The sequence below is a fragment of the Prevotella ihumii genome, from assembly GCF_900155655.1.
Lineage (GTDB): Bacteria > Bacteroidota > Bacteroidia > Bacteroidales > Bacteroidaceae > Prevotella > Prevotella ihumii.
Window position 1 is genome coordinate 3,094,662 of record NZ_LT706987.1, and the last position, 55,064, is coordinate 3,149,725.

The 55,064-nt window shown below is 41.6% G+C and carries 45 protein-coding genes, 1 pseudogene and 1 riboswitch (1 of these 47 only partly in view); of the genes and pseudogenes, 27 read left to right on the forward strand and 19 right to left on the reverse strand.

What is annotated here, in order from left to right; translation table 11 throughout:
* Together mtgA and CZ367_RS13440 are read left to right on the forward strand one after the other, a co-directional pair.
* Positions 1–278, forward strand: the 3' portion of a protein-coding gene (mtgA, locus tag CZ367_RS13435) for a monofunctional biosynthetic peptidoglycan transglycosylase (RefSeq protein ID WP_077197267.1). 406 nt of this gene lie to the left of the window's left edge; only the last 278 of its 684 coding nucleotides appear in the window; its start codon lies off the left edge, out of view; it ends in the stop codon at positions 276–278.
* A gap of 9 nt (positions 279–287) precedes the next feature.
* Positions 288–2,795: an ATP-dependent helicase gene (locus CZ367_RS13440; protein ID WP_077197268.1), complete on the forward strand. Its 2,508-nt coding sequence runs from the start codon at positions 288–290 to the stop codon at positions 2,793–2,795.
* Between the two features lie 107 nt (positions 2,796–2,902).
* Here CZ367_RS13440 and CZ367_RS13445 read toward each other — a convergent pair whose 3' ends face one another.
* On the reverse strand, positions 2,903–3,751 hold the full coding sequence (locus CZ367_RS13445) for a patatin-like phospholipase family protein (RefSeq protein WP_077197269.1): 849 nt from the start codon (positions 3,749–3,751) through the stop codon (positions 2,903–2,905).
* A gap of 243 nt (positions 3,752–3,994) precedes the next feature.
* Here CZ367_RS13445 and rd point away from each other — a divergent pair, with 243 nt between their 5' ends.
* Both rd and CZ367_RS15275 read left to right on the forward strand, forming a co-directional pair.
* Positions 3,995–4,159: a rubredoxin gene (gene rd, locus CZ367_RS13450; RefSeq protein ID WP_077197270.1), complete on the forward strand. Its 165-nt coding sequence runs from the start codon at positions 3,995–3,997 to the stop codon at positions 4,157–4,159.
* A 43-nt stretch (positions 4,160–4,202) separates the two neighbouring features.
* On the forward strand, positions 4,203–4,385 hold the full coding sequence (locus CZ367_RS15275; protein ID WP_144006002.1) for a hypothetical protein: 183 nt from the start codon (positions 4,203–4,205) through the stop codon (positions 4,383–4,385).
* A gap of 7 nt (positions 4,386–4,392) precedes the next feature.
* Here the strand turns inward: CZ367_RS15275 and CZ367_RS13455 are convergent, their stop codons facing one another.
* Together CZ367_RS13455 and CZ367_RS13460 are read right to left on the reverse strand one after the other, a co-directional pair.
* Positions 4,393–5,004, reverse strand: a complete 612-nt coding sequence (locus CZ367_RS13455; RefSeq protein ID WP_077197271.1) for an outer membrane lipoprotein periplasmic chaperone LolA1 — start codon at positions 5,002–5,004, stop codon at positions 4,393–4,395.
* Between the two features lie 135 nt (positions 5,005–5,139).
* Positions 5,140–7,572, reverse strand: a complete 2,433-nt coding sequence (locus CZ367_RS13460) for an FtsK/SpoIIIE family DNA translocase (RefSeq protein WP_077197272.1) — start codon at positions 7,570–7,572, stop codon at positions 5,140–5,142.
* A gap of 102 nt (positions 7,573–7,674) precedes the next feature.
* Between CZ367_RS13460 and CZ367_RS13465 the strand changes: the two genes are divergently transcribed.
* From CZ367_RS13465 to CZ367_RS13490, 6 genes are all read left to right on the forward strand, one after another.
* Positions 7,675–8,346 (forward strand): 3'-5' exonuclease, encoded by a 672-nt coding sequence (locus CZ367_RS13465; protein ID WP_077197273.1) that lies wholly within the window; start codon positions 7,675–7,677, stop codon positions 8,344–8,346.
* 18 nt (positions 8,347–8,364) lie between these two features.
* Positions 8,365–9,573 (forward strand): class I SAM-dependent rRNA methyltransferase, encoded by a 1,209-nt coding sequence (locus CZ367_RS13470; protein ID WP_077197274.1) that lies wholly within the window; start codon positions 8,365–8,367, stop codon positions 9,571–9,573.
* Positions 9,563–10,945, forward strand: a complete 1,383-nt coding sequence (gene tilS, locus CZ367_RS13475; protein WP_077197275.1) for a tRNA lysidine(34) synthetase TilS — start codon at positions 9,563–9,565, stop codon at positions 10,943–10,945. Before CZ367_RS13470 ends, tilS begins: the two co-directional genes overlap by 11 nt.
* Before the next feature lie 103 nt (positions 10,946–11,048).
* The gene (locus CZ367_RS13480) at positions 11,049–11,561 is read left to right on the forward strand and encodes a gamma carbonic anhydrase family protein (RefSeq protein WP_077197276.1); all 513 of its coding nucleotides are present in this window, start codon (positions 11,049–11,051) and stop codon (positions 11,559–11,561) included.
* Between the two features lie 32 nt (positions 11,562–11,593).
* On the forward strand, positions 11,594–13,687 hold the full coding sequence (locus tag CZ367_RS16335) for an McrB family protein (RefSeq protein WP_077197277.1): 2,094 nt from the start codon (positions 11,594–11,596) through the stop codon (positions 13,685–13,687).
* Positions 13,659–14,984: an McrC family protein gene (locus CZ367_RS13490; protein WP_077197278.1), complete on the forward strand. Its 1,326-nt coding sequence runs from the start codon at positions 13,659–13,661 to the stop codon at positions 14,982–14,984. Before CZ367_RS16335 ends, CZ367_RS13490 begins: the two co-directional genes overlap by 29 nt.
* Positions 14,985–15,081: 97 nt before the next feature.
* Here CZ367_RS13490 and CZ367_RS13495 read toward each other — a convergent pair whose 3' ends face one another.
* The 3 genes from CZ367_RS13495 to CZ367_RS15640 form a co-directional block, all read right to left on the reverse strand.
* Complete coding sequence (locus CZ367_RS13495; RefSeq protein WP_077197279.1) at positions 15,082–15,810, reverse strand: YebC/PmpR family DNA-binding transcriptional regulator; 729 nt, start codon at positions 15,808–15,810, stop codon at positions 15,082–15,084.
* 13 nt (positions 15,811–15,823) lie between these two features.
* A complete protein-coding gene (pheT, locus tag CZ367_RS13500) occupies positions 15,824–18,292 on the reverse strand; it encodes a phenylalanine--tRNA ligase subunit beta (protein WP_077197280.1) in 2,469 nt (822 codons plus the stop codon).
* Between the two features lie 115 nt (positions 18,293–18,407).
* Positions 18,408–18,563 carry a hypothetical protein gene (locus CZ367_RS15640; RefSeq protein ID WP_154669346.1) on the reverse strand — a complete coding sequence of 52 codons (156 nt, stop codon included), beginning with the start codon at positions 18,561–18,563 and terminating at the stop codon, positions 18,408–18,410.
* A 79-nt stretch (positions 18,564–18,642) separates the two neighbouring features.
* Here CZ367_RS15640 and CZ367_RS13505 point away from each other — a divergent pair, with 79 nt between their 5' ends.
* The 3 genes from CZ367_RS13505 (at position 18,643) to CZ367_RS13515 (ending at position 19,810) form a co-directional block, all read left to right on the forward strand.
* Positions 18,643–18,960 (forward strand): CD225/dispanin family protein, encoded by a 318-nt coding sequence (locus CZ367_RS13505; RefSeq protein ID WP_084793530.1) that lies wholly within the window; start codon positions 18,643–18,645, stop codon positions 18,958–18,960.
* Positions 18,957–19,337, forward strand: a complete 381-nt coding sequence (locus CZ367_RS13510; RefSeq protein ID WP_077197281.1) for a DUF2752 domain-containing protein — start codon at positions 18,957–18,959, stop codon at positions 19,335–19,337. The genes CZ367_RS13505 and CZ367_RS13510 overlap by 4 nt, the downstream gene beginning before the upstream one ends.
* Before the next feature lie 134 nt (positions 19,338–19,471).
* Positions 19,472–19,810 carry a TM2 domain-containing protein gene (locus CZ367_RS13515; RefSeq protein WP_077197282.1) on the forward strand — a complete coding sequence of 113 codons (339 nt, stop codon included), beginning with the start codon at positions 19,472–19,474 and terminating at the stop codon, positions 19,808–19,810.
* 521 nt (positions 19,811–20,331) lie between these two features.
* Here the strand turns inward: CZ367_RS13515 and CZ367_RS13525 are convergent.
* Positions 20,332–22,569 carry a hypothetical protein gene (locus CZ367_RS13525; RefSeq protein ID WP_077197284.1) on the reverse strand — a complete coding sequence of 746 codons (2,238 nt, stop codon included), beginning with the start codon at positions 22,567–22,569 and terminating at the stop codon, positions 20,332–20,334.
* Positions 22,570–22,625: 56 nt separating this feature from the next.
* A complete protein-coding gene (locus tag CZ367_RS15645) occupies positions 22,626–22,784 on the reverse strand; it encodes a hypothetical protein (RefSeq protein ID WP_154669347.1) in 159 nt (52 codons plus the stop codon).
* Between the two features lie 285 nt (positions 22,785–23,069).
* Here CZ367_RS15645 and CZ367_RS15280 point away from each other — a divergent pair, with 285 nt between their 5' ends.
* Positions 23,070–23,279 carry a hypothetical protein gene (locus tag CZ367_RS15280; RefSeq protein ID WP_237581755.1) on the forward strand — a complete coding sequence of 70 codons (210 nt, stop codon included), beginning with the start codon at positions 23,070–23,072 and terminating at the stop codon, positions 23,277–23,279.
* A 272-nt stretch (positions 23,280–23,551) separates the two neighbouring features.
* Here the strand turns inward: CZ367_RS15280 and CZ367_RS13530 are convergent, their stop codons facing one another.
* The 7 genes from CZ367_RS13530 to CZ367_RS13560 form a co-directional block, all read right to left on the reverse strand.
* A complete protein-coding gene (locus CZ367_RS13530) occupies positions 23,552–24,100 on the reverse strand; it encodes a 30S ribosomal protein S16 (RefSeq protein WP_077197285.1) in 549 nt (182 codons plus the stop codon).
* A 302-nt stretch (positions 24,101–24,402) separates the two neighbouring features.
* A complete protein-coding gene (locus tag CZ367_RS13535; RefSeq protein ID WP_077197286.1) occupies positions 24,403–25,776 on the reverse strand; it encodes a zinc ribbon domain-containing protein in 1,374 nt (457 codons plus the stop codon).
* A gap of 58 nt (positions 25,777–25,834) precedes the next feature.
* Positions 25,835–26,542, reverse strand: coding sequence for a glycoside hydrolase family 25 protein (locus CZ367_RS13540; protein WP_077197287.1), 708 nt, complete (start codon positions 26,540–26,542; stop codon positions 25,835–25,837).
* Positions 26,543–26,727: 185 nt separating this feature from the next.
* Positions 26,728–29,046 carry a bifunctional dihydroorotate dehydrogenase B NAD binding subunit/NADPH-dependent glutamate synthase gene (locus CZ367_RS13545; RefSeq protein ID WP_077197288.1) on the reverse strand — a complete coding sequence of 773 codons (2,319 nt, stop codon included), beginning with the start codon at positions 29,044–29,046 and terminating at the stop codon, positions 26,728–26,730.
* A 196-nt stretch (positions 29,047–29,242) separates the two neighbouring features.
* The gene (serS, locus tag CZ367_RS13550; RefSeq protein ID WP_077197289.1) at positions 29,243–30,532 is read right to left on the reverse strand and encodes a serine--tRNA ligase; all 1,290 of its coding nucleotides are present in this window, start codon (positions 30,530–30,532) and stop codon (positions 29,243–29,245) included.
* A 327-nt stretch (positions 30,533–30,859) separates the two neighbouring features.
* Positions 30,860–32,449 (reverse strand): OmpP1/FadL family transporter, encoded by a 1,590-nt coding sequence (locus CZ367_RS13555; protein WP_077197290.1) that lies wholly within the window; start codon positions 32,447–32,449, stop codon positions 30,860–30,862.
* 57 nt (positions 32,450–32,506) lie between these two features.
* A complete protein-coding gene (locus CZ367_RS13560) occupies positions 32,507–33,466 on the reverse strand; it encodes a hypothetical protein (protein ID WP_077197291.1) in 960 nt (319 codons plus the stop codon).
* Between the two features lie 470 nt (positions 33,467–33,936).
* Here CZ367_RS13560 and CZ367_RS16005 point away from each other — a divergent pair, with 470 nt between their 5' ends.
* From CZ367_RS16005 to CZ367_RS13570, 3 genes and pseudogenes are all read left to right on the forward strand, one after another.
* Positions 33,937–34,113 (forward strand): hypothetical protein, encoded by a 177-nt coding sequence (locus CZ367_RS16005; RefSeq protein ID WP_154669348.1) that lies wholly within the window; start codon positions 33,937–33,939, stop codon positions 34,111–34,113.
* 54 nt (positions 34,114–34,167) lie between these two features.
* A pseudogene (locus CZ367_RS13565) lies at positions 34,168–34,260 on the forward strand (helix-turn-helix transcriptional regulator); the annotation flags it as partial.
* Between the two features lie 36 nt (positions 34,261–34,296).
* Positions 34,297–34,689, forward strand: coding sequence for a hypothetical protein (locus CZ367_RS13570; protein ID WP_077197292.1), 393 nt, complete (start codon positions 34,297–34,299; stop codon positions 34,687–34,689).
* 232 nt (positions 34,690–34,921) lie between these two features.
* Here the strand turns inward: CZ367_RS13570 and CZ367_RS15655 are convergent, their stop codons facing one another.
* The 3 genes from CZ367_RS15655 to CZ367_RS13585 form a co-directional block, all read right to left on the reverse strand.
* Positions 34,922–35,089: a hypothetical protein gene (locus tag CZ367_RS15655; RefSeq protein WP_237581757.1), complete on the reverse strand. Its 168-nt coding sequence runs from the start codon at positions 35,087–35,089 to the stop codon at positions 34,922–34,924.
* Between the two features lie 339 nt (positions 35,090–35,428).
* A complete protein-coding gene (locus tag CZ367_RS13580; protein ID WP_077197294.1) occupies positions 35,429–35,617 on the reverse strand; it encodes a hypothetical protein in 189 nt (62 codons plus the stop codon).
* A riboswitch (SAM-I-IV-variant riboswitch) is annotated at positions 35,618–35,730 on the reverse strand.
* Positions 35,731–35,924: 194 nt separating this feature from the next.
* Entirely contained in the window at positions 35,925–37,034 is a 1,110-nt protein-coding gene (locus CZ367_RS13585; RefSeq protein ID WP_077197295.1) for a hypothetical protein, read from the reverse strand.
* A 1,236-nt stretch (positions 37,035–38,270) separates the two neighbouring features.
* Between CZ367_RS13585 and CZ367_RS13590 the strand changes: the two genes are divergently transcribed.
* From CZ367_RS13590 to CZ367_RS13630, 10 genes are all read left to right on the forward strand, one after another.
* A complete protein-coding gene (locus tag CZ367_RS13590; RefSeq protein ID WP_077197296.1) occupies positions 38,271–41,126 on the forward strand; it encodes a T9SS type A sorting domain-containing protein in 2,856 nt (951 codons plus the stop codon).
* A gap of 236 nt (positions 41,127–41,362) precedes the next feature.
* On the forward strand, positions 41,363–41,485 hold the full coding sequence (locus tag CZ367_RS16680; protein WP_394334152.1) for a hypothetical protein: 123 nt from the start codon (positions 41,363–41,365) through the stop codon (positions 41,483–41,485).
* A 369-nt stretch (positions 41,486–41,854) separates the two neighbouring features.
* Entirely contained in the window at positions 41,855–43,384 is a 1,530-nt protein-coding gene (locus tag CZ367_RS13595; protein WP_077197297.1) for an IS5 family transposase, read from the forward strand.
* A 495-nt stretch (positions 43,385–43,879) separates the two neighbouring features.
* Complete coding sequence (locus tag CZ367_RS13600) at positions 43,880–45,106, forward strand: transposase (protein WP_077195440.1); 1,227 nt, start codon at positions 43,880–43,882, stop codon at positions 45,104–45,106.
* Between the two features lie 420 nt (positions 45,107–45,526).
* The gene (locus CZ367_RS13605) at positions 45,527–48,319 is read left to right on the forward strand and encodes a SusC/RagA family TonB-linked outer membrane protein (RefSeq protein ID WP_077197484.1); all 2,793 of its coding nucleotides are present in this window, start codon (positions 45,527–45,529) and stop codon (positions 48,317–48,319) included.
* 3 nt (positions 48,320–48,322) lie between these two features.
* Positions 48,323–49,726 (forward strand): RagB/SusD family nutrient uptake outer membrane protein, encoded by a 1,404-nt coding sequence (locus CZ367_RS13610; RefSeq protein WP_077197298.1) that lies wholly within the window; start codon positions 48,323–48,325, stop codon positions 49,724–49,726.
* Between the two features lie 17 nt (positions 49,727–49,743).
* Positions 49,744–50,418 carry a DUF4843 domain-containing protein gene (locus tag CZ367_RS13615; RefSeq protein WP_077197485.1) on the forward strand — a complete coding sequence of 225 codons (675 nt, stop codon included), beginning with the start codon at positions 49,744–49,746 and terminating at the stop codon, positions 50,416–50,418.
* 65 nt (positions 50,419–50,483) lie between these two features.
* Positions 50,484–52,010 carry a PKD-like domain-containing protein gene (locus tag CZ367_RS13620; RefSeq protein ID WP_077197299.1) on the forward strand — a complete coding sequence of 509 codons (1,527 nt, stop codon included), beginning with the start codon at positions 50,484–50,486 and terminating at the stop codon, positions 52,008–52,010.
* 33 nt (positions 52,011–52,043) lie between these two features.
* Positions 52,044–53,552 (forward strand): leucine-rich repeat domain-containing protein, encoded by a 1,509-nt coding sequence (locus CZ367_RS13625; protein WP_077197300.1) that lies wholly within the window; start codon positions 52,044–52,046, stop codon positions 53,550–53,552.
* Between the two features lie 69 nt (positions 53,553–53,621).
* On the forward strand, positions 53,622–54,725 hold the full coding sequence (locus tag CZ367_RS13630) for a hypothetical protein (RefSeq protein WP_077197301.1): 1,104 nt from the start codon (positions 53,622–53,624) through the stop codon (positions 54,723–54,725).
* A gap of 114 nt (positions 54,726–54,839) precedes the next feature.
* On the opposite strand, the gene CZ367_RS13635 is transcribed toward CZ367_RS13630, so the two are convergent.
* Positions 54,840–55,064, reverse strand: a 225-nt coding sequence (locus tag CZ367_RS13635; protein WP_144006004.1) for an IS66 family transposase, incomplete at its 5' end; no start/stop codon positions are given.

A 55,064-nucleotide genomic window follows, 5' to 3' on the forward strand; every position in this document is an offset into this window, starting at 1 on the left:
TCACGTTTTTGATAGAAATCCTTTGGAGCAAGGAACGCATAATGGAGGTGTACCTCAACTCGATAGAGATGGGCGACGGCATCTATGGTGTGCAAGCTGTGGCAGAGCAAAACTTTGATGTAGATGCGAAAAATCTTACCCGAAGCGATTGTGCGCTTATTGCTGCCACACTGCCCAATCCTCGCCGCTTCTCGTCTAAAACCCCTGGCCCATATATGCGCAAGCGTCTCCGCCAAGTGGAGCAACAGATGCGTCACATACCTGCTTTTAAACCATAAGATTGTAAGATGGAAAACGAAAAGATAACGCAACTGTTGACACAGTTGAACGACAATCAGCGTGCAGCTGTAGCGTATTGCAGCGGGGCATCGTTGGTTATTGCTGGAGCAGGGTCGGGCAAGACACGTGTGCTGACCTACAAGATAGCCTATCTCATTTTGTCGGGCGTACCGCCTTATCGTATTCTTGCGCTCACCTTTACCAATAAGGCAGCAAAGGAGATGAAGGCACGTATAGCAACGTTGGTAGAGGGCGAGGCGGCACGTAGCCTATATATGGGTACGTTCCACTCTGTTTTTTCACGCATATTGCGTGTTGAGGCGCATCACATAGGCTATAATGGCAACTTTACCATATATGATGAAACCGACTCACGCTCGTTGCTCAAGACCATTGTCAAAGCTATGGGGTTGGACGATAAATTGTACAAGCCTGCCACAGTACACGGGCGCATATCAATGGCTAAAAACAATCTTGTTTCGCCCGTAGCTTATGCCAACGACCCCTCCATAAAAGAGCGCGACCGCTTTGCTAAAATATCGGCTATGCCACAGATATATGAGGCTTATCAAGCTCGATTGCGCCAAGCCAACGCAATGGATTTTGACGATTTGCTCTATAATACCTATCGCTTGTTGAAAGAAAATGCGGAGGTACGGGCTAAGTATGCTGCCCACTTCCAATACATCTTGGTAGACGAGTATCAAGACACCAACTTTGTGCAAGTGGAGATTGTAAAACTCTTGGCGCAAGAACACCAACGTGTGTGTGTGGTGGGCGACGACTATCAGAGCATTTACTCGTTCCGTGGGGCTAATATCGACAATATCTTAGGTTTCCAAAACGCATTCGACAAGGTACAAGTGTTCAAGTTGGAACGCAATTACCGCTCGACACAAAAGATAGTGGAAGCTGCCAATTCGCTAATGAAGCACAACGCACAGCAAATTCCAAAAGACGTATATTCTAAGGAGAGCGAGGGCAGACGGATAAGTTACAAACCTTGTTACAGCGACAAGGAGGAGGCAATGGTGGTAACAAAGGAGATAAACCGATTGCGCCGAGGAGAGGGGTATGATTATGATAATTTTGCAATACTCTATCGCACCAATGCCCAAAGTCGTAGCTTTGAGGACGAATTTCGTAAAAATGCTGTACCTTATAAGGTATATGGTGGACTTTCGTTTTACCAGCGTAAGGAGATAAAAGACATTATTGCCTACTTCCGATTGGTGGCAAATCCTAACGATGAAGAGGCTTTTAAGCGCATTGTAAACTATCCTGCACGTGGCATTGGCGAAACCACTGTGGCTAAAGTGGTGATGTGTGCCACAGAAAACAAGGTGAGTTTGTGGGAGGCAGTAACCAAGGCTGAATACTACGGACTGAATGTGAGCAAAGCCACACTGAATAAGTTGAAGGCTTTTGCCGACCTTATCACCTCCTTTATCCAGCAATTGGCAGTAACAGACGCCTACACCTTAGGTTCGGAAATTATCACACAGAGCGGTATTGCAGCCGACTTGAACAAGGGGTCTGAGCCTGACGACCTTGCAAGGCGTGAGAATATGGAAGAGTTTCTTGCAGGTTTGCAAGCCTTTGTTGACGAGAATAGCGAGACAGGGCGTGAGGGCGAAACCTTCCTTACCGACTATCTGCAAGAAGTAGCCTTGTATTCCGATTTGGATAAGGCGGACGATGATGCACCAAAGGTTACACTGATGACCATTCACGCTGCAAAGGGATTGGAGTTTCCTGTGGTGTTTGTGGTGGGATTGGAGGAAAACATCTTCCCAAGTATGATGTCGGTAGGGTCGAGAAGAGCGATAGAAGAGGAACGCCGCCTGCTTTATGTAGCCATAACACGTGCGGAGAAATTGTGCTATCTCACCAATTGTAAGAACCGCTATCGTTTTGGTAAGATGGAGTTTAACAACCCCAGTCGCTTCCTACGAGATATAGACCCACGTTATTTGGATACCGATGAGGCTTTTGCAGCGGTGCAGAGTAGCGGCAGAATGCCTTGGGATAAGCCTTCGGGAGGCGATAACTTTCGCGATTATGAGCCTAACAAACCTTACACGGGCAGTAGGTCGTGGGGGCAAGACAGCGGACGAATGGGGGGCAGATGGCAGAACGACAATCCTGTGGCATCGCAGTTTAAGGCTGACCCACAACCTAAGATAACGCAGCGAAAAGTGGCTGAACAGGCAGTAGACCCATTGTCGGCACGTACCAAGGCGCAACTCTTGCGTGAAGGAGGTAACTTCCGTAAACTTTCTTCTGCTATTGCGAATGGCGGACGAACCTTGTCTGCACCTTCCGAAACAAATGGCGGAGGCGCAGCAATGGTAAACGGACTGAAAGAAGGGGTCATGATAGAGCATCAACGCTTCGGCGTTGGCAAGGTGTTAGCACTTGAGGGGGTAGGCGAAAATGCAAAAGCCACGGTGGAATTTCGCAATGCTGGCACAAAGCAGTTGTTGCTGAAGTTTGCGAAATTTAAGGTGCTGTAAGGCTGAACTATTGTTTTTTTTTATGGCTTTTTAGTGGTTTTGTCGGACCTGTCGGACCTGTCGGACTTGTCCGACCCGTCCGACCCGTCCGACAGAATCGATTAACCCTATTCTTTAAAGTACGCCTTTATTGCTTCCAACTTTTCCATTGCAGCCGCTCTGCCAAGTTCGTAGGTGTGTTGCATATCGTCAGGATTGTGCGATATTCGCCCTATTGATAATGTTTCTTTTGGTCTGATTACAAGTGCGTTGCCAGCTTCTTCCTGTTGACGTACGTATAAGGTTTCCGCATTGTACATATTGTGTCGGTTTGCCATAGCCTCAATCATGCGTGGATAATGTCTTAACGACCATTTTATAAGCGGCATCATTGAAACAGGCTTTTTCACATAATCTAAAGGTTGGGTAAGAATAACGAGGTTGCGGTCGTACCCCTGTTGCTCGAAGAATTGCAAAGGAATAGAGTCGGTCATTCCACCATCGAGCAAGCGTTTGCCATTGAGGCGTACAATCTTCGAAATCATTGGCATAGAGGCAGACGCACGTATGTATTCCAACATTTCATAGTTGGCTTCCATCAAGCATTTGTATTCTGCTTTACCCGTTCCTACGTTTGATACCACTGCCCAAAACTCCATTGGATTGTTGTTGTAGGCTTCAAAGTCGAACTTGTCAAGTTGGGTTGGGATATGATGGTAATCGTACTCGCCGCCGAAGAAATCGCCTGTAAGCAATAGCGAACGATAAGAGGCGTAACGCCAATCCTTGGCAAAACGCTTGTTGTAACGTATGACCCTGCCTATTTGTCCCGACTTGATATTGCAGCCGAAAGCAGCACCTGCCGATACGCCAACGATGCCATCAAAGGTGATGCCCTGTTCCATTAATACATCTGTAATACCTGCCGAAAACAAGCCACGCATTGCACCTCCCTCTAATACTAATCCTTTTTTCATACGCACAAAGGTACGGCTTTTTGCGCAGAGCAAATAAAAGATGGGTATAAAAAGTAGAGATGGGAAAACAAATTAATAGTGCAAAAATCACAAAAACACCTGTATTTTTGTATTAATTGCGCTTGTCTTAGGGGTAAAATATAATTATTAGAAAAATTAACACTTATAATTTGTAATATGTTCAATTCGGCTTTATCTTTGTAGCGAATAAAGAAATAGAACAATTTAAATACAAAAAACATTATGAAGAAATATGAATGTGAAACCTGTGGTTATGTATATGACCCAGAAGTAGGTGATCCAGACGGTGGTATCGCACCAGGTACAGCTTTTGAAGATATTCCTGAAGATTGGGTTTGCCCTCTTTGTGGAGTTGGTAAGGACGATTTCGTAGTAGTAGAAGAGTAATCTTTTTCAAATCACAGAATATACTAAGGAGAGTAGGTCAGTAATGGCTTACTCTTTTTTCTGTGCTTTGATTGGCGGAAAATGGTGTGTTGAGGAGTTAAACCCAAATCGGTCGTCGGACTTGTCGGACCAGTCGGACTTGTCGGACGTGTCAGACGTGTCGGACGTGTCAGACAAGTCCGACTGGTCCGACAAGTCCGACGACCGATTTGGGTTAAAAAGCTAACCTCTTGCTATCTTAAATCGATAACTTCAGCCGATGGTGCATCACTTTGTTTGAAGCGGAATGTATTATCGCTCTGATTTACAGCACGGAAGTTGCGTATGCTGATGGTAGTCCACTTGCCGCCTTGCAACATCTTTATCTGTGTGGGCTGATAGTTCTTCGCCACCTTTATATATAGTTGTTGTACGCTGCGCGAACGGTTTGTGGCTTTGAGCGTAATGTTGTAGGTTGCGCCTGCTTTTTGCATACTCATTGTGTACCCCGACTTGTACATTGTGATGAACGAGTAGGGGTTCATTGCCATTCGTTGTGCCTCGGTTGGGGTAGAAACATTCACCTCGTTGGTGCTTTTCATATAGCTCCATTGGGTTCTGCCGTCAAACCAGACGGTGGCTTGAGGTGTTACTGCCTTGAATTTACTTCCCTTGATGGCAAGTTTGCCTGAGGTTGTGCCGTAGCCTCCGCCCGATATAGTGAAGTTGGCAGATGCACCGCCACGGCGTCCTACTACGCTTGCTACCTTATTTAATACGGCTTTCGCCTGTGCGGCAGATTGTGCAAACGCACTTGTACAGAGCAATAATGCTATGGCAAGAATAATATTTTTCTTTGTTTTCATACGTCTTGAAGTTTTTATTAGATCAGTCGGACCAGTCGGACCAGTCGGACCAGTCAGACCAGTCAGACTAGTCAGACGTGTCCGACAAGTCCGACAGGTCTGACATTTCTGATGGGCTAAAGCTCTAATTATATTTTACGTTCGATGAAGGGTGGCGAACAAAGCCTCTAAGCTAACCTCGTCGCCTATCAATACTTCACGAGGCTTTGAACCTTGGGCTGCACCTACGATACCAGCCTTTTCCATCTGGTCCATTAGTCGTCCAGCTCTGTTATAGCCTATTGCAAAGCGTCTTTGTATCATACTCGTTGACCCTTGTTGGTTTAAGACAATGGCACGAGCTGCCTCTTCGAAGAGTGGGTCTATATTTTGATCGTCCAAACCACCACCAGCAACGCTTCCGTCTTCGGCCAGTGGTTCAGGAATTTCCAATGGTGCGACTGGTCCTGGTTGGTCGGCAATAAACTTAGTGACGTTCTCTACCTCTGGTGTATCTACAAATGCACACTGCACACGTATAGGCTCGCCACCGTTAAGGTAGAGCATATCGCCTCGTCCAACAAGCTGTTGAGCTCCAGGACGGTCGAGAATAATGCGTGAGTCCATCATCGCTCCCACACGGAAAGCAATGCGTCCTGGGAAGTTGGCTTTGATGTTACCTGTAATGATTGAGGTAGTTGGACGCTGTGTAGCGATAATCATATGAATACCTACGGCACGTGCCAACTGTGCAATACGGGTGATAGGCATCTCTATTTCCTTACCCGCAGTGAGAATAAGGTCTCCAAACTCGTCGATGATGACTACCATATAAGGCATAAACTCGTGACCATCGGTGAGGCGGAGCTGATGTGTGAGAAACTTTTTGTTGTATTCCTTGATGTTGCGAGCACCTGCTGCCTTGAGCATATCATAACGTTTGTCCATCAAGACACAGAGACCTTTAAGCGTTTTCACCACCTTTTGCACGTCAGTGATGATAGGTTCGTCCTCGTTCTCTTCCACTGCCGCCATAAAAGGTTTGGCAATGGGGGCGTAAACACTAAATTCCACCTTCTTAGGGTCGACTAAGACGATTTTTAAGTCGTTCGGGTGTTTCTTATAGAGTAATGATGTGATGATAGCATTTAGACCTACTGACTTTCCTTGACCCGTAGCACCTGCCACAAGGAGGTGAGGTATCTTAGCCAAGTCTACCATATATACATCATTGGTGATGGTTTTTCCCAAGGCAATGGGCAGCTCCATTGTGCTATCTTGGAACTTTCGTGAGTTCAAGATAGAATACATCGACACGATAGATGGTTTTGCGTTTGGCACTTCTATACCAATTGTGCCCTTTCCAGGCATCGGTGCGATGATACGAATACCAATGGCAGCAAGGCTGAGTGCAATATCATCCTCAAGATTTTTTATCTTTGAAATTCTCACACCTTGAGCTGGCGTAATCTCGTAGAGCGTAATGGTAGGACCAACGGTGGCTCTAATGCTTCTGATTTGTACACCGAAGTCGCTCAAGACCTTGATAATGCGGTTCTTATTCGCCTCTAACTCTTCTTTATCAACATAGTTTACTTGTTTGTCAGAATCGTATTCTTTGAGCAAACTAAGTGTTGGATACTTCCATTTGGTGAAAGGTTCGTGTGGGTTGATTGGTGTAGAGAGGTCGGAAGTGTTGGCTACTGTCTTGCCTGAGGCTTGTTCCTCTTGCTTTGGCATATTAACGGTCATGCCCACAGCCTCGTTCTTTTCTTTTCTAACCTTTGCCTCTTTCACAGCCAATTGCGATTCCTCTGTAACGTTATCCTCTAAAAATTCGACCGTTTGAGGTTCAACGCTAAGAAAGTCTTCCACTTCTTTTTCGTCCCCAATGATGGTTTCGGGAGTTTCTGTAGATTGATTTCCATTGTGTCGAACCACGGTAAACTTCACCTTATCGCGCAAGTATCCCACAGGATTGAGCATCTTTCGGATAATGGTGATGGTTTCTGAAGTGAGGTAAGTGAGAAAGGCTATCATCACAATACTCAACAATGCGATGAGCCCGGGCGAACCAATCATATTCTCTACCGTTTCTACAATATACGCACCATGGTCGCCTCCAGGGTTAAAGATTTGCTCGCCCATCAATGGCGTAAAGGCTTTTGAGAACGTAATGGAGCACCAAATCATCGTCAAAGCTGAACCGAAAAACCATTTCCATAGCCGTATTTTTTCGTAAGCCTTGATAAGTTTTACACCACAGATGGTAATATAGAAAGGAATGATGAATGCTGCCAATCCAAAACAACGTGCGATGAGGAAGTAAGACAACAATGCGCCCACCGACCCACAATCGTTTTGAAATTCTTTGGTCGTATTTTGTATCTCCCCTGGACGAAGCGACATTACCAAACTTTGGTCGGCTTGACCTGTAGAAAGATAACTGAAAAATGCAATATAGATATAAAGGGCAAGACAGAGGAGTACCAATCCAAATACAAATCCAGTCTTGTCATTGATAATATAATTGAGTCCGAGCGCTTCACTAAATGTCTTAGATTTCTGCTCCTTTTTTTTCTTTGCCATCAACGATTTCTTTATTTATGTGCAAAAGTAGTAAAAAATAACCATATACTCGGATATAATTTCAGAAGTTTTTTCTAATTTTGCAAATCGAAACAAGTAGAAATGATAACTAAATTATTTAACAAATTCGATAAGAAGCGTATTCCTGAATTGCCTCGAGTATTATTTCCAGGACGTATTGTTGTGGTACTCAACGAGGCAGAGGCCGAGAAAGCAGTGAATTACTTGCTCGCTTCCGACATCATAGGTATAGATACAGAAACTCGCCCTGTGTTTCGCAAAGGTCAGCATCACAAGGTGGCGTTGCTTCAAGTGGCTACACGAGATATATGCTTTCTGTTTCGGCTTAATATCATTGGTGTTCCGCCTTGCCTCATTAGGTTGTTGGAAGACAAAACTGTAACAAAAGTGGGTTTATCGCTCCACGACGACTTTATGATGTTGCAAAAGCGAGTGTCTTTTAACAAGGGAAAATTCATTGATTTACAGGATATTGCGAAAGACTTTGGTATAGAAGACCTTAGTTTGCAAAAGCTCTATGCCAACCTTTTTCACGAGCGTATAGCCAAGCGAGAACAACTGTCCAATTGGGAAGCTCCAATTCTACTTGACAAACAAAAGAATTATGCTGCAACAGATGCGTGGGCTTGTATTATGATATACGAACGACTGATGCTGTTGAAGCAAACCAATAGTTACGAAATAATAAAGGTGGCAGAGCCAGAACCTCAACAAGAAGTTGCGAAAAATGAGGGTGAAGCACCTGCACAATGACAATAGAAAGGCAAAGAAATGTACAAACAGATATATTTAAAGAAAGGTAAGGAAGACAGCCTATTGCGCAAGCACCCTTGGGTGTTCTCTGGTGCGATTGCAGGAATGGACGATGGTATCGAAGAGGGCGAAGTGGTGCGTGTGTTGACACGTAGTGGCGACTTCATAGGTGTGGGTCATTACCAAATAGGAAGCATCACTGTACGTATTCTTTCGTTCAGCGATGTGAAGATAGATGCCCATTTTTGGGAAAGCCGACTTGCTGCTGCCTTAGCTGTGCGAGAGGCCATAGGCGTGGTCAGACCTGAAGAAAGCGTTGCCAATAAGTCGTTGACCATCAATAATACTTACCGACTTGTACACGGAGAGGGCGACAACTTGCCAGGACTGATTGTAGATGTGTACGACAAAACCTGTGTGGTTCAGGCACACTCGGTAGGTATGCACGTGTTCAGACACGACATCGCAAATGCGCTCAAGGCTGTTATGGGCGACAGAATTGAAAGTATATATTACAAGAGCGAGACCACACTGCCTTTCAAAGCCGACCTCGGACAAGAAAACGGATTTATTCTTGGCAAGACAGACAATAACGTTGCGATAGAGAATGGTCTAAAGTTCCACATCGACTGGTTGAAAGGTCAAAAGACAGGCTTCTTTGTTGATCAACGTGAAAACCGCAGTTTGTTAGAGTTTTATGCTAAAGGACGCAGCGTGCTAAATATGTTCTGCTACACAGGAGGTTTCTCTGTTTACGCTATGCGTGGAGGTGCCGAATTGGTTCACTCGGTAGACAGTTCGGCAAAGGCTGTGGAACTGACCAATGCCAATATAGCTCTGAACTTCCCTAACGACACCCGTCACGCCGCATACTGCGAAGATGCTTTCAAATACCTCGATGCCAATAACGACAAATACGACCTTATTGTGCTCGACCCACCTGCTTTTGCCAAGCATCGTTCGGCATTAAAGAATGGTTTACGTGGCTATACTCGTCTCAATGTGAAGGGCTTTGAGAAGATAAAGAAGGGTGGTATTCTCTTCACATTTAGCTGTTCACAAGTTGTTACCAAGGAACAATTCCGTCAAGCAGTATTCACCGCAGCGGCACAAACAGGACGAAAGGTGCGCATACTGCACCAAATTCATCAGCCTGCCGACCACCCGATCAATATCTATCACCTTGAGGGCGAATATCTAAAGGGATTGGTTCTGTATGTGGAATAAGGTAGAACAATACATCAAGGAGCATCAATTGCTCAACAAACAACAACGCTACATTGTTGGTCTCTCAGGTGGGGCTGACAGTGTAGCGTTGTTGGTTTTATTACACAAGCTCGGCTACCAAGTTGAGGCTGCACATTGTAATTTCAAACTACGAGGCAAGGAAAGCGAAAGAGACGAAGAATACTGCAAGAAACTCTGTCATCAGTTGGCTCTGCCTATACATATTGTGCATTTCGATACAGCTGTTTATGCCGAATTGCATAAGGTGAGTATTGAGATGGCTGCACGCAAATTGCGCTATCGCTATTTCGAACAATTGCGAAAGGATATTCACGCTTCGGGCATCTGTATAGCCCATCATCGTGACGACTCCATCGAAACCATCTTGATGAACATCGTACGTGGCACAGGACTAAAAGGACTGATGGGCATACGTCCACGCAATGGTTACATTCTCCGACCCTTGCTCTGTTGTACACGTAACGAAATAGAAGCCTACGTGCAAGATGTTGGAATAGAATACGTTACCGATAGTTCGAATATGGTGGACGATGTGAAACGAAACAAGGTGCGCCTGAATGTTGTTCCTCAACTCAAAACGCTCAATCCCTCGTTTGATGAGGCAATGATGAAGATGGTAAACCACGTTGAGGAGGCAGAAAAGATAATCCACCAATCTATCTATACCGCCTTGCAAACAATGGTGTGTGTGGAAGGAGATATGCCGTTGTGGTTAGAAACCTTAAAGCAGGGTAGGGGAAGTGTGACTTTGCCCAACTTCACGTTGCGTATAGACAAACTCACCGCATACGTTTCGCCCGAATACCTTTTATATTATGTGCTTTCGCCCTATGGATTTAACGCCACACAGACCGAACTTATCGCCCAATCGCTTACTGGGCAAACGGGTAAATCGTGGGTGTCCGACCATTTTGAGGTTGTAATAGACAGAACCCAACTCCTTGTTGCTAAGCGTGAAACTGTGCAGCAAAAGGCGATGAAAATTCCTGAAACGGGCAAATACATTTACTCCGAAGCATTGTCTATCCGCATTACAGAAGAACAAGTTGATGAAGGTTTCGAAATTCCTAAAGCATTGCATACCATTGCTTTAGACAAGCAAAAGGTTGCTTTTCCCCTCCTTCTTCGCCCCATTAAGCAAGGCGACCGCTTTACGCCCTTTGGTATGCGTGGCTCAAAGCTCGTTTCCGACTTCCTCACCGACCAAAAAGTAGATGCGCTCACTAAGCGCAAACAATTGGTTTTGGTAGATGCTATGGATACTATACTTTGGGTTGTGGGCAGACGAATGAGCGATAAAGCAAGGATAGGCAGCGCAACAAAAGCCGTTTACCGCTTAGTGGTAGAATAAAGAAAAGATTATCAGATAAGTTTTGACTAGTCTGACTAGTCCGACCCGTCCGACCCGTCCGACCCGTCCGACAGAATAAAAAACAAAAAGTAAATACAAAACTATGGCTATTATAAAATCAGCAAGAGGAAAGTCGCCAAAATGGGGCGAACGTTGTTATTTCTCAGAAAATGCCACATTGGCTGGCGACATTACGATGGGCGACGATTGCTCCGTGTGGTTTGGTGCGGTATTGCGTGCCGATGTAGATGCTATTCGTATGGGTTCGCAAGTGAATGTGCAAGATTTGGCGTGCATACACCAATCGGAAGGACATCCCGTAATTATAGAAGATGGCACAAGCATTGGTCATTCGGCTGTAATCCACGCAGCCACCATTCGCAAGAATGCCCTCGTAGGTATGAATGCCACCGTGTTAGACGATGTCGAAGTGGGCGAAAACTCGGTTGTGGCAGCAGGTGCAGTAGTGCTTCAAGGCACAATTATTCCTCCTAACGAGATATGGGGCGGTATTCCTGCACGCCGCATCAAGGCTGCCAAAGCAGGTCAATCACGCCTTTATGCTGACCATTATCTTTATATAAAGAAGTGGTACGAGGAGGAAGAAAGTGAATAAATAGCAGCTGAAAATAACCTAATCAATACTATATGGCATTAGAAAACATTGAAGAGTATCAATATGTAGAAAGCAGAGTAGAAGTTGTGAAAAATATCTATTCGTTTTATTCTTATCTCAAGAGCGAAGATGAAAAAGAAAGAAATTGGGCAATAAATTATCTTAATAGTGCCATTCTTTTTGTTGTTGAGACATTTGGAGATACTTTATTATTTGCTCCTTGTTGTTATTGTGGGTTTAAGAATAATTCGATGGAAGCTTATTCTAAAGTTTCTCGGTTTAGACAAGAGGCAAAAGATAATTTAATAAATCATAATTTATATTCTGAAATCAAAGATGAAACCATTCTCGCTAAATTTAATATTTTCATTAAAGAATTTGGTGTAGCTGAAAAACAAAATAGTTTTTTAATTCCTAATGGACTAAAAGTAAGTGATTTACTTTCTTCTCATCAATCTTATTTTATTTGTCCAACACATTGTAGTGGACAAAAGCCAAAAGCTTGGAAAAGCTTCTTGGACAATAATATTATGGCAATAGGTTGGAAAAATAAAGATTATACCAATTTTACACCAGATGAAATTGCAAATGAATATGAACATAGTGATAAAAAGGCTATTGGACCTTTCAGATTGATGAAGCAAATTAAAAGTGGCGACATTGTTTGCTGTACGAATAACAATCATGGCATTTTTGGTATTGGTGTGGCATTATCGTCTTATAAATATAAAGAGAATATACATTATGCAGGTAGCAAAGAAAATATGAAGTGCTACTATTCTCATTATGTAGATGTTGCGTGGCTTTGTTATGCAAAGCGTGGCTATATGCGGACTAACCTTTTTAATGTGAAAAAAGCTGAAAAACAATGGACTCCTCATGGAACATTGAGTGTAAAGAATTATATTCCTCATTACATAAAAGATTATCTTTTGAGGGCAAGAACTACTAACGATGTAGAAAATAAAAATGATGAAACAGCAGAAAATGTTCTTCTGTTGCGAGACTTGCTTTTAAAAAATCATAATCTTGTCCTCACAGGCGCACCCGGTACTGGTAAAACCTACTTAGCGAAAGCGATAGCAAAGGCAATGAATGATGAAGAGGGAGTAACGAATGAAATGGAAATGGTACAATTCCACCCCTCATACGACTACACCGACTTCGTAGAAGGATTGCGCCCAAAAGAAGATGATAATGGTAATATAGGTTTTGAACGCAAGGACGGAGTGTTTAAAACATTCTGTAAAAAGGCACTTAAAGAAAATAACTTTGAAAGTAATTTTGATGAAATTTACCAACAATATATAGACATTCTTCTTGATGAAGAAGAACGTGAGCTTAAAACGCTTGTGCATCATAAACCATTCAGAATTACTGTTAATTCAAAAAATAATATTACGGTTTATACTTCTAAAACACAATTTGTAGTGTTAAAAGAAGTGATTAGACAATATATTGAGGAAGGAAACATTGTTGATTGGAAACCTTATGCTACTGCTATTGGCGAAGATATACGTGCTACTTTTCCTGAATTGCGTGTTAAGGAGAACTGCAACAATATAGAAAAGAATTATATTTTCATCATTGATGAAATCAATCGTGGCGATATATCTAAAATCTTTGGCGAGCTATTTTTCTCTATCGACCCTAATTATCGTGGCATAGAAGGAAGGGTTACTACCCAATATCAAGATTTAGTGCCTGAAGGCGATGTGTTCAAAGAAGGCTTCTTTGTACCCGAAAATGTTTATATCATAGGTACAATGAACGACATTGACCGCAGTGTGGAGAGTATGGATTTTGCAATGCGCCGCCGCTTTACGTGGAAAGAAATCACAGCCGATATGAGTGCAGAGAATATGGATATTACGGGCGATGTGCGCCGTGCGATGGACAACCTTAACGTTGCTATTCTTGAAACCGAAGGTTTGAGCAGTGCATTCCAAATAGGCGGAGCATACTTTAAGGACGTTACCAATTTGGAGGATTTGTGGAATTTGCACCTTGAAAGTCTATTGCACGAATATCTAAGAGGAATGTCCGATGCAGAAAGCAAGTTAGAAAAGTTGAAAAAAGCCTACTTTACACAAACCGATGGCGAGGATACGAACGACGGACAATAATTGTGGAACTCCGATAGACAGCACGGCTGTTGCCGACTTGTTGCCTTATAGCGGTGTGAAGATTGCCGAAATCAACTCCGACCTACACCCAGACGTGCTTATCTTTCCGCAATGCTTGGGCTGTAAAAATGGCGACGAGATAGAGCAATCGGTCATTTATCGTGTGGTGGGCAAGGAGCTGCATACTACCAACATTGCAGGTTTTCTTAGCATTGGCAACACGCAGATGGCTATAAGTTCACGTTTTACACAGGAGAGCGACAAAGACTATTTCCTTCACTATCTGCTGCAACGAGTAATGGGTATAAACATCGTAGATTTTAAAGCGCAAAGCGACAAAGAAAACATTTACGATCTTTTGCCCTATCTTTTTCCGCATCTCTTGCTCAATGCCTTACAACAAGGTATTTACAAGGAATATTGCACCCGCAATTACAACGACAGCAAGGTGAAAGGCACTGTTGATATAGCTCGCCATATCAAGCTTAATCAGCCTTTTCGGGGCAATATAGCCTATCGAGTGCGAGAATACGCATACGACAACCGCATCACTCAACTTATAAGATACACCATTGAGCATATTTCGCGAGGAATGTCGAAGGCGGTATTGCATAGCAACAAAGAAATAGAAGCGGCGGTGAAAACCATTCAGCAAGCCACTCCTTCGTACGATGGCAAGTCGTTGCAGCGTGTGCTTGGTGCAAATATGCGTTCTGTTGGGCAACCCTATTTTTCTCATTATATCCCTTTACAACGTTTATGCTTAATGATATTGCGCCATAGCCGAGTGTCGTTTGGCACAGACGCACAGCAGCTTAAAGGAATACTCTTTGATGTGGCGTGGCTTTGGGAAGAACATCTTGCCCTGTTGCTTCGTCCTAAGGGCTTTAAACATCCTCAAAACAGGTCAGGAAAAGGCGGTATGGACGTTTTTTCATCACTTACCGATGCAATACCGAATAAGCGTTTCTATCCTGACTTTTGGAAAGAGGGTGTTATACTTGATGCAAAATATAAACGAATGGAAAAAGAAGAAGGGCGATACAGCATTGGTGCAGCCGACCTTCATCAGCTTATTTCTTATCTTTACATCACTCGTTCCACTTGTGGAGGCTTCGTTCTCCCCTCTACAAGGCAAACGGCTTTGTACGATTATGGCTGTTTGCAAGGCTATGGAGGCAACATTTCTCTTTTATCGCTTCGTATTCCGCAAACTGCCAATACCTTTGATGAATTTGAAAAGCAAATGAAAGTTGAGGAAGAAAAGTTGAAAGCGAGTTTGCAAAATATAGCGTAAACGAAGATAATTGGATTACAAACATTTTAGAGAATACGATATAAAAAAAGGAGCTTTAAAGCTCCCTTTTTATTTCTGTAAATCCATACGGAGCGTTTTACTCCACTGGCTTCATATTCGTATAAACATTTTGTACATCGTCGAAGTCTTCGAGCTTTTCAATCATCTTGTCGATTGTTTCACGTTGTTCGTCGGTTACGTCCTTGAGGTCGTTAGGAATACGGGTAAATTCGGCAGAAGTGATCTCAAAACCATTGTCTTCTAAGTGCTTTTGTATTTCGCCAAAGCTGGTAGGTTCGCCATAGATGGTGATTTCGTTTTCTTCTTCGTCTTGATCAAACTCGTCTTCTACACCATAGTCGATAAGGTCGAGGATGAGTTCTTCCATATCCAATCCGTCTTTCATCTTGAAGGTGAATACAGCCTTGTGGTCGAAAAGGAATGCCAACGAACCTTGTGTGCCGAGTGTTCCGTTGAACTTATTGAATACCGAGCGCACATCGCCCACGGTGCGGGTGGTGTTGTCGGTCAATGTGTCTACAAAGATTGCTATTCCGTGAGGGCCGTATCCTTCGTATGGCACTTCTTTGTAGTCGCTTGTGTCCTTACCCATTGCGTTCTTTATGGCACGCAGGATATTGTCTTTTGGCATATTCTCGCGCTTGCAAGTTGCGATAATAGCACGCAAACGTGGGTTGGTTTCGGGTTCAGGACCACCAGCCTTAACAGCAATAGCAATTTCCTTACCCAATTTTGTAAATGTACGAGCCATGTGGCCCCATCTTTTTAGCTTTGCAGCCTTACGATATTCAAATGCTCTTCCCATTGGAATTGTGTATTTAGCGGAGTTCTGCTCCGAGTTTTGTTGTTATGTTTTTAATTAATTTCTGCATTATGGCATCAATTGCCTTGTCGTTCAGGGTCTTTGTTTCGTCCTGAAGTATGAAGTTTACTGCGTAACTCTTCTTGCCTTCGGGGAGGTTTTTGCCCTCGTAAACGTCGAATAGTTCTACCTTTTTCAAGAGTTTCTTTTCGGTCTGGCGTGCTATCTCCTCTATTTGTGCAAAGGCTACGCTGCTATCGAGGAGGAGGGCAAGGTCGCGACTTACATTTGGATATTTTGAAATCTCTTGAAACGCTAACTTATTCTTGCGAATGGCCTTCATTATGGCTGTCCAGTTTAGGTCGGCATAGTAAACTGGTTGGGCAATGTCCATCTTCTTTAAGAGTTTGTGGCTCAAGATACCCATTTCTACCACTACTTTTCCTGCACGTGTTTTGAGTGCGAGTGCCTTGTCGAAGATGTTGTTATCCGATGTTTCGCTTACTAATGTGCCTTGTGCCAAGCCCAATCGGCGGAGAATATGCTCTACATAGGCTTTGAGTTCGTAGAAGCTTGTGTCCTCATCGGCGTGTGCCCACGACCCTTGTACTCGCTTACCTGTTACCCAGAGTGCGAGGTGATAGGTTTGGTTGTATGCCTTGATAGGACTTTCCTCTGTCCATTTCTCTTGTTCGTATTTGTAGGTATTGCCCACTTCAAAGAACTTTAGGTTTTGTGCCTTGCGGTTCACGTTGCGACGAATGCTTTCCAAACCCCCAAAAAGCAAGGTTTGACGCATCACGCCAAGGTCGCTCGATAGTGGGTTCATCACCTTTACGGTTTGTTCCCAAGGGTAAGCATTGAGTTCGGCACCCTCGTAATAAGACGAAGCCGTGAGCGAGTTGTTCAATATTTCATTAAATCCAGCACCCACAAGTTGCTCGCTAATGATGTCTTCCTTGTGATAGTTCTTGTCTGCCTCTTCAGCAATGGTGAGCGACGACTTGAGTTCGGTAGGGATTTCTACATTATTATATCCATAGATACGCAAAATGTCTTCCACTACGTCGCAAGGGCGTTGCACGTCTACACGATATGGAGGAACGATGAGGTCGATCCCTTCAGCGTCTTCTTTCACAATCTCCATTTCAAGACTTGTGGCAATGCTCTTGATGGTATCTGCTCCCAATTGTTTTCCTATCAAGCGGTCGCAATATTCATAGTTCAAGCGCACAGGGAAACCCTCCATCTTTGTAGGATATTCGTCACGGATTTCCATACTTACCTTACCGCCTGCCAACTCTTTGCAAAGAATAGCTGCTTGTTTCAACGCATAGATAGTGCCGTTAGGGTCGATACCACGTTCGAAACGGAAACTTGAATCGGTAGATAAGCCGTGACGGCGTGCGCTCTTGCGAATCCACGTTGGGTGGAAGTAAGCACTTTCTAATACCACGTCTTTTGTATTCTCGTATGTTCCGCTACCTTTTCCCCCGAATACACCAGCAATACACATTGGCTCTTCGGCATTACAGATAGCAAGGTCGTGTTCGCCTAAGGTGTGTTCTTCGCCATCAAGTGTAACAAATTTCTTTCCTTCGTTCTTATCTTTCACAACGATTTGCTTACCTGTTACCATCGCTGCATCGAAGCAGTGCATAGGTTGTCCGTAAGCCATCATTACATAATTGGTAATATCTACAATGTTATTGATAGGTCGAACGCCAATGACATTGAGCTTGTCTTTCAACCATTGTGGACTTTCTTTCACCTCACAATCGGTAATGCTCAAACAAGCATAGCGGCGGCAAGCCTCCGTATTCTCTATCTTCACATCAATGGTGAGGTCGTTATTGTCTACTGCGAACTTGTTGCAGTCAGGACGGTGCAACGATGTTTCATAACCATTCTGCTTCAACCACGCATAAAGGTCACGAGCTACACCATAATGGCTCAACGCATCGGCACGATTGGCCGTGATGTCTATCTCTACGATCCAGTCGCTATCTATCTGATAGTATTCAGCAGCGGGCATACCCACTTGTGCATCTTCAGGCAGAACAATAATACCGTCGTGGCTTGTTCCCACACCTATTTCGTCTTCTGCACAAATCATACCCAAGCTCTCTACGCCTCTCAGCTTGCTTTTCTTAATGGTAAAGCTATCCTCGCCATCGTACAACACACAACCTAAGTCGGCAACAATTACCTTCTGACCAGCAGCTACATTTGCCGCACCACATACTATCTGTTGTGGCTCGTCCTTACCCAGGTCTACCGTTGTTATGTGCAAATGGTCAGAGTTAGGGTGTGCTTCGCAAGTAAGCACCTTGCCCACATAAAGCCCCTTTAGTCCGCCACGGATAGTTTCCACTTCTTCCACGCTTCCTACTTCCAATCCCGTTGATGTTAGCGCAGCTGCCAACTCCTCTGGAGTAAGGTTGAAGTCCACGTATTCTTTAAGCCATTTGTATGAAATATTCATTTATTATAGATATTTTATTTATTCAAAGTTTGAGGCTACTCTATAAGTAACGTGCAAAATTACTAATTTTCATCTACATACGCAAATGATAAGGGGGCAATTTGGATATATAAGATTAGTGCAACGCTGCTAAATTCATACATTCTTTTAAATCAAATCGGTCGTCCGACCAGTCCGACCAGTCCGACCAGTCCGACCAGTCCGACAGGTCTAACGACCGATTTAGGTTAAGCCTTTGCACATAAGTCAAAGGTTTACTTATATGCTGCAACTTTTTTTTGCTATTTGTTTGCATAACTTTAAAAAGATGTTTAACTTTGCGAATATACTAATTCATTAAACAAAAAAATATGGACGAAACAATGCAATTTAATAACCCAGAAGTTGGAAATAATAGTTCAACTCCAATGCCTCCAAAGCCAGACAACTACTTGATTTTAGCAATACTTACAACTGCTTGTTGTTGTTTGCCAATCGGAATTTATGCCATAATTTTGGCAAATAGAGTAAATACTTACTACTTTGCAAAGCAATACGATTTAGCAGTACTGACAGCTCGTGAAGCAAAAAAATGGAGTATTATCGGAATTGTTGCAGGCATTGTTTTTATGTCGGCTTATTGGGGCATCTACGGCGTAGCAGTCTTCAGTATGCTCGACATTTTATGAAAAAATTGAAAAAGTTTGCTATTCTTGTTGGTATTCTAACAATAGGAGTGGGGTTATACTATTTTAACCCTACTCAATGTTGGTTTGCTCCAAAATGCCCTGTTAAATTACTAACGGGTTGGAGTTGTCCAGCTTGTGGAATGCAACGATTTATACATGCGCTTTTGCATGGAAATTTTAAAGAGGCAATTAATTACAATTATTATTTACTTTATGTTTTGCCTTATTTGTCATCCCTTTGCGGCATAGCAATGATGCCAGCGGGACCGAAAAAAGAAACTTTAGAAAAAATAGTGCAACATCGGTATGTTATTTGGACATACATTGTAACTTTTTTTATATGGTTTTTGATAAGAAATTTATGGCTGGATCTATAAAATTAGCTTTGTTAGATTTTGAGCTTATTTTTGAATAAAAAAGAAGCCAAAAGATAACAAAACGTATTTCATAAAAATTTAATGACTATATGCGGTGGTAATTTATAGAACCAGCCTTATATCATATATAAGCAATGGACGAAAACAAAATCGATCAATTATTAATGATTTATGGCGCCAAACTGCCCTTTGAATCAATAGAAATGGTGCGAGATTATTTAAGAACAACCGACCCTTCCAACATAAATTTGAAATTTACGATGATGAAGGACCCAACCCTATCAATTATTCTTTCTGTCTTACTCGGACAAATAGGGGTAGATAGAATTTATATTGGTGATACTCTTTATGGTATTTTGAAATTAATCACCTGTGGCGGATTTGGCATTTGGTGGATAGTAGACCTCTTCCTTATCATGGACGCAACAAAGCAAAAGAATTTGGAAGTGCTATTAGGAACCAATATGTATTGATAAAAACGCAAAAGCTAAGCTATTTGCGAAAATCCTAACATATAGCTAAAACGGCAATTTAGCCTGCAAGTTACAAAACGAAGTGCAACGGGTCTCAGCTTCCTGCTGAGATAGCAGCTCCGCCCAACTGCCACAGGCATCTGCCTGAACCACTACTACATCAATGGACACGGATCTCCCAGCCATGAGATGATCTGTGTCCATTTTATTTTCATACCATTGTCGAGGGGGACATAAACCCAAATCGGTCGTTAGCCCGCAAAGGCTTTTTAAAGGGTTTAGATGTGTCCGAAAGGAGCTCTCTATCCAAGACGATAGGACGGAATCCGACAATAGGATAGAAGTGACGTTGCTCAAAGGGACAGCTGAAAACAACTTTCCACACACCGTGAGGTGTAAAAGTACGAAACCGCTGTATGCCGAACGGCACGTACGGTGGTGTGGGAGGTAGGTAAATGTGAAAGTAGGAGGTAACTGCCTTTCATGAATAACATTTACCTCCTACCCGACTCTGCGTTTGCTTATTTATATTGGAAAGTCATAAACTTCGTATTGATAGGGCGTAAGTAGCCCTTTGTGTCAGATGATCGAGATGTGTAGTTTGAGAAATCTGCATAATCATAATATGCACCAGTCTTACCATCAATAACTCGCCCCTCTCTAAATGAAATTTCCTTAGCAGCATTTTTCGCTGTAAAATTACTTACAGGACCTACAAAATAACCCGCAGTAAAAGGACGATTCTTTGGGTCTGCTGATGCAGCATACGTTAAACCACTGAACGGTGCATTCTTCAATGTCATCGTGCGCGTAACTATGGTTTTTCCATAATTTCCGAACATACTCTCTGGATTTTTATCATCATCGTTATGTCCAATTTCTTTTAAAAGCTCTTCTGTTGTCTGATACATACCTTCATATAACTTCATAAACAAAGGACCTAAATAAATAGTTTTTACCTCCATTTGGTCCGTATCGTTATTAGTCTTAGAATAATAATATTTCATGAGGCAGAAATGTTTTGAGCCTTTTGTTTGGGCTTCATTTTCAAAGAAACGCAAAGCATATACATACTTGTTGTTCGGATATTCCGCATTTGTAGCAGCGTCGCCACCTGGGAAGCGTTGATACACACTGTAATATGGATAATTAGTGCCATCGCCAAAGGTTACACTTTCCTTTGCCTTAGCTTTATCATAAGTAGCAGAACCACCTTCTGACCAATCATACGAACCGTCATTAAAGTTCTTTGTATGCTCGTTATTTTGGTCGTTTGTTAAGAACATGCCTGTCCATTGTTCCTTAGTAGGAAGCTGCCAAGTGTTGTTTTTGCTTGCGCTATTCTGTGCAAAAGTTTTAGCCCAAGTACCATATTGGGCATAATCTTTAGTATTATTCTTACACCAGGTTGGCTTGTCGTTATTATAATCATAATTATAGAGATTATCTTGTGCCATTTGCTCTGCTGGCAGTACTTCACGCTGCTTAATTCTGATAGGGCATTTTATAAATGTACCCAATTTATTAGTGAAGTCGTCTTGCAACACCTTAGCCAACACCCAGTCCATATTAGGAGCTGCGGTCAAGCCTTTGGCTACCATATCGTCAAAGTTTGCATCGCTGGTGTAAACGTACTTATATGTGCTATTGTATGGAGCGCTTAATGGTTTTGCCTCGGTATTGTCAAGTTCAAGATAGAAACCTGTACGTGAAGGGATAGAACCCGCAGGTTTCATTACGTTGGTCCAAATCAGAATTGTGCGATAGGTATTATCGCTTTTATATTGCAAAGATTTTTCGGAATCTAATTTAAACGCATCTCCAAACTGCCAACTCCTTCTCATCCACTTTCCTGTTGCATCTTTTTTAGCTCCTGTTTCTTCTGAAACTTCATATGTCCACTTGAATGCTTCATATTTGTTATTGTCTAACTTAGGCAAGCCATTAGAGCTCAAGTCGTAAACAGAGCTGGTTGCCAATGTTGTAGATTGTAAAGAAAGGAGGTTTAGTGCTAAATTATATTTCGTATCATTCTTTACTAATACTTTCATCAACATTCCTTGCGCTTTGAAGTGGATATTGTCGATATTGCTAAAAGTTTTGGTATCGGTTACTGGTGCCAACTTTGTCCAAGTTGAAAGGAAAGGAATATGATAATTTTGCTGTGTATCAAGGTTGCTACTGGTTCCTTCGTCATTTGAATTAAACTCAGCTGCAAATCCCTTACATGTCATGGTCTTTTTCTGTTCATCAAAAGCACCGCCAATCATTCCGAGCATGTACCATTGGTCGCCAGGGTTAATCTTAATATCTTGATTTGTAGGGGTAAGCGTTATCTTACCATCACAGATAATCTTTATATTCTCTGTTAATTCTTGCGTTTTTTGTGCTGGGTCTTGCTTAAATATTACTTTACCATACATTTCTGTGCCATCTTCAAGAGCCTTTGTTGTAGGATTGTAGCGTTTAAAAACGCATGTAGCTTGAACTGTTTTCTCGTTATTGGCGTCTTCGTTAAGTGTGAAGAATGGAACTTTTTGTTTATATTGTAATTGTAAACCACGTGATGAAGGGTCGCCACTCGGCATTTCTTGCCCAGCAGTAGCTTCTAAATGCACATTCATTGTTATGGTTTTAGTTTGCTGTTGCTCTTGATTTGGGGTGTCAGCAACCAGCTCATCGCTGCTACAGCTACCAAAAGTAAAAGCTGCAAGTACAGCAGTAATGCCTATAAGCAATGTCTTTTTTGTTGTTTTCATTTGCTCTTTATGTTCTTTAATTTACTTTTTTTTAATGCGTTTACTTCTATTCAACTTTATTCTCCTTCAGCGAAATCGTCGTCTGGGTCTCCCACAACTCCTCCGTTGGTAAAGCCTTCTACGTCTCCATGCTTACTCCCTGCAAGTAAGTCATTTTCATGATTTACTAAAACAACAGTAGCTTTGGGTGCTACATACTCTTTTTTACTTACCATATTAATTTGTTTTTTGTTAAAAATATTTTTCTTTACCTCAATACCGCAGCACTATTATGAATTAAATATTTTAAGTGTCTGAGCAACAATAAGTTGCTTAGGGTTTATTATGTCAGAATTTTCACTTATCTTAGTGTTGCAAAATCAAACAAGCAAAAATCTGATGTGATATGGCAAAGTTACAAATTAAATCTGAATAACTCACTCATTTTGAGAATTATTTTCGGGTTATGGAGCAATTTTACTCTACGGTTCGATTTATCGAGTTCCGTATCGCGGTAAGGGTTGCTTGTGGAGCTCGATAAATCGAACCCCTACATTAAACCCAAATCGGACTCGTCCGACCCGTCCGACTTGTCGGACTTGTCTGACTTGTCGGACTTGTCTGACTTGTCTGACTTGTCGGACACGTCTGACACGTCCGACCCGTCCGACTGGTCCGACTGGGCTAACGACCGATTTGGGTTAAACGCCAGACGGGTTGTGGATATTTAGAACAATTCTGCCAAAGGCTACAACGTGTGAAAACGTATCCACAACTCATTGATAATAAAAGGCTCGCATACTCGTTCTAAAACATATATGTTTCACCACCCCAAACATATATGTTTTACCGTCTCAAAGTTGAACTTTGACAACACCAAACATCAACTTTTGGAAGCTAAAGGTATAACGATGATATGCCAAAGGGTAATGAGTGGAAATACAGAACAAAAAAAAGATGCACCCACAAGCGTGCATCTTTTTGTTTTGTTGAAGTATGAAATTTATGCTTCAGCTGGTGTTTCTTCAGCTTCCTGAGCTGGTGCTTCTGCTTCAGCAGCTGCTGCCTGAGCAGCTTCAGCCTCAGCTTGTGCAGCAGCCTTCTTTTCAGCTACTTTCTGAGCAATTGCTTCATTTGCCTTCTTTTCTGCTTCGAGTGCCTTTGCTGCATTAGCCTTCTTCTCATCAGCAGTCTTCTTTTCCAAAGCCTCTACAGCTGCTGTCTTACCGCTTTTCCAAGCGTCATACTTCTGCTGACAAGTTGCTTCGTCGAATGCGCCCTTCTTCACACCACCGCGGAGGTGCTTCATCATATACACACCTTCGCCCTTGAGCAAGTTGCGTACTGTGTCTGTAGGCTGAGCACCTGTCTCAACCCAGTAAAGGGCACGGTCGAAATTCAAATCTACTGTGGCAGGATTGGTGTTAGGATTGTAAGTACCAACCTTCTCAATAAATTTACCATCACGTGGTGCACGAACGTCAGCGATTACGATGCTATATACAGCATAGCCTTTACGACCACCGCGTTGCAATCTGATTTTTGTTGCCATAATTTTGTTTTTATATTTTAATTAGGTTTGAATTTAATGCTATTATCTCGTAATAGCGACTGCAAAATTACAACTTTCTTTTCTAACTACCAAACTATCTGAACATTATATCGCTTTCGATACGGATAAAAAACAAAAAAGGTGCACATTGCGTAGCAATATACACCTTATTTATCCCAAATCGGTCGTTAGACCAGTCCGACCAGTCCGACCAGTCGGACCAGTCTGACCGGTCTGACCAGTCCGACTATTCCGACTGGTCTAATGACCGATTTGGGTTTATATATATGTCTCTTATCTGTTTATTCCGTTTCAGTTGGCTTTGCTGGGGCTGCTTGTTGCACCCAGTTGATAGAAACGATGCGTTTGTCTTGCACCTTGGCTTGGATTGCAAATCGTTTAGACGACTTTCCGCCCTCGCGTTCTATTACCAATTGGGCAGGTATCTTTATGGTTTGCATCACCGACCCATCGTCCATCTTGTCGGTTGTGGCTGCTGTTGTGCTGCCCAAATGCCAATTGACGCTCTTTACATCGGCTTGGTAAAGTCGCTCACGCATATAGGTTGCTACATCTTTGGTGGTAGCTCCACTTGCTCCAAGAAAGCTGAATTGGGTTGCCACTACTGCGGCTATCTTTTCTGTACTCTTGGTGTTGATGCCTCGCAAGAAGTCGCGCACTAAGCTTTCGGCTACACGCTGTTCGTCGGGCGATGAGGTATTGTCTAACAACACCTTCAGTTTCTCGTCGGCTTCCTTATTGTGTACACCGTTAGGATATTTCTCTTTGTACCCCAAATACGATGCTTCGTTATCCAGTCGGGTGGCTTCTGCCCACGCCAATTCGTCTATTCGCTTTACTATTTCAGCCTTATGCACGGTTTTGGGATGACCTGCAAGATAGCTTTCGTAGGTAGTTATGTTGTTGGCTTTCAATACTTCTTCCCAGTCAGCGTTCTCTTGTTTCAGCTTCTGCACCTGTGCTTTCACGGCTCTCAGATGGGCTATTGGCGCATTGCTGTGGTCGTTAAGATAGGTGTTCATTACTTCTATATCGTTGCTACTCATTGCCGTTTCGTAGGCTTCGGCTTCGTTGCTTGTATTGCTTTTCTTATTGTAAAGGAATACAAAGAGTGCTGCCGTGAGGAGTGCCAATAGTACCGAGACAAGGAGCGGTAGGTGGTTGTTGTTCTTTTCTTTATCGGTTTCGGTAGGTGTGGGGTCTTGGGTTAGGGATTGTGCCACAAGCGGTTCGGCTACCACTTCTTGGGTTGTGGGCGCTTCTTCCGCAATGACTTGTTGGGGAGCAGTAGGGGGTGGGGTGGGGAAGGGTTCGGTATCTTTCTCCACTTCTATATTTTCGGTAGGCTGTGGGGTTGGCGTTTCCTCTATAATAAAATCCACAATCTGTCCTGTTGCTACCGTTGTTGACTCGTGATAGTCGGTCGTTTTAACTGCCTCTGTTTGCCGATCCTTAGGCGTTTCCTCTACTTTGGGTGCTTCGTTGTGTGACTCTTCTGTGCAATGGCAATTGGGACAAATAATATCTTCTTTAAGATATATTTCTCCACAATGCGAACACTTGGTGATGTGGCCTGCTATTTCTACTCCACAACTTGGGCATACAGGAGCTTTATCGCTCACTTGATGCCCACATTCAGGACACTTTATAATCATTGAATCTTATAATTTATTTAGTTTTTATTGTGTCTATTTCCTTTATTTACAGCACGTTTTACCGTTTCCGATTGTATCTTATTTCTCGCATACTGTGGCGTCCTATCAGTCTACTCTTGTCTACATAGCCTCGTACGCCATTAATGCTGCCCTTACCCGTGTACTGCCAAGCAAAGATGTCTCGACCATCGTTCAGTTGTGGTTCGCGTCCGTTGTATTGGGCAATGAATAGTTTGTAACCATCTAATGAACCTGAAAGGTGCTTGTTGTAGAAGTTGGTGTAGGTGTAAACCAAGGGGCGAACGCCGTATTCTTGGGTCATCAGCTCAAGAAAGGTGTTGAGACTATCGCGCAAAGCATAATCGCTTAGTCCCCCAGTGGTTTCTATATCTACCATCGGAATAAGGTCTTGGTCTTGTGGACGACATTGTGCACGGAAGTTTCTGAGTTGTTCTATCTGTGGGGTACGTGGTCGATAGAAGTGATACGACCCTACTTTCATTCTGTGGCGTTGTGCCGCCCGAATATTTTCGTAATAGCGTTTGTCTATAATGGTGCTACCCTCTGTGGCTTTAAGATAGACATAATAAAGTTTGTGATTGCTGTTTTCGGCTACCGTTTCCCACCACACATCGCCTTGGTAATGGCTCATATCAAGGCCGTGTATGTGATTGCACGTATCTTCACACTGAATACTATATTGCGCTTTCGCTGAACTTACGAAAGCTATACACAAATATAAAAATATAATCCACTTCTTTATCATATCTTGCAAAGATACAATTAATAATCCATATATGGAAAAGATAGATTTTTATTTAGCCAAATTTAAGGTGGGTTTTATTCATGATCACTGATAAACCCAAATCGGTCGTCGGACTTGTCGGACCAGTCTGACCAGTCTGACCAGTCGGACCAGTCAGACAAGTCGGACCAGTCGGACCAGTCTGACTATTTCAGCAATGCTGCACCCATACTCTTGGCAGCCTTTCGACCGTCACCCATTGCAAGAACAACGGTAGCAGGTCCGTGAACGATATCGCCACCTGCATAGATTTCAGGGTTAGAACTTTGCATTTCTTCGTTTACAACGATGGTGTCTTTCCAACCTAATTCAAGTCCTTCTATCGACTTAGGTACAAGCGAGTTAGGTAATACACCTACTGCCACAATGGCTTGGTCGCACACCAACTCGATAGTCTTTCCTGTTTTCTTAGGCGAACGGCGTCCGCTCTCGTCTGGTTCGCCAAGTTCCATCACGTCAAGGATAACACCCTTTACCTTGCCTTCTTCATCGGTGAGGTACTCTTTTGGATTGTGCAAGGTGAGGAAATTGATGCCTTCTTCTTTTGCTTCACGTATTTCTACCTGACCAGCTGGCATTTCTTCTTCCGAACGACGATATACTACCGTAACCTCTGCACCCAAGCGTTTCGCTGTTCGGCACGAGTCCATGGCTGTGTTACCACCACCAATGATGATGACTTTCTTGCCTAAGAAGATTGGCGTTTCGCTTTCTGGATTGGCTGCGTCCATCAAGTTGAGGCGTGTAAGATATTCGTTGCTCGACATAATATTGATAGCGTTCTCACCAGGGATACCCATAAAGTTTGGCACACCTGCACCCGAACCTACGAAAAAGCCCTTGAAACCATTTGCACGCAACTCGTCTATGGTAACTGTTTTGCCAACAATAATGTCGGTTTGGAAATGAACGCCTGCACGTCTGAGGTTTTCTATTTCTACATCAACAATGCGGTTAGGCAAGCGGAATTCGGGAATACCATATTTCAAAACACCACCCAACTCATGCAAAGCTTCGAATACATAAACATCAAAGCCTTGTTTTGCCATATCGCCCGCAAAGCTCAATCCTGCAGGGCCTGACCCCACAACAGCTACCTTAATGCCATTGGCAGGTGCAACCTCGATAGGTGTAATATTGCCGCTCTCTCTTTCATAGTCGGCAATAAAACGTTCCAAGTTGCCAATTGCTACTGCTTCGCTCTTCATCTTCAAGTGAATACAGCTGCCCTCGCATTGTTTTTCTTGTGGACAAACACGACCACAGATAGCAGGGAGCGAAGATGTAGATTTCAAAACTTTAGCCGCATTGAGTATATCGCCACGTTCTATATTCTTAATAAAGCTTGGAATGTCGTTATGAACAGGACAACCTTGCACACAAGTAGGCTTAGCACAGTCTAAACAGCGATGTGCTTCGTTGATAGCCATATCCAATGTTAACCCCTTACTTACTTCCTCCATACGTGTTGTAGCACGATAGGTAGGGTCGAGCATTGGCATTTCTACACGCTTAATTGCAGTGCGCTCTTTGGGTTTCATAGCCTTGCGCAATGCTTGACGCCACTCCGCATCTCTGTCGGTTATCATTTCGAGGGTTTCCTCGTTGTGGGTAATGCCTTCAAAGGCTGCGCTATCGGTTTTGTTTTCTTTGTTCAGCAGACCTATATCTTGGCGTTTTACACCCTTAGAAACCTGTGTTCGCTTGATCACTTCGTCCCAGTTTACTGCATTGCCATCAAATTCTGGGCCATCAATACATACAAATTTAGTGCGTTCGCCCACAGTGATACGACACGCTCCGCACATACCTGCACCGTCTAACATAATGGTATTGAGGTAGATGCTATTCGCTATATTGCGTTCTTTAGCAAGGGTAGACACAGCTTGCATCATCTTTGGTGAACCAAAAACATAGACTTTGTCCACTTGTTCACGACCCATTACTTGCGCTACACCCATCACAGCTGCGCCTGCATTGCCCATTGAGCCATCTTCGGTCATAACGATAACCTCGTCAGCAACAGCCTTAGCCTCATCAGCCATAATGATTTGTTCCTTTGTAGCTCCCGAAAGCACTGCAACGACCTTGTTTCCAACTGCTTTTAATGCTTCCATAACAGGCAGCAAGGCTGCATTGCCAAGGGTTTCGCCTGCACAAACTACGGTACCAAAGTTTTCTATCTTAGAAGGAGAACCCAATGGTCCAACGATGTCGGCTACATTGTCGTTTTCAGAAAGTTGACTTAGCTTAGTTGAAGATACGCTGTTGGCTTGCAGAATAATAGATATTGATCCACGTGACGGGTCTACCTTTGTAATGTTATAAGGCATACGTGCACTCTTTTCGTCTACACGAATAATTACAAAGTTGCCAGCTCTGCAACTGCGTGCAATCTGTGGTGCTTCTACTTCTAAGCAATACACATCGTTTGCGAATTGCTCTTTGCGGAGAATCTTGTTCATGTCTTATTAGGTTAAAAATGATTTAAATCGTTTTTGTAATTTTGTTTTATAGAACCAGCCTATAAGGTCTCGGGGCACTCCTTTTCCCCATAATATCAGATTGTAGTGATTGGAAAAGAGAAGCGCAAATCCCACCTTATATATATATTAGCGCACGTTTACGCTTCTCTTTTATGTTTTTAGGTTATATGTTGTCTTAGAAATTCTTATCGTCAAGCATATCGAAACCACAATAAGGAACGAGTGCTTTTGGCACACGGATACCCTCAGGAGTTTGATAGTTCTCGATGATAGCTGCCACGATACGAGGCAAAGCCAATGCCGAACCATTCAGCGTATGGCAAAGTTCTATCTTCTTATCCTCTGCCTTGCGATAACGACAGTGCAAGCGATTGGCCTGATAGCTCTCAAAGTTGGAAACCGAACTTACCTCCAACCAGCGTTCTTGGGCTGCACTCCACACCTCAAAGTCGTAACAAATGGCTGATGTGAAACTCATATCGCCACCACAAAGACGAAGAATGTGGTAAGGCAACTCCAACTTCTGAAGCAAGCCCTCTACGTGGGTGAGCATCTCATTGAGCGACTCGTACGAGTGTTGTGGCGTGTCGATACGCACAATTTCTACCTTATCAAATTGGTGCAAGCGGTTCAAACCACGTACATCCTTACCATAACTACCTGCTTCACGGCGGAAACAAGACGAGTAAGCACAACGCTTGATAGGCAAGTCTTTCTCGTCAAGAATTTCATCACGGAAGATATTGGTTACAGGAACCTCAGCAGTAGGAATTAAGTAGAGGTCGTCTGTCTGTGCGTGATACATCTGTCCTTCCTTGTCGGGCAACTGTCCTGTGCCTAAGCCTGATGCCTGATTGACAAGCAATGGAGGTTGTACTTCTAAGTAGCCGCTCTTGCGCGCTTCTTCCAAGAAGAATGCTTCCAATGCACGCTGAAGACGAGCCATCTTGCCAATATAGATTGGGAAGCCTGCACCCGTTACTTTCACACCAAGATCGAAGTCTACGAGGTTGTACTTCTTACACAAATCCCAATGGCAAAGCACTTCGCCCTCCAAAGAAGGCATCTCTCCACCCTCTTTTACGATAACATTGTCGCTTGCGTCACGACCTTCAGGCACGTCAGCATTAGCAATATTAGGAATGGTGAGCAACACTTCGGTCATATCCTGTTGTGCCTTATCCATTTCCTCTTGCAAGGTTTTGTCGGCTTGCTTTAGCTCTGCCACCTTGTTTTTTATGTCGTTAGCCTCGTCTTTCTTGCCTTCTTTCATCAAGCCACCTATCTGCTTGGCAAGTAGGTTTTGCTGCTGCTTGTTGCTATCCAACTTCTGTTGGCATTCACGACGCTGCTTGTCGAATTCTAAAACTTTGTCAATAGCCTCTTTCGCACCTGCAAAGTGCTTCTTCTCGAGACCTTTTATTACACGTTCCGTTTCTTCGTTGATAAGCTTTAATGTAAGCATATACTCTTAAAGGTTTAATGTTCTTATTTGGTCAACAAAGTTACAAAAAATTATTCTATCAGCATTGGAAATCAGCCATTAATCTATAATTTACGAACAGATTGTTTGAGAAATGGCTCATTTCATCGAATATTGTACAGAAAGAAAAACATAAGGGTGGCTATTTGCAATGTGTGCATAGCGTTTCAAGACCTTAGCGGTTAGAAAGAAAAGATAAGCACAAATAGCAGCAGAACCTTAGGCTTCAAAAAAGACAATGGGTGAGAACAAGCCTTTTGCTTGCTCCCACCCATAGGGGTATCTAAAATATTTTCTTATGCTACGTTTTTAGAAGGTATAGCCCAATGTTAACAACAATTGACCTTGATTGTTTTCAATCTTGGTTGCACCTGTGGTGTTGCTGAAAGGTATTTCCACATCCTTTTGGGTCTTCTTGTCCTTCATTGTTACCGAGCCTACCATATTAGAGAATGGGTAGAAATCGCCCTTTTGCGCTGAGTATTGGTAAGCCAAGTCGACAGAGAAATGCTTTACCTTATAACCTACACCGAGGGTAAACCTATTGATTGCGTCCCAATTGGTGAAATCGGTAGTTGACGAATAATAAGTACCTGGTGAGAAAATAGTTGGGTCTTTTTGGCGATCCTTGTTATACTTTCCGCTTACATAGTTGTAACCTGCACGCAACGAAAGGTTCTTAACAGGCTTGTATTCTGCACCTATCTTGAGTGTGCTTACACCTTTCAATGTGTTCTTGGTGTGATTGTTCATATTCACATCAGGACTTGTCGATTCGTATGTGCTGCCTGTGTAGTAGTCTACTTCCACACCATCGTTGATGCGCGTATTGATAGTGCTGTGGTCTTCGTACTCGTACGTCAAACCGAAAGCAAGGTAATTGCCAACCGTGTGACCCAACGAGAAGCCAAAACGCCAAGGTGTCCAAATCTTAAAGTCGTATGCTTCAGCCGCTTTCGCACGCTTTGAAGAGCCACCCACAGTAGTACCATTCTCAAGATAAGTTGCATTCTCTGTGCGAAGGTCGTACCAAGTAGGCGACTTCACATAAGCACCCAAACGGAATGGAGACTCAGCTATGGGGCGAACAATAACGCCTGCTGTAACATCAAAACCTGTACCTGTAATGCAACGCTCGTCAGCCACATCTATAAAGCCTCGATTATTGGCTAATGCCTCCTTGTACGATGTGGTTCTATCATAGTGTACATCCTTCATTCCAAAGGTCAAGCCAAGGAATACACGCTCGTCAATATTGGTACTAAAACTGAAGTCGTAATTGGCAATATAACCCGTGTTGGCACGAAGCATATCGAACGAACTTGCTGGGTAATCGTATAGTCGGCCGCCCTCCTTTGCATCAGGCAGTACCGATGTGCGGTAAAGGTGGTCTATCTGACTGTATGTAGGGTCGTTTTTCTCAAAACCGCTGCCCAACAGAGCCTTGATATACGACTGACTATTCTGCGAACTTGAAGTATTGGCATTTGATGCTTCAAAATTGCCTGCTGCACTAAGCACATAATTAAAGTTTCTACCTTTGCTATAGTTGAAACCGAAGTTTAATGGTATGCCGTTCATCTTAGGCCTATACACAAAGCCTATTTGGTCGAAACTTGCGTTGGTCTTACTGCCATTAGCAAAATTACGTCCGTTGCTTTGCATCAGCAGACTACCAGTAGCAAAGATAGAGCTGTGTCTATTCAGACCTAAACCTGCAGGGTTTGAACCGATAGTAGAAATATCTGCGCCGAGGGCTTCCAAAGCTCCACCCATACCCACATATCGAGCCGTACCATTAAGGTCGTGGTCGGTAAGTCGAGCATTTTCGTAAGTTTCTTGTGCTGCTGCTGGCAGAGAAAGCAAGGTCGCTACCAGCAAATAATATTGCATCTTCATAATTATAAAATTTATTTAGACGTTATGAATTTCCGATAATTGTGTATGCTTTGGGGCTTATCTGTGTCCGCCAAAGCCACCACTGCCGCCCGAACGTGAACCGCCAAAGCTGCCACCTGATGGACGTGAGCCACCAAACGAGCCTGAACCAAACGAACGTGGAGTAGTATTCATACGTGGTGTATTGAAGTCGTTGTAGCGTTGATTAAATCTATTGTTATACGAACGGTTGCGATTGTCAATGCGCACATCACGGCGATTGAGATTGCCAAAGCTATTTGTATTTCTACGTTGGTTATAGTAGCCACTGCCACGATTGATTACTGCACCTCTGTGTCCACCAAACTGATTTGGCGAATAGCTGCCGCTGCCAGCCCAGTGGTTTTGTGTGCCCGTGCGTCCGCTGTAATAACCATAGCGAGGCGCCCAATAGTATCCATAGTAAGGACGGCTGTAATAGAAGCTGTCGTAATAGTATGGATAGCCGTAATAGCCATAGTAGTGCCAAGGGCGGCGATAGCCATAATAGCCGTAGTATCCGCCATAGCCATAATACCAAGGGTCGTAGAAGTCGTCAAACCAAGGGTCGTAGAAGCCCATTCTATAATAATAAGGTGAAGGATAACACCAAGAGCCGTAATAGCCATAACCATAAAAACCATCAAAACGGCTCATTCGGCGACTAAATCTGTAATCGTCCATATCGTTATAGTAGTAGCTGTCAGCCATATACACCGTATCTATACCAAACGAGCCATCGTAGGTGCGGAAACGAATAATGTCGTTGCCCAATGAATCGCTACCAATACGCTTGTATGTGCCTGGTACACGATAGCGACGATTGTAATCGTTTTCCGACTTATTGATACCTCCATAATAAGTAGGCGATTCGGCTACATCGTCGCCAACATTCTTTTCTACCTTAGGAGAAGGTGTAAAATACAAATCATCGTCTTGTGCTAAGAGCGATGTTGGCAGTACACCCAATAAGATTGCAAATAAAATAAATCTTTTCATATTGTTACCTCCAATTGTTTTTTTTATGTATTGTTTTTGTGCTATTGCATCATTTGCTTATCCGTCTGTGCTGTGGATTTAGTTGACTGAACATTAGGAATCTGCTTACCCCAACCGCTTCATTCAAGTTTGTCCCCTCACGTCTAAGGTGCAACAAGTCATTCAAGTTTGTCCCCCCACGTCTAAGGTGCAACAAGTCATTCAAGTTTGTCCCCCCTCACGTCTAAGGTGCAACAAGTCATTCAAGTTTGTCCCCCCTCACGTCTAAGGTGCAACAAGGCTGTTAAGTTTGTCCCCTCACGTCTAAGGAGCAACAAGTCTGTTTTTACTTTCCTCCACCTCGTACCAAAATATGTGTTTTGTATTATTGTGCAGTTAGTGAAGTTTTTGCATTATGATGCAAATATAATAATACTCTTTCTGCAAAAGTACGGATTTTCCCTAACTTAGAATAGGATTTCCCTATTTTTTTGCAGAAAATAAGTAGCTTTAACCCAAATCGGTCGTCGGACTTGTCGGACCAGTCAGACCCGTCCGACTGGTCCGACTGGTCCGACTGGTCCGACTGGTCTGACTGGTCTGACTGGTCCGACTGGTCCGACAAGTCTAACGACCGATTTGGGTTAAAAAAAGTTGTTGTAAGTTGATGATTATCCAATTATAATTATTAAATTTGCATTAAACGCAATGAAAAAGAGAAAATGGAAGACTTAAATCGCATAAAAGTAGTGTTAGTAGAGAAAAAAAGAACCAATAAATGGTTGGCAGAGCAGTTAGGAAAAGATCCTGTGTCTTTTCCTGAAAAAAGTTGACTCTAAAAAGTCAACATAATGTTTAAGTACAACTGTACAAAGCGTAACCTTTATTATAATAAAGTTATTGCTTTACATTTCGAAAAAGGCTACGGTCATTCACATATAGCCAAACTTATTCCTGTAAGTGAGAAAACAATCTCACGTTGGATTTGTATCTTTGCAGAGGAGAATCAGCTAAGACAATCAATGAAAGAAAAAAAATCATCAGCCCGTATATCAGGCTCAGCGTCCTCAGAAAACTCAGAGGATCTGTTATCTCTTCGTCGTGAGCTTAAAGCGTTAAAGGAGGAACTTGCAGCAGCATCATTACGTGCTGATGCTTATGACGAGATGATTAATGTTGCAGAAAAGCAATTTAATATCTCTATCCGAAAAAAACTGGCGCCAAACGGTGAAGAACCTGCATGACAAGTCCTCTCGTCTCTATCCAGTCGAGAGACCTTGTCAGCTGTTTGGCGTAACTATGGTCTGCTAATTTATTTCTTTCATACAACCTTGTGGTGTGGGTAATCTCCTTCCCCAGATAGGTCTTGTCGGCCTGTATCTCCTTGGGCAACATGCCGAAACGCTTTTTGTAGAGTTCCAGCTGCATGCCGAGGTCGGATGATTCGTTATAGGCGTCCCAGCTGACAAGGTTCACTTAGGTGTAACCGCTCACGATGCTGGCACCGATTTTCGCACCGAACTCAACCGTGACCTTCGCCTTGCCGCTGACAATGGGACGGAGATGCGGCTGGTAGATGCTGCTGATGCGGTCGGCACATCTGCGGACGTTCTGCTCGAACATCATTTTTTGCTGTTCATACATCTTGAACGCTGCCTGAAGACATTTGTAGTCATGGCGGCTGAAGCAAGCTCCGCAAGCATCAGGGTCAGCATGTAGAAGAAGTCATGGTCGAGTCGCTTGCGAACAAGGACGAACAACTCTGGAACGAATACCGGCTTTTCCGTAATTTCATTGCGATTCTTGAATGTTTTAACATCCAAAGGTAGTCAGTTTAGGCGAATTGACCAAATTTTATACAACATAAATAGTTAATTGTTAGATAGTTATAGTTAATTAGTAGACCCTAACTACCTTACAGATGTCACTCAGATTCTGACCTCCAAGGCCTGTACTACTTGAACGTATCATACACGAACATCTCTATTTTGCTATTCCTTTCGGCATAGCTTGATTCTGAATACGGCCGTCCTTCTGTATGTACGCACAGGTACGGTAGTCGCTGTTTTGAACGCGCTGTGCCGATGCGGAGAGCGAGAGGGCAAGACCTAACACCACTGCTGCCATGCGAAGGCTGAAGTGCTTACGGCTGAAAAGATAAGTTGATGTCATACTAAGTTATTTTTAATTGTTATACAAATGGTACAATTCACATCCTTTTCCCACCGTGACACTTAACATTGGGCTCGGTTGGGGCAGCTCGCAGCTGACTCTTGATGTTTATCCCAAATCGTCATTAGACCAGTTTAGGGCTTGTCTATCTATTTACCGAAACTTATGAGATGTCTTTTTGCCTTATTTTGGCTTTATTTTACCTATATCGGCAGTCACATAGCCCGCTATGCTTCTTTGATATATGCAAAATAAATCTCAAAATAAGCTCAAAAAATACATTCTCATTCTAACGACCGATTTGGGTTTAATCTCTCTGCTTCTTTATTTGTTCGTGCTTGATTCTTTCGTCTAAAGAAGGAATATAGATGTCGAACGATTCGTTAAAGATAAACTGATGCGTTTTGTACAATTCACAAGCATCTCCCGAGAGTGTTGTATATCTATAGTTTGCTGTACTTACTGGTTTTATATAATCAGCCATCAATTTGCAAAATGGTGCGAATTTCAGTGCACTGTAGTCAGGTACAAAGCTATCATAGAGAATGCAACAAAGCAAGCCAAAACTCTTAGCCGTCTTTCTACCAAAGATAGTGTTAAAATCATCAGACCGCGTTGATTTTCCGTGATAGGCATTGCGAATATTGGATATTACCTTCTTTAGGAATTCAAGCTTTTCCTTTGGATTATCAATCTGCACTAATTGATAATTACCATCGATTTTTTCTTCTCGTACAGGACTTGAAGCTCCAGACAGTATAGCAAACTTCTCTGAAAAATCTTCTGCTTTCTTGCAGTGTCCGGCAACCTCCCGCAAAAATTTGAGCACATCACGTGATTGGTATAAGCGCACACTCATATTGCGCATCAGCGTATTCGAAATGGATGCGCTAAAAGTCTCGGCTATATCTTCCATCACTGGGCGTAATGTTTCTACAGCCCTTTCTTCTTCTTCATATTGTACACGAGCAGCAGGCATAAAGCGATGTCTTGGAATAAGCCAAAGCAGATAATATCCTATGTCTAAGACCTTCTCACGCTGCTCATCGGATAAATACGAACTTTCGCCAACAATGTCGATAGCCTCCTTTAGCTCTTTAGCCATACTATAAACTTTTATTCCTGGGATATGGATAATCAGACTATTGGTTTTTACAGATGGACCCATAAACATCGAATAGGCACTCAACCACTTTGGGTACTCTTCGGGCAGGCACTCGTGGAGCTGTCTACTTACCTTTTCTGCAATCATCTTTTCCGTAGGAATATCTTCCATTCCCGCTTCTTTTATTTTAAGTAAAAGGCCTAACGAATATGGATCACCATTTCTTTCGATAAAACGAAAAGTCTTCTCTTCACCCGTATCGGGATTTTTATAGAAGAATCGATAAACACAAAGTTCAGTATCTTGAATCATAGTAGGTTATTTTATCCTTAATTCTGCAACACTATTATAAATTAAACTTTTTAAGTACCTGAGCAACAAAAAGCTCTTGCTTTGGCAAGCGGCAGAGCCGAGCGGCTCAGGATTTTGCCATGTCAGATTTTTCACTTATCTTAGTGTTGCAAAAAAAAGAGAATCCGACAATAGATATGGCAAAGATACAAATTAAATCTGAAAAACTCACTCCTTTTGAGGGATTATTTTCGGGTCATAGAGCAATTTGACTCCACATTATCCCAAATCGGTCGTTAGAATGAGAATGTATTTTGCGATTATGTTGAGTTTTATTTTGTATATATCAAAGGAGCATAGCGGGCTATGTGACTGCAGATATAGGTAAAATAAAGCCAAAATAAGACAAAAGACAGCTCATAAGTTTCAAAAAGAATAAAGTAAGCACCTAAACTGGTCTAATGACGATTTGGGTTTAATGACGATATGCGGTGGTAATTTATAGCACCAGCCTTAAAAGAATAACCCGTTGGCGGAATTATTTTTTAGCTACTATACCAATTGTTATCTTATTCGATAGATAGCGTATTTCTCTTTTATCTTTTTCTCTTTTTCCGTTTTACTTCGGATAAGTGTTAAATACAAGGGTCATAATTCTCGTATATGCGTTGAAAAGAAGCGTGATACACAAAAGTGGCATAAATGGGTGTGCAATTGTATACTGTTGATTGACAATGAGTAATGAGTAAACAGTAAAAAGTGTGCAAGAATACACTGCTTAGATTGCGGAAATATAGAACGAATAAAGGAAGAATGTGAACAAGAAAAGTGTTATTAAGTGGTGTTTCAGAAGGTAAAAGTAGAACTTTAGCTTTGCCAAACATCAATGTTGAGGAGGTAAGACATATATGTTTGGCATTGTCAAAGTTGAACTTTGGCTTTCTATACTATTAATAAAGGAGATTTGGAATATATAATAAGAAATATCAAACAATTCTATTTGGGAAATTAAAATGTTAAATCAATATAACAGCAAAACCCATAGGGTTTATTGCACTTAGTTTTGTAACTTGCAAATTGAACTTGTTTCCGTACCGTTACCCAATGATAAAAACATAAAAAATATTTTTCAAAAAGTATACTTTTCTTCCTCATTATTAGCTAAATACCAATTTTTAGGTATTGTGCATTTTTAGGTAAAGTTCTACTTTTGTAGCGTTAATTTAATCTGTAGTATTCACTAAAAAACAGACAAAAATGAAAATTTTTAAAGTAATGATTGCAACCTGTGTGTTGCTTTTAGGTTGTGTGTTACAGACACATGCAGCCGACAAAATGTTATTTAAGGTTACTTCTGCTAAGGGCAAAGGCAAAATGATTTTTCCAAGTATGACCATAGCCAGTGGGAAGAAGTGCAGAATCAGAGTTGATGAGGGCGATGGAAAAATCATTGATTTCAAGCTAAGTAGCTATTCTTCAGTTGAATTGAAAGGCGAAACCGTAACTTTTTATTGCGACCACCCAGAATATATAACGTTTATCAATGCAAGCTTCTCTAAAGCTACTGCATTAGATTTTAGTGGTGCTGTTGGTTGTAAGGAAATAAATATGTTTGTAAACGAGCTTCCAGCCAAGTCTATGGCAGCTTGTATGGCATCGCTTCCAAAGACCACTGACGGAAAAATAACAGTAAAAAATTTCACTAACACAAACGATAAAAGCGTTATTTATAAGTCGCATGTGGCTACTGCTAAGGAAAAAGGCTGGACTGTTTATGCTTTTTCGGATGTTGTAGAGAAGAAAGCACCATACGAAGGCGAGGCTGACCCTGTAGCACCTCCTGTTGTTCAGAAAGAAAAGATGTTATTCAAGATTACTTCTGCTAAGGGTAAAGGTAAAATGATTTATCCAAGTATGACTATAACTGATGGAAAAAATTGTAAAATTAAGGTTGATGAGGGCGATGGAAAAATCGTTGATTTTACATTAAATAAGTATTCTTCTGTTTCCTTGAAAGGCGAAACCGTAACTTTTTATTGCGACCACCCAGAGTATATAACGTTTATCAATGCAAGTTTCTCTAAAGCTACTGCATTAGATTTTAGTGGTGCTGTTGGTTGCAAGGAGATAAATATATTTGTAAACGAGCTTTCAGCTGAGGCTATGGCAGCTTGTATGGCATCGCTTCCTAAGACTACGAGTGGTGTAATAACTGCAAAATGTTTTACCAACACCAATGATAAAAACGTTATTTATAAGTCGCATGTGGCTACTGCTAAGGAAAAAGGCTGGACTGTTTATGCTTTTTCGGGTTCAGTTGGAAATAAACAACCATACGAAGGCGAAAATGAGGGCGGAACTATAACCGAAGAACCAAATGTAACGATGAAATCATCTGGCGATGCTATAGTGTTGAAGGTAAAAGGTACAGGTAAAATGGAATGGACTACGCAAGGTGGCGAGAAACAGGACCTCATTGCGGGGATTAATTTCCTCAATGGTGTGAAGAACAAACAAGTATTGCTCACAGGAGATTTTACTGAAATGGTATGTTTTCAGAGCGACCTTACCGAATTGGAAATTAAGAAAGCACCTAATCTTGTTTACCTAAACTGCTGTGCCAATCGTCTTAATGAAAATGCAATGAAGAAGCTTGTAGCAAGTCTTCCTGACAATAACAATATAGAAAAGCGATTGGTAGCAATTGACACGAAGAACGAATACGAAGGAAACTATCTTTCCGACAATTTGGTTGCCGATGCGATTAAGAAAAATTGGAAAGTATTGGATTGGAATGGAGGTGAACCTACTCCTTATAAAGCACCTGTCCCAGCTATTATGATTAGCACCTTAAAGCAGAAAGGCGACATGATGCAAATGGCATTCAAGGGCAAAGGAAAGCTGATGCTTGATATGGGCGATGGAAACCTTGTAAAGGTGGACAACGAAGATAATATCTACGAACTCAAGGGAACCTATATTCATGTTTACGGAGAAGTGGAAATTGCTGACCTTAGCAATGTTGCTGCAACGGCAATAGATGCAACAAATGCAGCGGTATTAAAGGAATTGGATTGCTCGTTGAACCGACTTGATGATGCGGCTTTCACACGTTTTGTAGCAAGTCTTGTAACTTGTCCGAAATCTGCAAAAGGAAAAATTATTGCAATTGATAGTGATAATGCAGCTGAACGCAATGTTGTAAGCAAAACCAATGTGGCATTGCTTTTGAAAAAGAATTGGCAAGTATTTGCTAATACCACTAATGGTTTGAAGGAATATGCAGGTATAGCCGTAACACCTAAAGAGCCATTGGCAGTAAAGATGCAAACCACACTCGAAAAAGGTAAAGAAATAAAAATATTTGCTGAAGGAACAACTGATTTATGGGCAGATATGGGCGATGAGGTACTTGTACACCTTAGCAAAACTGGCCACAATACACTTATTGTAAAGGATAAAGAAATAAAAATATACGGCAATCTTACATGGTTCTCTGTTCAAGAAGCAAGCTTAACCAATTTTGAACTTGTTAAAGCACCAAATCTTTTAAGTCTTTTTGTGAACAAAAACAATCTTGAAATGCTTGATGTTTCAGCAGCAACAAAGTTGGAGTTTTTAAATTGTGCTGATAATAATATTAAGGGGAAGGCTATGGACGCACTCGTAGAGTCGCTTACCGATGCTACAGGCTATAAGCGTAAAGCACAACTCTATATTATAGATAGTACCACCAAGGGCGAAAAAGATAATATTGCCACCCAAGAGCAATGCAAGAAAGCTACCGATAAGGGTTGGGAAGTAAGAGACTTCAATGGTGGACAAGACAATAAACCTATCTATGAAGGTGAAGGTGTAGTTCCAAACGGAATAAGCAGTTTAAGTGCTACCAAGGCTCGAATTTATACCAACCCAAATAGTAAGCAAATATTTGTAGAATATCCTGTCGCTAAACTCCGTACCATTGATGTTTATTCTATTGACGGACGAAAGATGGAAACACGCATACATACTGATAATATCAATAATACAACCATTGATTGCACCCAATTACAAGAAGGATTGTATATTGTTCGTGTAGGTGAATACTCACAAAAGGTAATGATAAAATAAAAAATTATTGTTGTCAGCTAAACACAAGAAGTCGGTTTGAACCCATTGTTATTCAATAAATTCAAATAAACTTCTGCATTCCAAGCCCTCATGCGCATATGTGTGAGGGCTATTTTTCTGCTTCGTCAGCCTCCGGTGGGCGCTCCAGAATGGCAGCCAATGCCTCCTCCCAGTCTTTTTCGGGATGCTCAAGGAATCCCTTCACATCGATGTAGTACATCAGCATGATTCTGACGATGGTGGCAAGTCCAGAGAAGCTTCATAAGCGGCTGACGCCCTTTTGCAGTAGCGTAATGAGTAGATTGGCGATGAGCGTTACCCAAACTTGTTTCTTGATGGCGTTGGCACTCTCTCCGTAGAAGTATCTGAGTGGGAAATTCTGCTTTATCCTAAATCGGTCGTTAGACTTCTTCGAGATTTGCGAGCTTATTTTGAGCTATTTTTGGTTGTTTTTGAAGACGTTTAGCGAGCTAAACAACTGAAAAAACAAACGAAAAGAGCCAAAATAAGGTGCAAAGACGAAGAAAAGCATAACATCTAAACGCTTTAAAAAGCCTTTGCGGGCTAATGACCTCTAAGTTTGCAGAAGAATGCGACGCAGTCGCATAAACATTAAATAGTGTTTACTGAATAATTTATAACTCTCTGATATTTAAGTTTATATAACTTTATTTCTTTGTTTGTTTAACAAAAAAATCGTACCTTTATATAGTTAAATCCATAGCAAGATGAAGTTTTACGCTCCAAAATACAAGCAACTTGACCTCGGTTTGCTCCGCTCATCCCTTGATGAGTTGGACAAGACAAACCGATGGGTGGCTCTCGGTGACCTTCTTCCATGGACAGAACTTGAGAAGGAATACAACTCAAGGTTGGACAATCAGAAGAAAGGTGCAGGGAACAAGCCGGCACGCATGATTCTCGGCGCAATGATTATCAAGCACAAACTAAACCTAAGTGATGTCGAGACCATCGAGATTATCAGAGAGAGTCCCTATATGCAGTACTTTTGTGGATTGCATGGGTTCACCGACAAGCCTATATTCGACCCAAGCCTATTCGTCACGATACGCAAGCGAATCTCAGAGGAAGAACTAAACAAGATGACAGTCAAGCTTCTCGACAAGCAGAAGCGCCTTCTTGTAGAGAAACGCAAGCGTGAGGAAGAAGAGGCGAAGAAGAATGATGAGGAACCACCGACTCTAAAACCAGAGGATCCGAATGCCGCTTCCTTCACCGACTCAAAAGGTCGCGAGCACAAGGGAGTGCTGAAGATTGATGCTACCTGTGCCGATGCAGAGATGCGTTATCCTGTTGACGTTGATATAATACATGATGGTTGCCGCAAGGTTACCGATTATATTATAAAGGTGTGCGATATGTTTGAGCTGCACAAGCCACGAACGAACTACAAGCATGCACGTCAGGCATACCTTCAACTTGTCAAGAAAGCCAAGAAGAAAGGCAAGATGGTGCGTGGTACTATCGGGTTGATGCTCAACCACTTGCGCAAGGATATCCGCATCTTAATGAACTTGCTTGCAAAGAACAAGACGTACTACGAGAGCCTATTCCTATATGAGAAACGCACCTTGACTGCCATCCTCAAGATGTACCATCAGCAGGAGGAGATGTACAGATCAAAGACTCATACTTGTGCAAACCGCATACTGAGCATCTTTCAGCCACACGTCCGTGCCATTGTCCGTGGAAAGGCTAAGGCAAGGACTGAGTTCGGGGCCAAGATAGGTGCAAGCATAGTCGAGGGCTATACGTTCATCGACCACCACAGTTGGGATGCCTACAACGAAAGCCAGGACCTCTTGCTACAGATTCAACTTTTCAAAGAACGCTTCGGCTATCTTCCGGCCACCATCCTTGCGGATAAGATTTACCTGAACAGGTCAAACCGAGATATACTTGAGGATTTTGAAATCCATTCATACTGCAAACCGTTAGGGCGACCACCGAAGGATTCTCCTTCAGATGAGATGAAATCCAGAATGGCCAAAGCCATCGGGGAACGCAATGAAATCGAATGCTCATTCGGTACTGGCAAGAGAATCTATCGAGCCAATGACATAAGAGCCAAGCTTCCAGATACAGCACGATGCTGGACAGGAATGTGCTACTTCGTTAAAAACGTGATGAAGTTCCTGAAGGAACTTTGTCTTGCCCTGACCGAAATCTGGCGTTTTTTCATCATTATTGTCACTATGAGGGTCTATGTCTGCTACCCTCTGTCGGTGAAAAGATAATAATTCAGCAGACCCTAATTAGTAGGATTGTCAAAGAACTCATTGGCTGGCAGCCTAAGGCTGCTCATCTTTTCTGTTTTCATACGCTTTGATGTTTTGTGGCAAAATTACCAAATTCAAAGCTTTCATCACTTATGCAGAAAACTGCCGACCGTAGCAACAGCCACACATGCGAAAATAATTCAGTTACCAAATATTACTCCATCGTTACCTATGGCAAAATTGGGTAACGGTTTGGTAACTGAACTTCTGCCTAAATCTGCATATTCCTGCCCTCTACAAACAGTGCAGTCTTATGCAAACCGTTCCGTTTCCTCCTCATTATCAGTCGATTTACATCAACTTCGATTTTTCTTCATTTTCTTTGGATCAATACTTCGTTAATTCCAATGTAATCGTTTGAAAATGAGAGAGTTAATTAACTTAATATAACTAATAAAATTTGGGCAAGTGGCTGATTATCAGTAACTTTATAGTAGCAAAAACATAAAGCAAATGACATCAGAACCACTCGACCAATATACAGAAATCTGCAGAGATGCCATCAAAAGCTCATCTGCAAAATTAGGCAAAACTTTTGAGAATCTACTCTTGGAAATACTCTTATTGTACATGGCGATACAAAGAAAGATAAATTTCACTCAAATGGAGCGTTACGGCACCCATTGCGAGCAGACCTACAGAACGAATTTCAACCGCAGCCGGGCTAAGTGCATCAACTGGGTTAAGTTCAACCTCTCCCTTTCCCGGCGTTATCTGAACATGGACGGACTGTTGGCTATAGCCATAGATCCGAGCTACATCAGTAAGTCAGGCAAGAAGACTCCGCATGTTGGTACTTTCTGGTCCGGCTGTGCAGGTTCCATGAAACACGGACTTGAAATCATGGGACTTGCCCTTGTCGATGTCTACGCCAACAACTGTATGATGCTTCGTGCCCATCAAACCCCTTCTACAAGAGAGTTGAAACTGCGTAGCATGACTCTTGTGCAGCATTACATTGCCGTCATCAAACGCTACAGGAAAGAATTGTTGAAGGTCACCGATATTGTTGTCGCTGATGCTTTCTTCTCTATCCGTCCGTTTGTGGAGGGAATCAAGGAGCAAGGCTTTCATCTTGTCAGCCGTTTCAGGGATACGGCGAGCCTATACTATGTGTACACGGGACCTCGTTCCAATAAGCCCGGGCGTCCCAAAACACTTGACGGGAAAATCAATTACAAGAAACTCGACCTCATGCGTATGGCGAAGATGCATATCGAAGGACTTGAAGGCACAGCCTACACACTCATTGCCTATTCAAAGGCACTGAAGCAGAAAGTGCGTCTTGTCATTTGGGTGATGCCGAACAGCAAGCACAAGCTTTTCTTCTCCACAAAGACATCCATGTCGGGTGAGGAAGTATTGCGCACATACCGCTCAAGATTCCAAATCGAGTTTTGCTTCCGTGATGCCAAGCAGTATACCGGACTCGCGCATTGCCAGGCAAGGCACAAGAATCAGTTGGACTTCTCCTACAACGCATCATTCGCATCACAGAATGTGGCAAAGGTGATGATGAAGGAAAACGGGCTACCGTATTCCATGGCTTCTTTCAAGGAGCTCATAGCGAGCACATACATTGCAAAATTAATTTTCGACAGGTGTCGGAGCATACCGAACCGAAAGTTAATTAGTCATACTATCAAAGAACTCTTTGGCTGGCAGAGGAAAGCTGCGTAGCAATTATCTCAAATTTTAACGAACTATTGTTGGATAGTTGCACGGTAAAATAATAGGTTTTGGACCTCGAAACAATAGGTTTTGAAGCTCAAAACAATGGGTTTTAAAATGGGCTAAAATAGCGTTTGTTCTAAATTTCATAAATTTCGGATACCTAAATAATGTAGACTTGTAAGGGAAAACTACATATTCAAAACTGAAAAATACAGCATGACAAAATTAAATAATCGTGTTTTAAAACCTTAATAGTATTGTTTTAAAAACAAAATAGGCAATAATATCATTAAAGCGTAGTTGTTTTAGCGTTACTTTTTACAAATCATTATCTATTCTAAAATCATAAATTTTGAGTATTGCCATAATGTTCCCATTATAGTAATTTTGCAATTCTAAATGAGTGAATTAGCTACAGAGGTTATAATGACACTAAGAAATCGAACGAACAAGTATGGTTTTCTCGCCATATCTTCTCTCTTTTTGAATCTTTCCTGTTTTGCACAAACAGGCAAAGACACACTTTCTGTACGCGAAGAAACACTCGATGAGGTTATCGTTACAGGCTATGTTAATAAACCAAAGGAAATATATACAGGTTCGGTTTTTACCATTGATAGCAAAACACTCAAGAGTCAGGTCAATACAAACCTATTGGAACTGATAAAAAACAATGTTCCTGGTTTTGAATTAACACCTAATAATAACTTTGGAGCTGACCCTAACAAGTTGCCCGATATGGTAATTCGTGGGCGAAGCAGCTTTATTGAGGGCGACCGCACTAATCTTCCACTGTTCATTCTTGATGGTGTAGAAGTTGATGTGCGTGTAGTTTTCAATTTGAAACCCTCTACCATTTCTCAAATATCGGTTTTAAAAGATGCGGCAGCCACAACCTATTATGGTTCAAAAGCAGCCAATGGTGTCATTGTCATAACCTCTTTGCCTACTCGCATCGGCAAATTAGATGTCGATTATACCAATCGTTTTCAAATAAGTGTAGCCGATTTATCGGATTATAACCTCCTCAATGCAGCCGAAAAGTTAGAGTTTGAGCGCAAAGCTGGCTTGTACGGCAATTTCACAGGTAGCAGCGATATAGACGTAAAACGCCAAAAAGATTATTACGAAAAGTTGGATAGAGTAAAGGCAGGCATCAATACAAATTGGCTGAAAATACCTTTGCGCACAGGATTGACACAAACCCACAACGTGAACGTTATGGGTGGTACGCCACTTTTCCGCTATACGCTCATGGCAGGTATTAACGATGTGCGAGGCGTTATGGACAAAAGCGACCGCCGAGATGCTTCCGTTAGAGTGAATTTAACCTACGGCGATTTCTCAAAATTATTCTTGCAATACACAGCACGCATAGAAAGTGGACAAAGCCATGACGTTCCTTACGGAAGTTTTGCCGATTATGCCCAATTAAATCCTTATGATGCGCCTTACAATAACCACGGCGAACTCAATACGGAATTGGCTTTTGGCATGGCTAATCCCATTTACGAAAAGACCCTTTCCAGCTATATTGAACAGAAAAGCAGAGTAATTTCCAACAGTGCTAAACTGCGTTGGAACGTTGTAAAACATTTGCGTTTGGAAGGAACAATAGCTTTGACCCAAACACAAAACGATAATGAAACATTCTTTTCGCCACGCTCCGTAAAATTTAATTATACCGACAAGGCAAAACGTGGAAGTTTTGACATTCTGCACAGCAATGCTACTGATTTTTCTGCCAATGTTTTTGCAGTTTGGTCAAAGGCTTTTAAGGCTCATCAAGTAATTGCTACATTGGGATTGAACCTTCAAGCAACTGAAAATGAAAGCAATGGCTTTACGGCAATAGGCATACTTTCCGACAAAATAGACCACGCTTCGCAAGCAGCAGCCTTTGCCGAAGGCAGCACACCAAAGGGCGGAAAAGACAAAGCGAGAATGTTTGGCGGCTATTTGAATGTGCAATATATCTTTGAAAACAAATATTTTATTGACGCATCGTTCCGCCGTGAAGGTTCGTCAAAGTTTGGAACATCAGAGCGTTACGCCCCTTTTAGTATGGTAGCCTTAGGTTGGAATTTACACAAAGAGCGTTTTTTGGAGAATACACCCATTAACTTACTGAAAATCAGAACCAGTATTGGCACTGTGGGCAACGTTAGTTTCAGTCCGTATCAAGCCCAATTAGCCTACCGCTACCACGCCAATTACATTTATAACAATGAAATTGGAGCTATGCCTGTGGCTTTGGTCAATCCAAATTTGAAATGGGAACGCACCACAAAAGCCAATTTCGGATTAGACTTTAGTTTGTTTGCCGACCGCCTTAGTGGGTCTTTCGATATTTATAAGAATACAACCAACAATTTGGTAATGACCGTTTCTAAACCGCTGCATACAGGTTTTGCCAATGCAAAAGAAAACTTAGGGCAAATACGCAATAGTGGTTACGAGTTGTCTTTGCGTGGTAGAATCATAGATGGTAAGTTTTGGGGACTGAACGCATACGTTACGGCAAGCCACAACCGCAACCGCATTGTGAAAATAAGCGATTATTTAAGAAATCAGAATGCAGAAAACACAAAGCAATCTAACAAATTGCCTGTTGCTATATATGCTGAAGGCGAGTCGCTTACAGCCTTAAAGGTAATGCGTTCGGCTGGTATCAATCCTGCAAATGGAAAAGAAATATTTGTTGTGAAAGACGGAAAGCAAACCTATACTTACAATTATAACGACCGAATTGTAGTTGGCGACCTAACTCCAACCCTGCAAGGCGCATTCGGTTTGGCTGCCAATGCTGGCAATTTCAGTCTGTCGGTATCGTTTACCTATCGTTTAGGAGCTACCATTTACAACGCAACATTGGCAAACAAGGTGGAAGGCATCAATCCAATGCACAATGTAGACCGAAGAGCGTTCTACAATCGTTGGCAAACTCCTGGCGATAAGGCACTTTATAAGCATATTGCAGCGCAAGAGATAACCCCTCCTACATCACGATTTGTTAAGAAAGAGTACGCCTTAGACGGCACATCGCTCATGTTGGGCTATGATGTTCCAAATGGTTTGTGCCAGTTGCTTCATATACAATATGCTCGTTTAACTTTTTCGATGGGACAATTCTTGCACCTATCCACCATAAAGCGCGAACGAGGGTTGGCTTATCCGTTTGCAAATATCTATGAATTAGGACTTAATATTAAAATTTAAGGCATGAAATCGATTAAATTTTTCTTCATAATAAGTCTGCTTACATTTACTATTTCGGCGTGCAATTTCGTTGAAATAGATACCCCTGGACTCATCAATGATAAGCAAATGTTTGACGATGAGCAAGGTGCAAAAGATGCGCTTACAGGTATTTACGCCACACTTACCAAACCCGAACTCTATGGAAATAGTCTTTCGTTTGGTTTTGTAGACGAGATAGCACAGTTGTATTACAACGACCACGAGGCGGCTACGACTACCATACTTGCAAAAACCTACAATTTGCAATATGAGGACAAAGATGTAAGAAGACGAATTGACCAGATTTGGGCAACGGCTTATTATAATATTTATGCAATTAATAGTCTTTTGGAACACATAAAGGGAAAGACGACCCCAAAAATGAGCAGTTACAGAGCGCAAGCCCTAACGCTTAGGGCTATGTTGCATTTCGATTTGCTCCGCCTTTTTGCACCCAATATCACTGAACCCAACGCATTGGGTATTCCATATGTAACGAAAGCAAGCAATCAGGCAAGTGAAAGAAAAACAGTGAAAGCGTGTTATGAAAACATTATGGGAGACCTTGATGAGGCGAAAAAAGAGTTTTTAGCCAATGAACAACCCGATAGTAAAAACGTTTACATAACCCTCGATGCGGTAAAAGCATTGCAAGCGCGTGTGGCTCTATGGGGAAACGACATGGAAAAGGCAGAAACATTGGCAAAAGAGGTAATAAATGGAAAGTATAAGTTGGTGAAAGAAAATAACGTATTGCAACTTTTCATGGGCTACGATGCTCAAACAGAGTGTATTTGGGTGTTGAATGCACCTAAAATGTACATCTATGTGCGCCAATTATTCTTTCCTGACCATAGCACACCCACCTGCAATATGGTAAGACAGAACTACAAGCGTTTATTTAAAACTGAGACTTTCTCAACCGTAAATAACGATTACCGCTATCAAGCCTATTTCGCGGCAACCAATTGGGGCAGACCTGTTACGGCATTTACCAAACTTTACGATAAAGATTACGAGGAAAACCACCAATGGAAGTCGAACAGAATCCCTGGAATCAATATGTTTCGATTGCCTGAAATGTATTATATTTTGGCTGAAGCGGTGTACAATAAAGATAAGCAAGGGTCGCTCAACGCTATCAATTCAGTTATTACGGCTCGTGGCTTGCAACCTATTGGTATGGAAGAGATTAGTACAAAAGAGCGTTTTCAACGTTGGATTGCTGACGAAATTACAAGAGAATATTGGGGAGAAGGACAAATTTTCTTTACCAACAAACGCTTATGGCGCAACATGGAAGGACTAAATGGCAAGCGCATAGAAGCCAATAACGAAACCTACGTCCTACCATTGCCTGAAAGTGAGAAAGGTTTGGAGAAATGAAAAATAAGGAAAAAGTTATGAAACAAATATCTTCAATCATTCTTTTGTTGTTCTCGCTATGGGCAATAGTGGGTTGTTCGTCCGATTTTATCGAGCCTACTAAAAGCGGAATATGCTTTGAAAAGTCTACATACAAAGTAGCTTTGGGCAGTTTGCCGTATGCTATAACCGATTCAACAGTGAGTGTTCTTGTTGAAACAATAGGCGAATTGCAGTCGGAAGAACGTTTCTATAAGTTGCAAATCATTGATACTGCAACCACGGTAATAGCCAATTTGCATTACAATCAATTGGATTTAAACCGAAAAATAAAGTCTAATGCAACCCACGATACACTGAAAATTAAGATAAATCGTCGTGCTTTAGACGACCATTCCGACTATGTTTTAACGCTCGGTATTGACGATTCATCGCCATTGCAGCCACAAATTTTAGAACGAAGCCTTACTAAAATTGTTTTCAACAATCGTTTAGATATGCCAATTTGGTGGACATCGGTGGCTTATTGGTTGGGAGAATACGATGTAAGGAAATACCAAAAATTCATAGAATACAACGGTAATCCTGTTACAAAGGAACAGTTTGAGAGTCGAAAATACGAATACTTGCGCATTTTTAAACGAGTAAAAGACTATTTTGATGCCCACCCTGAAGAAGGAATAACCTTTCCTGATGTAGTATGGGAGGTGTAAAAATATGATAAAATCGATTGAACCATAAAGGAAAAAATAGAAACAAATTAATAGAAACAAATAAAATGAAAAGACTAAAGAACATCTACTTGTTGCTCATAGCGGTGTTATTGATGACTGCTTGTTCTGAAAACAAGTTGGACGACATTGTTCCACAACCTGAAAAGAAGGAAGGAAAATTAACCAATGTTGAAGGTATTGAAAAGGCATACAGCCTAAAACAAGGGGCAATATTGAAGATTAAACCCAATGTAAAGTTTGATAGCGAACAAAAACAACAACTTACTTATGAGTGGAACATTAATCACGAGAAAGTAAGCAATGACGAAACCCTCCATTATACTTGCTCAAAGTTGGGCGAATTTCCATGCTTTTTAAAAGTAACTGCTGCCGACGGAACGGCAAAAATCATAGAGTTTAAACTCTTTGTTTATTCAGATTACAACCGTGGATTGCTCTTATTTACCGAAGGAGAGCAAGGAGCAGAACTTGCTTATAAGGCTTTAGATATTCAAAACATACCAATGGCAACCAATGTTTTCAAGCAAAGCAACCCTAATCTTATGTTGGGAACAACGCCATTGGCACTCTGCTGGACTGGAGAAGGTATCACAAATCCAAATAATATCAACGATTTTGAAGGATTAAACGTTGTGGTTAGTACCGATAATCCACGAAAAGTTTACTTGCTCGACCCTAATACGCTTGAGGTTAAAACAGAAATTGTGTATGACGGAAAAGGCGAATTTTATCCAAACTTTGCTTTTGCACCATTTGGAGGACAAAATTTCCGCTGGAATCCAGACTTTAATGTAATCTATTTTATTGGAAATGGAAAAGACTACATGATGACTTTAGACTATCATTTCCTCGAAGGAAGAAAAAACCACCAACTCCCTAAAGACGTGAGAATAGCCGATTTAGCTTGTTCTATAATTCCTTTGCCAACCGATATGGTACGCATTCATTTTGATTTAAAGTCAAAACGCTTACTTTATGTTGCTGGTTTGGGTGGTACAGCCTTAGGAAATTTAGTTTGCGATGTTACGCCAATGGCTTTGCTACCTTGCGATGGAGTTTATGCAAACGAATTAGCGGACCATCGTTATGAGCCTCGCCACTTCTTATTTGTAGGATATACAAGTGCAGGAGAAGTAAATATTTATCGCCTATCGCCAAAGGCTTTGAAGGGAGAAGAGACGGTTTTAACCAATATTCAGTCGAAAGGCAACATTAAAAGTAGCGATGCCATTGGTGTAAACCCTACAAAACCAATTATGTATTATGGCAAAGAAAATGGTAAAATCTTCGCTTTCAACTATGAAGCAACCAACTTTAGCAATAAGCCATACATTGATTTGGGCGATGATTTCGCTATCAAGCAAATCATTTTCAATCCGTATAATTCCAACGAAATGTATGTTGCAGCCGAAAATAAGAAAGCTCCTGCCTATGCGTGTGCCTCAGTTTTCATTATCAATGCTACAAATAAAGAGGGTGGAAAAGTAGTAGAAGCCGACCATCATGTGGGTGGAAAAATTCGCAGAATGGTGTTTAAAGGTAACGGACAAGAGAATTTAGACCGAAAGTAATAATCAAAAAAGTAATAAAACAAATAAAAAGAAATGATGAAAGTAATTTACAGATGTTCATTTGTTGCTTTATTTGCATTTGCAGCCTTATTGGTGAGTTGCAGTAAAGACAATGATGAAATCAAGCCAACACCCAAAGAAGAACAAAAAGAACCTGAGAAGTTTGCGAAATTGAAACTCTCTACAACCCAATTATCAATACAATTGGGCAACAAAGCAACCATAAATATACTTGAAGGCAGTGGCGATTATAATTGCCAAATGGCTGATACAAAGGTGGCAACGGCAGTTTTAGAAAATAATATAATTACGATTAATTCGATTGCCATTGGAAAATCCAACTTGATAGTTACCGATAAGAAGAGCAACGAGCAAGTGAAAGTTGAAATATCAGTAACAGAAGCTGCTACACCAATGCCTGATGGCGTTATTGTTAAAGACCATATTTTGTACAAATGGCCACAAGAATTAGTGCCTGCTGACGGCAAAATTATTCTTGAAGAAGGTATTGTGGGGATTGAATGTGAAGCCTTTAGAGAATCTCCAGTGCGTGAAGTAGTATTCCCTTCTACACTGAAATTCATTGCAAAACACGCTTTTATTTACTGCAATGACTTAAAAAAAGTCATTCTACCTACTCATTTAGAACGCCTTGGCGAAGGTGCTTTCCTCCAATGCCATGCCCTTGAGGAGGTAAGTGTGCCTCAATCAGTGAAAGAAATCAAGCAAAATATATTTGCTTATTGCGACCAACTTCACAAAGTAACTTTAGAAGAAGGACTTGAAACCATAGGCGAAAGTATGTTTTATGGTTGTAAAGCATTGACAGAAATAAAATTGCCTGTATCTTTAAGGCAAATTCAGAACAACGCATTTGGCGATTGTTCAAACTTACAATCAATCGTAATTCCAAATAATATTGTAGAGATTGAGTCAAATACCTTTGAGAATTGCACTTCATTAAGTTATGTTCAACTCTCTGAAAAGTTAGAAATAATAGGTCGTTATGCCTTCCATAATTGTGTATCACTAAAGGGAATAAAACTCCCCAAAACCTTAAAGACACTTGGTTCTTTTGCTTTTGCAAATTGTATCGAATTAGACGGCATTAAAATTCCTGACAATGTAGATGATATGGGAGCCTATCTCTTTGCTGATTGCAAGAAATTGAGTGCAATAAATATCCCTAATAAGGTGAAAGTTATTAATGTTAAAACATTCCATAATTGTGTTGGTTTGACAAATATTGTTCTCCCTAAAGCGGTAAACAATATTATGCACTCGGCATTCCTGAACTGTACAAATTTGAATAAAATAGATTTGCCTTCTACACTGAAATCAATTGGCGTAAACGCATTTACAGGTTGTATAGAACTTGCTGAAGTATTCTGTCGTGCAACAACGCCTCCTACAGCAAATGCTGCCATTTTTAGCAAGACACCGACAAGCAAAAAACTTTATGTTCCCAAAGGAAGCAAAAAACAATATAGTAACAATGCTACATGGGGAGAAACTAATTTTGCAGAAATAGAAGAATTTTAACTCAACAAATAGAGTAATTTATACATTTAATCAATAACAATTAACAAACAAATTAAACAAACAAAAAGTATGAAAAAAAGTTTTCTCACACTTATGTTTCTCATTGCTTTAAGCGTTCAAGCTATGGCACAACGAGAAGTAGTATTCGATTTTTCAAAAAATCCGTGGAATGCGCCAACAACAACTAAGGAAGTAGCAGACAAAGATGCAAACGTTGCAAAATTAGAAGACGATAGCAAAATTCTTACAACCGATGGCGTAACAATTACCCAAAAGAAAAAAAATGCAAAAAATTGGAATAGAATTGTAGATAAAAAATACATTTGTTATAGGGGTAATATCTTTACTTTCTCGGTAGAAGAGGGGAAAGGAAATATTACTCGTATTGATTTTTACTGCGAAAACCCTAATTCTGATTTTGTAGAAGACCCATATAAACTAAGTATACGGACAGAAGATACAAAAGGGCATTCTTCTTGGACAGGAAATAGAACAAAGGTTTCATTCAAAGGAGAAGATGTTTCTGATTTTAAAAAGATTGTAATTACAGTAGAGGGCGGAAATAGTGGTAAAGGTAACGATGATTCTAAGCCAGAAGAAAATCTTTCTATCTTTGATTTCTCAAAGAACACATGGGGTGTTCCTACTACAACTGCTGAAGATGCTATAGAAGATAAAAAAGCAGGTAAATTAGATGATGATGTAAAGATGACTACAGGTTCGGTAACAATGAAACAAAAGAAAAATAGTGATTCGTATTGGAACAGAATTATAGATAATGTGTATATAGCATATAAAAAAAATGACTTTACATTTACTGCCAAAGAGGGCAAGATTATTACTCGCATTGAGTTTGTAAACAAACCTTATTTCTGCGATATTACATATAAAGGTAAAAAAGTGGAATGCGATAATGAGGACGATACTCCTTATATTTGGACAGGTAAAGAAAAGTCTGTAACATTTAATGCGACTCTAACTTCAAAGTTTAAAGCAATTAAAGTAACATTAGAGGATAATGTTCCAAATGAAATTGAGGCTATTAACGCAATAAATCAAAAGGCAAACAATAGAATTTATAATATTCAAGGTCAATATGTAGGCACACGTTCAGAATTGAGTACTCTTCCAAAGGGTATTTATATCATTAATGGTAAAAAGATTGTAAGATAAGAAACACACTATTCATAGCAAAAAGAAACCACCTTTGCGTAAGCATCCAATATTAGCCGACTTTCACACCAACAAATAACCCTTATATGTCTGGCAGCATATAAGGGTTATTTGTTATTTGAAGTTTGAAGGTAGCATTTTAATGAGTTCCTCCTCCGTCATGTCCGGCAGGGGTCTTGAAAGAACTTCCTTCATCCATTTGTATGGCTCTATGTCTGCTTCCCTGCAACACGCCATGAAGGTATAGAAGATGGCGTTGTTCTCTGCTCCCTCATTGTTACCACAGAACAGGTAGTTCTTTCTTCCAAGCGTGATGGGTCTGATGGCCTGTTCCATGAG

Excerpts from the sequence above, each read along its gene's own strand:
- CZ367_RS13455 (WP_077197271.1), bottom strand. The coding sequence starts at position 5,004 with ATGAAAACAAAGAAAAATATTATTCTTGCCATAGCATTATTGCTCTGT.
- CZ367_RS13470 (WP_077197274.1), top strand. The coding sequence starts at position 8,365 with ATGTACAAACAGATATATTTAAAGAAAGGTAAGGAAGACAGCCTATTG.
- CZ367_RS15645 (WP_154669347.1), bottom strand. The coding sequence starts at position 22,784 with ATGGTAAGTAAAAAAGAGTATGTAGCACCCAAAGCTACTGTTGTTTTA.
- serS (WP_077197289.1), bottom strand. The coding sequence starts at position 30,532 with ATGCTTACATTAAAGCTTATCAACGAAGAAACGGAACGTGTAATAAAA.
- CZ367_RS13530 (WP_077197285.1), bottom strand. The coding sequence starts at position 24,100 with ATGGCAACAAAAATCAGATTGCAACGCGGTGGTCGTAAAGGCTATGCT.
- CZ367_RS13515 (WP_077197282.1), top strand. The coding sequence starts at position 19,472 with ATGGACGAAAACAAAATCGATCAATTATTAATGATTTATGGCGCCAAA.
- pheT (WP_077197280.1), bottom strand. The coding sequence starts at position 18,292 with ATGAATATTTCATACAAATGGCTTAAAGAATACGTGGACTTCAACCTT.
- CZ367_RS13505 (WP_084793530.1), top strand. The coding sequence starts at position 18,643 with ATGGACGAAACAATGCAATTTAATAACCCAGAAGTTGGAAATAATAGT.
- CZ367_RS13525 (WP_077197284.1), bottom strand. The coding sequence starts at position 22,569 with ATGAAAACAACAAAAAAGACATTGCTTATAGGCATTACTGCTGTACTT.
- CZ367_RS13615 (WP_077197485.1), top strand. The coding sequence starts at position 49,744 with ATGAAACAAATATCTTCAATCATTCTTTTGTTGTTCTCGCTATGGGCA.
- CZ367_RS13605 (WP_077197484.1), top strand. The coding sequence starts at position 45,527 with ATGACACTAAGAAATCGAACGAACAAGTATGGTTTTCTCGCCATATCT.
- CZ367_RS13580 (WP_077197294.1), bottom strand. The coding sequence starts at position 35,617 with ATGACATCAACTTATCTTTTCAGCCGTAAGCACTTCAGCCTTCGCATG.
- tilS (WP_077197275.1), top strand. The coding sequence starts at position 9,563 with ATGTGGAATAAGGTAGAACAATACATCAAGGAGCATCAATTGCTCAAC.
- CZ367_RS13510 (WP_077197281.1), top strand. The coding sequence starts at position 18,957 with ATGAAAAAATTGAAAAAGTTTGCTATTCTTGTTGGTATTCTAACAATA.
- rd (WP_077197270.1), top strand. The coding sequence starts at position 3,995 with ATGAAGAAATATGAATGTGAAACCTGTGGTTATGTATATGACCCAGAA.
- CZ367_RS16335 (WP_077197277.1), top strand. The coding sequence starts at position 11,594 with ATGGCATTAGAAAACATTGAAGAGTATCAATATGTAGAAAGCAGAGTA.
- CZ367_RS13625 (WP_077197300.1), top strand. The coding sequence starts at position 52,044 with ATGATGAAAGTAATTTACAGATGTTCATTTGTTGCTTTATTTGCATTT.
- CZ367_RS13445 (WP_077197269.1), bottom strand. The coding sequence starts at position 3,751 with ATGAAAAAAGGATTAGTATTAGAGGGAGGTGCAATGCGTGGCTTGTTT.
- CZ367_RS13585 (WP_077197295.1), bottom strand. The coding sequence starts at position 37,034 with ATGATTCAAGATACTGAACTTTGTGTTTATCGATTCTTCTATAAAAAT.
- CZ367_RS13480 (WP_077197276.1), top strand. The coding sequence starts at position 11,049 with ATGGCTATTATAAAATCAGCAAGAGGAAAGTCGCCAAAATGGGGCGAA.
- CZ367_RS13630 (WP_077197301.1), top strand. The coding sequence starts at position 53,622 with ATGAAAAAAAGTTTTCTCACACTTATGTTTCTCATTGCTTTAAGCGTT.
- CZ367_RS13590 (WP_077197296.1), top strand. The coding sequence starts at position 38,271 with ATGAAAATTTTTAAAGTAATGATTGCAACCTGTGTGTTGCTTTTAGGT.
- CZ367_RS13600 (WP_077195440.1), top strand. The coding sequence starts at position 43,880 with ATGACATCAGAACCACTCGACCAATATACAGAAATCTGCAGAGATGCC.
- CZ367_RS13540 (WP_077197287.1), bottom strand. The coding sequence starts at position 26,542 with ATGATAAAGAAGTGGATTATATTTTTATATTTGTGTATAGCTTTCGTA.
- CZ367_RS13490 (WP_077197278.1), top strand. The coding sequence starts at position 13,659 with ATGGCGAGGATACGAACGACGGACAATAATTGTGGAACTCCGATAGAC.
- CZ367_RS13460 (WP_077197272.1), bottom strand. The coding sequence starts at position 7,572 with ATGGCAAAGAAAAAAAAGGAGCAGAAATCTAAGACATTTAGTGAAGCG.
- CZ367_RS13595 (WP_077197297.1), top strand. The coding sequence starts at position 41,855 with ATGAAGTTTTACGCTCCAAAATACAAGCAACTTGACCTCGGTTTGCTC.
- CZ367_RS13610 (WP_077197298.1), top strand. The coding sequence starts at position 48,323 with ATGAAATCGATTAAATTTTTCTTCATAATAAGTCTGCTTACATTTACT.
- CZ367_RS13495 (WP_077197279.1), bottom strand. The coding sequence starts at position 15,810 with ATGGGAAGAGCATTTGAATATCGTAAGGCTGCAAAGCTAAAAAGATGG.
- CZ367_RS13535 (WP_077197286.1), bottom strand. The coding sequence starts at position 25,776 with ATGATTATAAAGTGTCCTGAATGTGGGCATCAAGTGAGCGATAAAGCT.
- CZ367_RS15275 (WP_144006002.1), top strand. The coding sequence starts at position 4,203 with ATGGCTTACTCTTTTTTCTGTGCTTTGATTGGCGGAAAATGGTGTGTT.
- CZ367_RS13440 (WP_077197268.1), top strand. The coding sequence starts at position 288 with ATGGAAAACGAAAAGATAACGCAACTGTTGACACAGTTGAACGACAAT.
- CZ367_RS15655 (WP_237581757.1), bottom strand. The coding sequence starts at position 35,089 with ATGTATGAACAGCAAAAAATGATGTTCGAGCAGAACGTCCGCAGATGT.
- CZ367_RS13560 (WP_077197291.1), bottom strand. The coding sequence starts at position 33,466 with ATGAAAAGATTTATTTTATTTGCAATCTTATTGGGTGTACTGCCAACA.
- CZ367_RS16680 (WP_394334152.1), top strand. The coding sequence starts at position 41,363 with ATGGTGGCAAGTCCAGAGAAGCTTCATAAGCGGCTGACGCCCTTTTGC.
- CZ367_RS13545 (WP_077197288.1), bottom strand. The coding sequence starts at position 29,046 with ATGAACAAGATTCTCCGCAAAGAGCAATTCGCAAACGATGTGTATTGC.
- CZ367_RS13620 (WP_077197299.1), top strand. The coding sequence starts at position 50,484 with ATGAAAAGACTAAAGAACATCTACTTGTTGCTCATAGCGGTGTTATTG.
- CZ367_RS13465 (WP_077197273.1), top strand. The coding sequence starts at position 7,675 with ATGATAACTAAATTATTTAACAAATTCGATAAGAAGCGTATTCCTGAA.
- CZ367_RS13555 (WP_077197290.1), bottom strand. The coding sequence starts at position 32,449 with ATGAAGATGCAATATTATTTGCTGGTAGCGACCTTGCTTTCTCTGCCA.
- CZ367_RS13570 (WP_077197292.1), top strand. The coding sequence starts at position 34,297 with ATGTTTAAGTACAACTGTACAAAGCGTAACCTTTATTATAATAAAGTT.